Origin of the sequence: Anabaena subtropica FACHB-260 (assembly GCF_014697105.1) — a bacterium.
GTDB lineage: Bacteria > Cyanobacteriota > Cyanobacteriia > Cyanobacteriales > Nostocaceae > Trichormus > Trichormus subtropicus.
In genome coordinates this window covers 57,672-115,342 of record NZ_JACJRF010000012.1, presented here as the reverse complement: position 1 = coordinate 115,342, position 57,671 = coordinate 57,672, and the positions used below count along the sequence as shown (strand labels likewise).

General features: G+C 40.4%; 46 protein-coding genes (2 of these 46 cut by a window edge). 15 read left to right on the top strand and 31 right to left on the bottom strand.

The genetic code is table 11. The features are described 5' to 3' along the window. On the top strand, positions 1-329 hold the 3' end of the coding sequence (locus H6G18_RS09700; RefSeq protein WP_190406885.1) for a rhomboid family intramembrane serine protease. It extends 385 nt beyond the left edge of the window; 329 of the gene's 714 nt are visible here — the last part of the coding sequence; its start codon lies off the left edge, out of view; its stop codon occupies positions 327-329. A gap of 147 nt (positions 330-476) precedes the next feature. After that, positions 477-824: a hypothetical protein gene (locus tag H6G18_RS09695; protein WP_190406884.1), complete on the top strand. Its 348-nt coding sequence runs from the start codon at positions 477-479 to the stop codon at positions 822-824. Positions 825-927: 103 nt separating this feature from the next. Here H6G18_RS09695 and H6G18_RS09690 read toward each other — a convergent pair whose 3' ends face one another. Further along, the gene (locus H6G18_RS09690; protein WP_190406883.1) at positions 928-1,401 is read right to left on the bottom strand and encodes an FHA domain-containing protein; all 474 of its coding nucleotides are present in this window, start codon (positions 1,399-1,401) and stop codon (positions 928-930) included. Between the two features lie 279 nt (positions 1,402-1,680). Here H6G18_RS09690 and H6G18_RS09685 point away from each other — a divergent pair, with 279 nt between their 5' ends. Next, entirely contained in the window at positions 1,681-1,863 is a 183-nt protein-coding gene (locus tag H6G18_RS09685) for a DUF433 domain-containing protein (RefSeq protein WP_190406882.1), read from the top strand. A 16-nt stretch (positions 1,864-1,879) separates the two neighbouring features. Here the strand turns inward: H6G18_RS09685 and H6G18_RS09680 are convergent, their stop codons facing one another. From H6G18_RS09680 to H6G18_RS09635, 10 genes are all read right to left on the bottom strand, one after another. Then, positions 1,880-2,287 carry a putative toxin-antitoxin system toxin component, PIN family gene (locus H6G18_RS09680; RefSeq protein WP_190406881.1) on the bottom strand — a complete coding sequence of 136 codons (408 nt, stop codon included), beginning with the start codon at positions 2,285-2,287 and terminating at the stop codon, positions 1,880-1,882. Further along, positions 2,284-2,526, bottom strand: coding sequence for a hypothetical protein (locus H6G18_RS09675; RefSeq protein ID WP_190406880.1), 243 nt, complete (start codon positions 2,524-2,526; stop codon positions 2,284-2,286). The genes H6G18_RS09680 and H6G18_RS09675 overlap by 4 nt, the downstream gene beginning before the upstream one ends. A gap of 425 nt (positions 2,527-2,951) precedes the next feature. After that, positions 2,952-5,042 (bottom strand): tetratricopeptide repeat protein, encoded by a 2,091-nt coding sequence (locus H6G18_RS09670; RefSeq protein ID WP_190406879.1) that lies wholly within the window; start codon positions 5,040-5,042, stop codon positions 2,952-2,954. A 4-nt stretch (positions 5,043-5,046) separates the two neighbouring features. Continuing rightward, entirely contained in the window at positions 5,047-5,508 is a 462-nt protein-coding gene (locus H6G18_RS09665; protein ID WP_190406878.1) for a hypothetical protein, read from the bottom strand. A 199-nt stretch (positions 5,509-5,707) separates the two neighbouring features. Further along, positions 5,708-8,137 (bottom strand): heavy metal translocating P-type ATPase, encoded by a 2,430-nt coding sequence (locus tag H6G18_RS09660; RefSeq protein WP_190406877.1) that lies wholly within the window; start codon positions 8,135-8,137, stop codon positions 5,708-5,710. A 229-nt stretch (positions 8,138-8,366) separates the two neighbouring features. Next, positions 8,367-8,546: a hypothetical protein gene (locus H6G18_RS09655; protein ID WP_190406876.1), complete on the bottom strand. Its 180-nt coding sequence runs from the start codon at positions 8,544-8,546 to the stop codon at positions 8,367-8,369. Between the two features lie 80 nt (positions 8,547-8,626). Further along, positions 8,627-8,902: a TM2 domain-containing protein gene (locus H6G18_RS09650; protein ID WP_190406875.1), complete on the bottom strand. Its 276-nt coding sequence runs from the start codon at positions 8,900-8,902 to the stop codon at positions 8,627-8,629. A 663-nt stretch (positions 8,903-9,565) separates the two neighbouring features. Then, positions 9,566-11,131 (bottom strand): CPBP family intramembrane glutamic endopeptidase, encoded by a 1,566-nt coding sequence (locus H6G18_RS09645; RefSeq protein WP_190406874.1) that lies wholly within the window; start codon positions 11,129-11,131, stop codon positions 9,566-9,568. Positions 11,132-11,277: 146 nt separating this feature from the next. Beyond that, positions 11,278-11,988 (bottom strand): hypothetical protein, encoded by a 711-nt coding sequence (locus H6G18_RS09640; protein ID WP_190406873.1) that lies wholly within the window; start codon positions 11,986-11,988, stop codon positions 11,278-11,280. 177 nt (positions 11,989-12,165) lie between these two features. Then, positions 12,166-13,203: an AI-2E family transporter gene (locus tag H6G18_RS09635; RefSeq protein WP_190406872.1), complete on the bottom strand. Its 1,038-nt coding sequence runs from the start codon at positions 13,201-13,203 to the stop codon at positions 12,166-12,168. Between the two features lie 641 nt (positions 13,204-13,844). Between H6G18_RS09635 and H6G18_RS09630 the strand changes: the two genes are divergently transcribed. Next, positions 13,845-16,448, top strand: coding sequence for a M1 family metallopeptidase (locus H6G18_RS09630; protein ID WP_190406871.1), 2,604 nt, complete (start codon positions 13,845-13,847; stop codon positions 16,446-16,448). Between the two features lie 81 nt (positions 16,449-16,529). On the opposite strand, the gene H6G18_RS09625 is transcribed toward H6G18_RS09630, so the two are convergent. Next, positions 16,530-17,615 (bottom strand): hypothetical protein, encoded by a 1,086-nt coding sequence (locus tag H6G18_RS09625; protein WP_190406870.1) that lies wholly within the window; start codon positions 17,613-17,615, stop codon positions 16,530-16,532. A gap of 433 nt (positions 17,616-18,048) precedes the next feature. Here H6G18_RS09625 and H6G18_RS09620 point away from each other — a divergent pair, with 433 nt between their 5' ends. Further along, a complete protein-coding gene (locus H6G18_RS09620) occupies positions 18,049-19,767 on the top strand; it encodes an ABC1 kinase family protein (RefSeq protein ID WP_190406903.1) in 1,719 nt (572 codons plus the stop codon). Positions 19,768-19,824: 57 nt separating this feature from the next. Continuing rightward, entirely contained in the window at positions 19,825-20,202 is a 378-nt protein-coding gene (locus tag H6G18_RS09615; RefSeq protein ID WP_190406869.1) for a hypothetical protein, read from the top strand. 275 nt (positions 20,203-20,477) lie between these two features. Here H6G18_RS09615 and H6G18_RS09610 read toward each other — a convergent pair whose 3' ends face one another. The 7 genes from H6G18_RS09610 to H6G18_RS09580 all read right to left on the bottom strand — a co-directional run bounded on the left by H6G18_RS09610 (position 20,478) and on the right by H6G18_RS09580 (position 28,570). Next, the gene (locus tag H6G18_RS09610) at positions 20,478-21,398 is read right to left on the bottom strand and encodes an Npun_R2821/Npun_R2822 family protein (protein ID WP_190406868.1); all 921 of its coding nucleotides are present in this window, start codon (positions 21,396-21,398) and stop codon (positions 20,478-20,480) included. 10 nt (positions 21,399-21,408) lie between these two features. After that, positions 21,409-22,404, bottom strand: a complete 996-nt coding sequence (locus H6G18_RS09605; protein WP_190406867.1) for an Npun_R2821/Npun_R2822 family protein — start codon at positions 22,402-22,404, stop codon at positions 21,409-21,411. Between the two features lie 41 nt (positions 22,405-22,445). Continuing rightward, positions 22,446-23,405: a glycosyltransferase family 10 domain-containing protein gene (locus H6G18_RS09600; protein ID WP_190406866.1), complete on the bottom strand. Its 960-nt coding sequence runs from the start codon at positions 23,403-23,405 to the stop codon at positions 22,446-22,448. A gap of 37 nt (positions 23,406-23,442) precedes the next feature. Next, positions 23,443-24,645, bottom strand: coding sequence for a glycosyltransferase (locus H6G18_RS09595; protein ID WP_190406865.1), 1,203 nt, complete (start codon positions 24,643-24,645; stop codon positions 23,443-23,445). After that, complete coding sequence (locus H6G18_RS09590; RefSeq protein ID WP_190406864.1) at positions 24,642-26,918, bottom strand: ABC transporter ATP-binding protein; 2,277 nt, start codon at positions 26,916-26,918, stop codon at positions 24,642-24,644. The genes H6G18_RS09595 and H6G18_RS09590 overlap by 4 nt, the downstream gene beginning before the upstream one ends. Positions 26,919-27,024: 106 nt before the next feature. Next, entirely contained in the window at positions 27,025-28,221 is a 1,197-nt protein-coding gene (locus H6G18_RS09585) for a glycosyltransferase family 4 protein (RefSeq protein ID WP_190406863.1), read from the bottom strand. A gap of 118 nt (positions 28,222-28,339) precedes the next feature. Beyond that, a complete protein-coding gene (locus tag H6G18_RS09580; protein ID WP_190406862.1) occupies positions 28,340-28,570 on the bottom strand; it encodes a hypothetical protein in 231 nt (76 codons plus the stop codon). A gap of 385 nt (positions 28,571-28,955) precedes the next feature. On the opposite strand from H6G18_RS09580, the gene gloB reads away from it, so the two are divergent. The 3 genes from gloB to dnaB all read left to right on the top strand — a co-directional run bounded on the left by gloB (position 28,956) and on the right by dnaB (position 31,843). Continuing rightward, positions 28,956-29,729: a hydroxyacylglutathione hydrolase gene (gloB, locus tag H6G18_RS09575; RefSeq protein ID WP_190406861.1), complete on the top strand. Its 774-nt coding sequence runs from the start codon at positions 28,956-28,958 to the stop codon at positions 29,727-29,729. A 206-nt stretch (positions 29,730-29,935) separates the two neighbouring features. Next, the gene (gene rplI, locus H6G18_RS09570; protein WP_190406860.1) at positions 29,936-30,394 is read left to right on the top strand and encodes a 50S ribosomal protein L9; all 459 of its coding nucleotides are present in this window, start codon (positions 29,936-29,938) and stop codon (positions 30,392-30,394) included. A gap of 96 nt (positions 30,395-30,490) precedes the next feature. Then, positions 30,491-31,843: a replicative DNA helicase gene (dnaB, locus tag H6G18_RS09565; protein WP_190406859.1), complete on the top strand. Its 1,353-nt coding sequence runs from the start codon at positions 30,491-30,493 to the stop codon at positions 31,841-31,843. Between the two features lie 67 nt (positions 31,844-31,910). Here dnaB and H6G18_RS09560 read toward each other — a convergent pair whose 3' ends face one another. After that, positions 31,911-32,435 carry an FKBP-type peptidyl-prolyl cis-trans isomerase gene (locus H6G18_RS09560; protein WP_190406858.1) on the bottom strand — a complete coding sequence of 175 codons (525 nt, stop codon included), beginning with the start codon at positions 32,433-32,435 and terminating at the stop codon, positions 31,911-31,913. A 77-nt stretch (positions 32,436-32,512) separates the two neighbouring features. Next, positions 32,513-32,836 carry a phasin family protein gene (locus H6G18_RS09555; protein WP_190406857.1) on the bottom strand — a complete coding sequence of 108 codons (324 nt, stop codon included), beginning with the start codon at positions 32,834-32,836 and terminating at the stop codon, positions 32,513-32,515. A gap of 136 nt (positions 32,837-32,972) precedes the next feature. Between H6G18_RS09555 and H6G18_RS09550 the strand changes: the two genes are divergently transcribed. The 3 genes from H6G18_RS09550 to H6G18_RS09540 all read left to right on the top strand — a co-directional run bounded on the left by H6G18_RS09550 (position 32,973) and on the right by H6G18_RS09540 (position 39,507). Further along, positions 32,973-33,281, top strand: coding sequence for a TIGR03792 family protein (locus tag H6G18_RS09550; RefSeq protein WP_190406856.1), 309 nt, complete (start codon positions 32,973-32,975; stop codon positions 33,279-33,281). Between the two features lie 1,377 nt (positions 33,282-34,658). Continuing rightward, a complete protein-coding gene (gene nifH / locus H6G18_RS09545; RefSeq protein WP_190406855.1) occupies positions 34,659-35,549 on the top strand; it encodes a nitrogenase iron protein in 891 nt (296 codons plus the stop codon). A gap of 235 nt (positions 35,550-35,784) precedes the next feature. After that, positions 35,785-39,507 (top strand): HEAT repeat domain-containing protein, encoded by a 3,723-nt coding sequence (locus H6G18_RS09540; protein ID WP_190406854.1) that lies wholly within the window; start codon positions 35,785-35,787, stop codon positions 39,505-39,507. A gap of 134 nt (positions 39,508-39,641) precedes the next feature. Here the strand turns inward: H6G18_RS09540 and H6G18_RS09535 are convergent, their stop codons facing one another. From H6G18_RS09535 to purD, 3 genes are all read right to left on the bottom strand, one after another. After that, positions 39,642-40,013: a zinc ribbon domain-containing protein gene (locus H6G18_RS09535; RefSeq protein WP_190406853.1), complete on the bottom strand. Its 372-nt coding sequence runs from the start codon at positions 40,011-40,013 to the stop codon at positions 39,642-39,644. 75 nt (positions 40,014-40,088) lie between these two features. Beyond that, positions 40,089-42,041 carry a two-component system sensor histidine kinase NblS gene (nblS, locus tag H6G18_RS09530; protein WP_190406852.1) on the bottom strand — a complete coding sequence of 651 codons (1,953 nt, stop codon included), beginning with the start codon at positions 42,039-42,041 and terminating at the stop codon, positions 40,089-40,091. A gap of 162 nt (positions 42,042-42,203) precedes the next feature. Further along, complete coding sequence (gene purD, locus H6G18_RS09525; RefSeq protein ID WP_190406851.1) at positions 42,204-43,481, bottom strand: phosphoribosylamine--glycine ligase; 1,278 nt, start codon at positions 43,479-43,481, stop codon at positions 42,204-42,206. 284 nt (positions 43,482-43,765) lie between these two features. Here purD and H6G18_RS09520 point away from each other — a divergent pair, with 284 nt between their 5' ends. Continuing rightward, the gene (locus tag H6G18_RS09520) at positions 43,766-44,716 is read left to right on the top strand and encodes an NAD-dependent epimerase/dehydratase family protein (RefSeq protein WP_190406850.1); all 951 of its coding nucleotides are present in this window, start codon (positions 43,766-43,768) and stop codon (positions 44,714-44,716) included. Positions 44,717-44,802: 86 nt separating this feature from the next. Here H6G18_RS09520 and H6G18_RS09515 read toward each other — a convergent pair whose 3' ends face one another. Together H6G18_RS09515 and H6G18_RS09510 are read right to left on the bottom strand one after the other, a co-directional pair. After that, the gene (locus H6G18_RS09515; protein ID WP_190406849.1) at positions 44,803-46,632 is read right to left on the bottom strand and encodes an asparagine synthase-related protein; all 1,830 of its coding nucleotides are present in this window, start codon (positions 46,630-46,632) and stop codon (positions 44,803-44,805) included. Positions 46,633-46,652: 20 nt separating this feature from the next. Next, positions 46,653-47,450, bottom strand: a complete 798-nt coding sequence (locus tag H6G18_RS09510; protein ID WP_190406848.1) for a lasso peptide biosynthesis B2 protein — start codon at positions 47,448-47,450, stop codon at positions 46,653-46,655. A gap of 447 nt (positions 47,451-47,897) precedes the next feature. On the opposite strand from H6G18_RS09510, the gene H6G18_RS09505 reads away from it, so the two are divergent. Continuing rightward, entirely contained in the window at positions 47,898-49,031 is a 1,134-nt protein-coding gene (locus H6G18_RS09505) for a pentapeptide repeat-containing protein (RefSeq protein ID WP_190406847.1), read from the top strand. Positions 49,032-49,128: 97 nt separating this feature from the next. Here H6G18_RS09505 and H6G18_RS09500 read toward each other — a convergent pair whose 3' ends face one another. Further along, on the bottom strand, positions 49,129-49,308 hold the full coding sequence (locus H6G18_RS09500) for a hypothetical protein (protein WP_190406846.1): 180 nt from the start codon (positions 49,306-49,308) through the stop codon (positions 49,129-49,131). Between the two features lie 122 nt (positions 49,309-49,430). Here H6G18_RS09500 and H6G18_RS09495 point away from each other — a divergent pair, with 122 nt between their 5' ends. After that, on the top strand, positions 49,431-51,272 hold the full coding sequence (locus H6G18_RS09495; protein ID WP_190406845.1) for an ABC transporter ATP-binding protein: 1,842 nt from the start codon (positions 49,431-49,433) through the stop codon (positions 51,270-51,272). Between the two features lie 36 nt (positions 51,273-51,308). On the opposite strand, the gene H6G18_RS09490 is transcribed toward H6G18_RS09495, so the two are convergent. The 4 genes from H6G18_RS09490 to H6G18_RS09475 all read right to left on the bottom strand — a co-directional run. Continuing rightward, positions 51,309-51,644, bottom strand: a complete 336-nt coding sequence (locus H6G18_RS09490) for a DMT family transporter (RefSeq protein ID WP_190406844.1) — start codon at positions 51,642-51,644, stop codon at positions 51,309-51,311. Between the two features lie 18 nt (positions 51,645-51,662). Next, a complete protein-coding gene (locus tag H6G18_RS09485; RefSeq protein ID WP_190406843.1) occupies positions 51,663-52,238 on the bottom strand; it encodes a YqeG family HAD IIIA-type phosphatase in 576 nt (191 codons plus the stop codon). Positions 52,239-52,311: 73 nt separating this feature from the next. Further along, the gene (locus tag H6G18_RS09480; protein ID WP_190406842.1) at positions 52,312-53,286 is read right to left on the bottom strand and encodes a decaprenyl-phosphate phosphoribosyltransferase; all 975 of its coding nucleotides are present in this window, start codon (positions 53,284-53,286) and stop codon (positions 52,312-52,314) included. 332 nt (positions 53,287-53,618) lie between these two features. After that, positions 53,619-57,671: the 3' portion of an nSTAND1 domain-containing NTPase gene (locus H6G18_RS09475; RefSeq protein WP_190406841.1), read on the bottom strand. It continues 1,254 nt past the right edge of the window; 4,053 of the gene's 5,307 nt are visible here — the last part of the coding sequence; its start codon lies beyond the right edge, outside the window; its stop codon occupies positions 53,619-53,621.

The following is a 57,671-nucleotide window of genomic DNA, read 5'->3' as shown; positions in this document are numbered from 1 at the left end:
TGCAGATCATGATTGAACCAACGTTGACTGTACCACTGATTGGTGCGAATGGAGCGATCGCCGCAGTCTTAGGAGTTTATGTGATGAAGTTCCCTAAAATCAAAATAGATACAATCTTACCTTTGATTCTTGTTTATATACCTATTCAATTACCAGCTTCCTTCTATCTATTTTGGTGGTATATTCAACAGTTATTCTATGGTATTGGTAGTTTAAACATTCCGCCTGTGGGAGTGAACCAACCGACTCTGGCTTACTGGATGCAGCTTGCAGCCATGATTATTGGTGCTGGCTATATGCGAAAAAATCTAACCCATGATTGTTGTTAGGGTAGCTCGGATTGACGAGAACGATTATTTTTTGTCTCTGTACAGGAGCTGAAAACAGTATTTTTGTTTAAGTAATCTATAACCACTTGGCGTTTAGCTACCTCCATATTATAGGATGGACGGAGTGTTTCAAGGGGCATGGGGCTAATGGCTCGCTATACCTGTTCATTTCTGATTTCTATTGGTCTCGACTATCTCCAACCGTTACTTCTAGACCTGTTACAGGATTGTGATTTAGAAATCCAATACTATACACCTGATTACATTTTGGCGCGGGAGATTCCTGGTAATGTTTCTTTTTCTAAGATGGTGAAAGTGGAAGTACTGATTGATAAATCAAAGGCTACTGAAACAGAAAGCCGGATGAGTATTGTCATTAAAAATGAGGAATTGCCTCTCCAATTTGATAATCATTGCCGACAAACATTTGAATTTATTAAGCAGGCGATTGAAGATAGTCGTCATTGGCATCTTATCGAAAGTCTTGCTGGCTAAAATCACTATGTATAGCAAGGTTATACAATTCCAAATTCAAAATAGCTTACGGCTAGGCTAACGCCATCTTAGAGAAGGTTTCCGGCGCTCGGACTTTTGACTTTTATATTTCTTCTAAATCCTCAGTCATCCCAGGATTTATAAGTGTGATGTCATATTCACTAGCGTCTGTTTGCCCTGAGCGTTGAGTATTTTTTAACAGATAGTAAATGGCACGTACTTTAGGGCCAAAAACTATCTCGTCTTCATTTTTTAAATCGTGGGCTGGTATTTTGCGCCCATTAATCATCAAACCATTAGAACTTGCTTTACCTTTACCATCACCATCGACAATTCGATAATAATAGCTGTGATTATTATTATCTTTTGGCAGTCGCACTAATGTAGCATGGCGACGGGAGACAAATTGCGATACTAGACGAATATTAGACTCTTTATCTCTGCCAATGGAATATAAAGGTTTATCTAGCGAAAATTCTTTACGACCTTGATCGTCTTCAAGAATTAATAAATGGCTTTCATGAGTTTCTGCTGTCATTGATACATCTTTGCCACAGTCAGTTGAAGTTGGATTCATCCAAGTTGCTTTGATTTATCGTAGCTGATTTTTTCCACACCAGCGTTAGCCTAGCTTACCGTGGGTATCGCCTTCGTTGGAGCAAGCTAATTATACTCTGCACAATGACACTTATCAGCGATCGCCTACGGTGGGGCGTAGCCCATCGCCTCCAGTGGGCAGAACGCCAGCGCACTTAGATTTATACTTTGAACAGGGGTATAGATGCGATTTGTAGTCAATGCTCCAAAACAAACAACACGCCCATCATAATAAAAGAGATTTGAGAGAGAAAATTTTATGTTAGGTCTGGACAGAATTAGCTTTAACCGTAACATTATGGGTGGACAAGCTTGCATTCGGGGGATGCGGATTCCGGTTTCTCTTGTCGTAAATTTGGTAGCTAATGGCAAACCTATAGGGGAGATTTTAGAAGAATATCCTGATTTAGAGCCGGAAGATATCCGTCAATCTCTACTTTAAGCGGCGTGGTTGACGATTAAGTAAGTAATTCCAAAAAGGCCCCTGCTTTGAGAATATGGATGTCTTGATATTTGTTAAATGATAATAGATGCTTATCACCTGTAATAATATGGGTTGCTTTTCCCACAATTGCACACTCAATCACCATATTGTCATCTGGATCATCAACTACAACTTGCAGACTATTGGAAATTTCTACCAAGCGTGAAAAGGTGAGAATTTGCTCAATATCAATAGCTGCATCTGTTGGAGAGCGATTTTGCTTTGTTTGTAACTTTTCCCGTAACTCCAATAAAATCTCTCGACAAGTTACAGATTCAATCTGTCCGTTTCTTGCAAGTTCTAAACAACTATAAGGACTACCTCGCCAGCCTAACCCTGAAAAGAGCGTATTTGTATCAAAAACAACTATATAAGAGATCATTTAGATTCGTGCATCAAATCATCTATAAAGTCTTCTCGCTCTTGTTCGGTCATAATATCCCAATTAAGCCCGCGTGACGCACTCAAAGAGCGCATCTGTAATTCTCCGTCATCAAGTCTACTTTGCCACCAAGCATCTTGTTCTGCTTTGATGGCTTGTAATATCATACGCTGTTCTGTAACTGCTAATTGCTTTACCAATGATATAACTTGCTCAATATTAAGTTGAAGTGTTGCCATGTTTTTAGTACCTCAAGCTTCAATAATAATGAGACATAGCATATTCTCATAAGATCATCATATCAAAGCGATCGCCACTCTCAAAACAAACCCATCATACCCCACATATCGCCGGTGAATTTACTTGATGATGCTCTCCCTACACCTTCATAACACCATCATTCCACTTCAGAACTAGAAGATTCTCGTTTGAAACAGGAACATTCTCACTGGAAACAGGAAGGTTCTCGTTTGAAACAGAAATATTCTCGTTTAGAACAAGAACGTTCTCACTGAAAACAAGAATACTTTAGTTGGAAACAGGAACTTTCTCGTTTGCAACACGAAAGTTCGGGTTCTGAACATGAAACTTTGTGTTCAAAACAGGAAACTTGGAGATAAAAGCTAGAGTGATGAGGTTGGGAAGGTAAATTTTCGTGTTCTCATTAGAGATGATCGCGTAAATTGGCTAAATTCTCACGCACCATAACAGTATGGGGATGATTAATTCCAAACCTTAGTTCACAAATATCTAAAGCCTTTTTATATAGGGGTTCAGCTTCTTTGTATCTGCTTTGAGAAAGATAGAGATACGCTAAATTATTGTAGCTACTGGCCACATCTGGATGGTTTTGTGGAAGAAGGTCTTGCCTCATCTCCAAAGCTGCTAAATGATAAGTTTCTGCTTTCACATAATGTTTTTGTGATTGGTAGAGTACAGCCAAATTATTTAGGACAGTAGCAACATCTGGATGTTTTTGACCCTGGAGGCGTTGCCTAATTTTCAAAGCTTTTAGAAAAAGTGATTCAGCATCTTTGTAAAATTTTTGTGAACTATAGAGTAAAGCTAGATTGTTAAGGCTAGTAGCAACGTCTTCATGTTCAATTCCGAGTAAGCGTTGTCTCATTTCCAAAGCTCTTATATGAAGCGGTTTTGCTTCGCCGTATCTGCCTTGGCAACGGTAGAGTTCAGCTAAGTTGTTGAGACTTTGCGCCACATGAGTATTTTCCTCACCAAACAAGTACTGCCTGAGTTTCAAACTTTTTAAGTACAAAATTTCGACTTCATCGTATCTAGCTTGAAATTTGTAGATTAATGCTAAGTCGTTGAGAATGGAAGCAAAATTACGGTTTTCTTCTGCTAATCGCTGTTTACTGATTTCTCTACACTTTTCATACCAATGTGCAGTTTGGGCATACAAGCCTTGAGCATTATAAAACAAAGCATTTCCAACAAACGGCCAAACTAAATTATCGTTGCTAATATACTCAATGAGATGATTCGCTACTTCAGCTAGATGAGGTATGGTAACGGAAACAGCGTTGATTTCTTCAAGGGTGGGATTTTTAGGAATTTTTTGGGCTACTGCTACCATTACCTGAGAAAGCGATCGCCTAAATTCCTCTGCTTGCTCTAAACCTGTAAACTTAGATTGGAAAAATTCCCGCAGTAAGGGATGTAGTTGATAGATTCCTTCACCTTTGCGCTGGAGTAAATGCAGATTCAATAATTTATCATCCCGAATTTCCTCTAACTCATCCTCATCTTTCTCTGGTAAGCACTGTTCTACTAAGTTCCAGGGTATGGGTGCGGCTGCAAATAAACTGAGTACACAGCCTAATAACTTATCATTCTCTGCTAATTCCTGCCAACTCAACTCAAAGGCGGCTTTTATTCCCCGTTGTGCTGTCATATCTGCTTCTGGGTTGACAGTTGCAGGTTGTTCTAGTCGCTTGTCCTTTAATCGCCCCATCATTTTCGATAGGGACAAATCCGGTTTTCGCGCCAGATATCGCCCCACCAACTCTAAACCCAAAGGCAAATACCCCAGCCATTCGCACAATTGATTGGCTACATCTAATTCTCTCTCAATTCGCTCTGGTGTTTCTGCCAGCAAAGACCGTAACAACTCCAACGCTGCATCTGGTTGTAATACATCTAAAGATAATTGCTTGATGCCTACACCCAACCTTTGGCGGGTAGTCATCAACACTTTAAAACTGGAAGATGCGCCCTGTAGGTAAGGTTTGATTTGCTGGTAATCTGTAACATCATCCACCACCAGCAGCACATTACCCTCACGCCAATTCCGCCAGCAGTATTGTACTTGTGTAGGTAAATCAAACTCTTCTGGTGGCTTTAAATCAAGCTGAGTTCTGGCAAACCGCACCAATTGAACGCCAAAATCCTCAACTTTCGCCTGTAACCAGCACAGTCCACCTTGGTAGTTTTCGCGCTGAGTCATGGCATATTGCAAGGCGAGTTCTGTTTTACCCAGTCCACCCATTCCCAAAATAGCTGCAATGGCTACTTGGTTATTTTCCTGCAATAGTTTGTCGAGTTCTTCCAGTTCTTCATCACGTCCCACAAATTTCACCACCCCACTCAGGGGTAAATTTTGCGGAATACCAATGGCTTTGGAAGTTTTGCCCAGATTTATAGACTGGTTAAAGACTCCAATTTTTATATCACGGGCTTGAACATTCTCAAAGGCATTCTGGCGTATTTGCTCAGGATTAGCGCGATTTTCGCTCATTATCCTAAGCCTTCATGTTGATATTACCGAGGTCAATATCATCACCAAATTGAGAATCAACTACCGCTTCTTGATTCACTGCACCCTCTCTTGTAGCTGTCAAATCTATATCGCCTACCTTCGCCTTACCCTGTACACTGACTCCCTTGAGGACTATTTGATTAATTGTTTCATTAGCTTTTAGCTGCGTCATCAGTTCTTGCAGCCGATTAGCAAAAGCTGTGTCTTCCTCCATTTGAGTTTCCAATTCATCCTGGAATTTGCTTTGATTCTTTTCTGTAGGATTTTCTTCGGCTCTTTTCAGTAATCCCTCCATTCCCGCCGCTTGGAATTTCTGCCGAATCGCACTCAATAGTTGAGCAATTTGTTCTGAAACGCCTTTACCTAAAGCTTTTCCCCCTTCCTTCAAGGCTTCTGAAAAAACTAGGGTTGCAACAGCCGCCGCAGTCAAGGTTACTGGTTCCATAAGTTAAGAATAATAATACGAGATTATACTTATGTACCTCAGTTTAGCGTATTGAGTAACGTCGAGTGCGGAACCTAACCCCAACCCCTTCCCTTGTAGGGAAGGGGCTAACAATTTGTAACTTATTAGTACTAAATAATTACACTTTGAAGCCTCTCCCCGCGTCGGGGAGAGGTTTGGAGAGGGGTGCTTAATTTTGCTACCGATGAGCTAACCGACGCAATAACAGAGAGTTCGTCACCACACTAACTGAACTAAATGCCATCAGTGCAGCCGCACCCGAAGGACTGAGAACAAAACCCCAGTTGGGAAGCAACACACCTGCTGCTAAAGGGATACCAACGGTGTTGTATGCGAAAGCCCAAAATAGATTTTGGCGGATTTTGTTGAAGGTGGCGCGACTCAGATGAATTGATTCCACAACGTCGCTAATGCGATCGCGCATTAAGACAATCTGTGCTGTTTCCATCGCTACATCTGTCCCTGAGTGTAAGGCAATGCCTACATCTGCTTGGGATAAAGCGGGAGCATCGTTGATACCATCGCCAACCATTGCCACTTTAGCGGCAGATTTTGCTTGTAGTTCTTGAATAAATGCGGCTTTTTTGGCGGGAGGAACACCAGCTATGACATCAGTACTATTTATACCTAGCTCTTGCGCTATGGCGTGAGCAGCTTCTGGGCGATCGCCACTCAACAGCATTACTCGCAAACCCATCTGGCGCAATTTGTCTACCGTAGTTTGGGCATCCGGTCTGGTAGTATCTTGCACACCAATCAATCCGGCTAAAGTCTCCCCAACTGCTACACCAACGACAGTTTTACCTTGAGTGGCGAGCTTTTGCGCTTCCTGTTGAGCCGTTTCACTCAAATTAATTCCATGCCACTTTAACCAATCCCAGTTACCCAATAGCACAGTTTGACCATCTACCACCGCAGAAACCCCCATTCCTGGTTCAGTGTGGAAGTCTGTAGCTTCTGGAATCGATAACTGTTGTTTTTGGGCTGCTTGCTGGATTGCCTTGGCTAAGGGGTGGTGTGTGCCGCTTTCTACTGCGGCTGCTAGTTGTATGAGGGAGTGGGGAGTAAGATTTTTTTCCTCTGTCCTCTGCACCTCTGCGCCTCTGTTTTTTCCTAGTTCATCAAATACAACACAATCAGTAACAACAGGATGACCAGTGGTGAGAGTGCCGGTTTTATCAAAAACTATAGTGTCTAGTTGATGTACTTTTTCTAAAACATCACCACCTTTGATTAATAAACCCCTTTCTGCACCTATACCTGTGCCGACAATAATCGCTGTGGGTGTGGCTAGTCCCAAGGCACAGGGACAAGCGACGACCATAACAGCGATCGCTAGTTTTAAACTAACTAGGAGTGGGGAATTGTTGGTAGTATGGGCGGCGTGGTTCATCATTTCCATCCCACCACTAGATATATTGATATCAGTCCAGATATTAGTGCCGAAGAAGTACCAGAAGATGAATGTTAATACAGATGCCGTTAATATGCCGTAGGTAAAGTAACCGGCGACTGTATCGGCTAATTTTTGGATTGGGGCTTTGCGAGTTTGGGCTGCTTCTACCAAGGCGACGATGTGAGCTAGGGTAGTATCATTACCTGTACGGGTGGCTTGGAGAGCGATCGCCCCTGATTGGTTAATCGTCCCTGCTGTTAAAATGTCTCCTGGTTGCTTGATCACCGGCACAGCTTCCCCAGTCAACATCGACTCATCCACCGTTGTTTGTCCAAAACGTACCTCACCATCAACGGGGATTTTGTCTCCTGGCAACACTTGCAACCATTCTCCCACCTTTACCTGTTCAGCCGGGATTTCCACAGTATTTGCTCCCATGCCCAACTTTTCTGGGTCTGGATTAGCAATCAATCGTGCTACTTGTGGTTGCAGTGCCAGCAATTGCCTAAATGCCGCCGCCGCCTTACCTCTGGCTTGTTGCTCTAATGTCCGACCTAACAGAATAAAGCCCAACATCATCACTGGTTCATCAAAGAAGCACTCCCAACCCATTTGGGGAAATAGTAGCGCCACCACACTAGCCGTATAGGCTGTGAGTGTTCCCAATCCTACTAAGGTGTTCATGTTGGGTGCATGACGCCGCCAACCAAGCCACCCATCAACCAAAATCGGGCGACCAGGAATTAGTAAAGCTATTGTTGCTAGTCCAAAGTGAAACCAGATGTTATTTAAGAGGGGGAAGATTGAGCCGCCAATATTGCCGAAATGCCCAATTCCTGAAAAGAATAGCAACACCCCAGCAATAATTAACTGCCGGAATGCCTCCTGCATTTGTTGGTGCTGCCTTGCTGCTGGGTCTTCTCGTGTTGATTCACCAGGCTTATCTCTAGCTTTTCGTGGTTGAGTGGGAAAACCTGCTGCTGTCAATCGTTGTGCCAGTATATCTGGGTCTACTGCGCCAACTTCCGACTCTACCACCGCCACCTCTGTAGCTAGATTCACGCAGGCACTCTTAACACCTGAATTTTGGGTGAGTTGTCGCTCTACTGCCTTTACACACCCGGCACACTTCATCCCCCCGACATCCAGAATAATTTTCTCTAATGTGGGGGTTGGTTCTGGGTCAAGCTGAGTTTTTGGGACAAGTTGCATGGCAAGTGTTGAGATTCGCTACGAAGATTAGACGTTTGATGACAAGCGTCTCTATTTCGAGCGTAGGCGAAATTTGGAACTTTGACTGATTGTCAATACCATTAATTTTATTAAGATATGGGACTGAATCAATTCAAAATTCCAAATTACAGACTGGGGACTGAAGAATATTCAATATTGACGACTAATTACCGTTTTACCAATCAAGGTAAAACGGACTAATGTAGTGTTAACTGCGACTCCAACGTAAAGCAGTTACGTAGGCGATCGCTGCCATCTGCACTGGTATAAAGGCAATCAGGCTTTTCCAAAAATAGTGAATTTCTAAGTTAGACATAGCACCAAAGTACCCCATACCCACCAATAAGCACATTACCCAAATCAGGTGTTTCCGTTTCAGTGTCAGCATATTATTTGAGTTGAACAGCGAAACAAAGGGATTAGTAGAGACTTGTCATGGCACGTCTCTACTAATAAGCAATGACTAATTTAAAACCAACTCTGCTTATTTATTAAATAAGTATTGACAAATTCTTCAGGGCTTTTATTTAAGTAGATCATGCCTTCAATTAATCCTACAAGTTGCATAATTAACAAAGTAATCCCGTAGGAAAAAGAACCACCAACTAAAGTGATAACTAACATAACGAAGCCTTCGGGAGCATAACCTAAAATAAATTTATGCAGACCAAAGCCGCCAAAAATAATACCACAGTAACCAGCGAGTAATTGTTTGTTGGTTTGAGTAGGGTTAAGATTTGCCATAGGTTCAGTTACTCCTCAAGAAAATAAATATAAAATTGTAGTTTTTATTGCCTGGATTTCCTAAAACATATTTACCCAGTAAATAGTAAAATTTTTTACTACATTACTAAGCAAAAAAAAGCTTCCACAAACATAAGAGATATCCTAATAATATGAGATATCGCCTAATATTACTGTGTTACTAAATCGCTAAAGATAATTGTAATTACATCACCTAATACATAAGTATTACAGTATTTTAGAAAAAAATAATCTTTCAAGAGAATTAATTCTAATTACTGGTGAAAACACCTGTAATATATCACTTTCTACAAGTACATCAGTGTTATCTCCGGATTTTTTTGGAGACTGTTACAAGTATGAGGATAATCTCTCATGGAAATTACCTTTGTTAAGTATGTTATGGAGTATTTGCTTCAGCTAAAAATGTTTTTGTAGCTACTGAAGTAGAGAAACATCACTCACATCTTTATTGCAATGCTTTTGTCATTAGCTTTAGTGTAGAGTCAGATGGGATATGAACCGAAAAACTAATGAATAATTAATCTATTTATCCAGATGATACTAAAAGTTCATCTGGATTTCTGTAATCTATTTGACAATATGAAGTGTGCTAGTTTTGTTTTTGTCTATGTTGACCATTAACAATACTTACTAACTTCTTCAGTTGCTACTACCTAAAAGAAATAAGCTCAGTAGTGTGCCACTATTCCAGAGGCTATGAAGGAGTATAGGAGCCAGGAGGTTACGCGATCGCGTATATACTACACCTAAAACGATGCCTAAAGCGGTGAGTGGGAGAATTTCCGACAAACTGAGGTGAGCGACAGCAAACAACACAGCACTAGCGACAATTGATCCCCATACTGGCAAATAACGAGTCAAAGACGGTAATAAAAAACCGCGAAACAGGATTTCTTCAAATAAAGGGGCGGCGATCGCAGCTGTCACATAAAATATGCCCAATGCAGTAAAGTCTTGGCTTTCCAGTGCTAATTGCAATAGAGGGTTACTACCACCTTGTCCTTGCCATAACTGTTGATTAATCAAAGACACAATCACAACTATCGGCAAAGCTGCACAATAACCGCCTAGTCCCCACAAAAACCAATTATCCCGCAACCGGAAGCGAAACCAAAATTGAGGTAAGGGGAAAAAGCGTTTAATCGAAAAATACAGGACTGACAGCGCACCGGATGCTACTAATAAGTAACTTATTAAAACAGAAACAGCCTGGAGTCGTACATCAACTATGGGACGAGGTATGGGGAGGAGTAACAACAAAGAAGGAACAAAAATCTGTCCCATGAAGAAAAAGCCAACGACAAAAACCAAGAGAATTGTTTCTGCATCCCAAGGTGTTGACCAAGCTATGTCAGCATTTTGCCCTAACAAGGCTTCTTTTCCCTTGAGCAAGCGTTGAGCAACTAAGAAAATTAATAGGATCATCCCCACCAAAGCTGCCAAGCTGGGGACAGTACCAATCACAGCTAATTTAAACACAGCTTGACTAGCCGCCTCTTGTTGTGCGGATTGAACTTCTGTTAAAGCGTCTTGGCGTTGCTGGAGTTGATACAACTCAATCAAAGCTGTAGAACGAAACCAACCTTCTAAATTCTTTTGAATTAACTGTTGAGCATTGGGGAAGAGTCGTGGTGGTTCACTCCAAAGTCCACTCAAGACAGCCGCCGTTTGCTCAGTTTCTGTATTTAGTGCTGAAGTGTCACCTTTTTGTAATTCGCTCCAAGTTTTGATGGCTGTTTTTGTCTGTCCTTGTTTTGCTTGTAAAATTCCTAGCTTTAAGTCTAATTCAGCCGAGAATTTTTGCAGTTGTTGGAGAGACTGCTGCAACTGCTTTTCTTTGTCATTGCGAGAGGTATTAGTGGCGGGAGGAACATCGTTAACTTGGGATGGAGAACGCAGTTGTTCAAGTTGGTTTTGAATTTTCGTCAAATTCGTTTGCACTGATTGACGGGTTTTTTGATATTCCTTAGCGGCATTTTCCAGAGGCTTTTCCCCAAGTATCGCCCCTTGGATTACTTGAGAACTATCATCGTCGTTACTGTCGTCTGGTTTCCAAGCTTGTGCTTGCAGTGCAATATTGGTTTGGTACAGTTCCAAGCGACTCTGAAACTGTGGTTCTTGCAAACTACCAAATAAAGACGAAGCTGCTAACAAAGCTGCTATCGGCGTTAATACAAAAAATAAAACCAACCGCTTGATAGTCATCTGTCCCCCTTTGACGAACCAGTAGAGAGCTTGTCTCCCTTAGGAATTATCGCAATAAAAGTAATGGGTGGATAGATTTGATCAATAAGATTGGCGTAAATAGCTGTGTCGAGATGTGGATTTACAAAAATCCTCTAATATTTGGATTAGTTTTTTGGATCTAAAATGAATTGCGAATTGGATTGATTAACATGATAAGTCCAAGATTGATTCCGCCCCCCCACAACCACTTCCCAACCTTGGACTGGTCGATATTCCTTGGTGCAAATTTCCCCAAAGTTGAACTCACAGGGATTCCCAAAGGTTCTGCTTGTGACGTTGTTTATTCGTAGTTCTCGTCTGGGTACACGAGAACGTCTAGCAGTTTCATTCAAAATTTTATGAGCGATCGCTCTAGGTAATTGGCTATTTCCACTAACATTAGTTTTAGGATCTAGGACAACTTCCGTCCCAGATTGATTAACATGATAAGTCCAAGATTGATTTTGTCCCCGCACAACCACTTCCCAACCTTGGACTGGTCGATATTCCTTGGTGCAAACTTCCCCAAAGTTGAACTCACAGGGATTACCAAAAGTTTTTGGTGTAGTTTGAGTGATACTTAAATTAGTAATTTCTACTCCATAACGTCTGGAAGCATCATTTAATACTGCTCTACCGATGTATCCGGGTAAGCGATTCTGGGAGATTTGAGATATTTCTATGGAGTTTGTTGTAGGAGCTGCTGTAGCAGTATTACTACTAGCCAAACCGAATCCAGAAGATAACAGACTGGTTAAAGCCAGAGTTAAGATTAACTGTTTCGGAAACTTATGATTGCTGTTAGTCAGAGGGGATAGTTGGATGATGGATGTCATATAACCTCCTAATATAGTTCACACCTTTTAAGACACAGATACTGAAATACCCATAAGGTATCCACAGCAATTCGATTTGATTTTTGTTAGCCTAGCCTATGCTTACACTTCAAAGTCTCAGTAATTAGAGACATTGCTTACAAAATCTCTACTGAGAATATCTTTGATCTTTAATTTCTACCCTCCTCCTTGCATATCTTCAATCTCAAACAAGCTGATTAAAACTCCTGCTAAAGGAATAGACAAAAAGACTCCCACCAAGCCTGCAACCTTTGCTCCTACTAATAAAGCAAAGAACATAAAAACTGGATTCATATTGATTGAGCCTTGCATAATTCTTGGCATGAGTAGGTTTTCTTCTACTTGCTGGAGGATGATACAACCAATTAAAACTTGTATACTCACCCAAATTCCTTGAGGTAAAACAATTAGAGAAACTAGAGTAATTCCGATTGTGGCTCCGATGCCAGGAATTAAGTCAAATACACCAGCGATCGCTGCTAAGAATAAAGCAAAAGGTAATTGCAAAATAATGAATATAATAAATAATGAAGCGCCAAAAAATAATGATAATAACAAGCGTCCCCAAAAGAAACCTAAGAAATTTTGTTGAATTGCTGCTGTTATTTTAGGGCGAATATTTTCTGGAAAAAGTTTTAAAATAAAATTCCATACTCTTCTACCATCTAACAACATAAAGAAAGCTACAACTGCTATCAAAACTAAATCTATAAAATTAAATAATAAGCCTTGAATAGTTACCAAGCCAGTACCAATAAAAGCTAAAGCCTGACTCCTAATTTCTTCTTCTATTGTTTGAAAATCGACTTTAAAGTTAAAATTTGCTAAAATATTTTGTAACCTTTCTAATAAGGAAATGGCAGAATCTAAAACCTGTGGTGCTTGATTAACTAACTCTTGGGCTTGAGATAAAATTGCAAAGCCTAGCGTAGCTATCAACCCTAATACAATGAGGAGACTGGTGAGAAAAACTAAGATAACGGCAATGCTGTGTGGGAAAAAACGCTCAGACCAATCCACTGGATAACTGAGTAAAAACGCTAGAATCCCAGCAAAAATAAAAATGATAATAACCGTGGCAAAATAGCTTAAAAATTGGACAATTCCCCAAGCGAATGCAAAGATTAATATATAGCGAATCAATTTGGTATTATTGAATTGCTCCCAGAGCTTATTACTGTTTGGTTTATTCATGTGTAGAAAATTTAATTTAGATGATATGTAGAAATCATATAAGATTCATACTTAATTTATGAAATATAAGTAGGGCGTGTTAGAGTCAGCGTAACGCATCTTTCCAGAAAGCTTTTGGTGCGTTAGGGCTTACGCCTAATACACCCTACTTATACTGATATTTTTAAGCGCAAGCGCAGGCTACGCCAACATAAATCAAATCGGATTCCTATAATTACTTTGTACATATAGAGCTAAAAAAAATCATCTAACTCTGGTAAGCAAAAAATCCAATATTAGTCTCATAGCCTTTTTTAATCGCTCTTGCTAGAGAAAAATTTCAACATCTTATTTTTCAAAACTTTTATCAATCTAGGCATAAGTTGGGGAGCCAATCACTCTATAACCCTACAAGGAAACCAGCTACAACCCAAACTTGTATATTAAAAGCGCCCTATTGGTTGTGCGCCACACCCTACAAATGAAACAAAACTTTTCCTCACCAGACACCTCTAAATTCGTGTTTTTTGAAACAAGCGACAACAGAGAGATAGTCTCGGACTAATGACTATTAACTAAATTTGGGAAATCTGCCAAATAGCGCTATTTTTGGAAAATATACTCAGTTAAAATTTGCAAATTAACAAGGCTAGTTAACGTCAATGCCACACTCGTATTCTTTTGACACAGATAGTAACGGACATAAGTCTTTTGAACTACCAGGAGCCAGGCCACACTATAATCCCGATCGCCCTGGACAAGTAGAGCATATTTTTCTCGATTTGGACTTGGATATCCCTAAGCAGAGTTACAAGGGAAGTTGCAGCATTCGTTTATTGCCTATCCGCAATGATATAGATCGTTTAACGTTGGATGCTGTTAACTTGCAGATCCAATCTGTACAAATAGATGAAGTAGCGCAAAACTTTGATTATGATGGCGAACAGTTGGTAATCCGACTGTCTGAACCAACCCAGATTGGCAAGCGGATATTAATTGCGATCGCCTATTCTGTAGAAAAACCCCAACGCGGTATCTACTTCATTCAACCAGATTCACACTACCCTAAGAAAACAGTTCAAGTGTGGACTCAAGGTGAAGATGAAGACTCGCGCTTCTGGTTCCCCTGTTTCGACTACCCAGGACAATTGTCTACTTCGGAAATTCGGGTGCGAGTTCCTAAACCCCTGATGGCGATTTCCAACGGCGAACTGATTGACACTCAAGAAGACGGCAAACATAAAATTTACCACTGGTCACAGCAACAGGTACATCCTACTTACTTAATGACTCTCGCCGTTGCTGACTTCGCCGAAATTCGGGATGAATGGCAAGGTAAAGCAGTCACATACTACGTAGAAAAGGGACGCGAGGCTGATGCTAAACGCAGCATGGGCAAAACACCTCGGATGATCGAATTTTTGAGCAAAAAGTATGGTTATCCTTACCCTTTTCCCAAATATGCCCAAGTTTGCGTCAGTGATTTTATTTTTGGGGGGATGGAAAATACTTCCACCACTTTATTAACAGACCGATGTTTGTTAGATGAACGCGCCGCCTTAGATAACCGCAACACAGAAAGTTTAGTAGTTCACGAACTAGCCCATCAATGGTTTGGTGATTTGCTGGTAATTAAACATTGGTCTCATGCTTGGATTAAGGAAGGGATGGCTTCCTATTCTGAGGTCATGTGGACAGAACAAGAATATAGCGCCGAAGAAGCAGCATATTACCGATTACTAGAAGCGCGGAGTTACTTGAGTGAAGATAGTGGGCGCTACCGCCGACCAATGGTGACACACGTTTACCGAGAAGCCATTGAACTTTATGACCGCCACACCTACGAAAAAGGCTCTTGTGTTTATCACATGATTCGGGCGGAGTTGGGAGAAGAATTATTCTGGCAGACAATTCAAACCTTTGTACAGGATAACGCCCACAAAACTGTAGAAACGATAGATTTGCTCCGGGCAATTGAAAAGGCTACTGGAAGAAATTTAGCTTTCCTGTTCGATCAATACGTTTATCGTGGCGGTCATCCCGATTTTAAAGTCGTTTATTCTTGGGATGGAGAAGCCAAGTTAGCCAAGGTAACAGTTACCCAAACTCAAGTACCCGCAGATAAGAATCAAGATGTCTTTGACCTGAAAATCTCCATTGGTTTTGGCTATAACCAAACAACAGAAGCAGCAAAACTGCAAACTTTCACAGTGCGGGTACATGAACGAGAACAAAGTTTTTACTTTCCACTGACAGAAAAGCCAGACTTCATCAGCTTCGATGTTGGTAATCATTGGCTGAAGACTGTAACTTTGGAGTATCCTGTACCAGAGTTAAAAGCACAATTAGTATCTGACCCTGACCCGATTTCGCGGATATATGCGGCGATCGCTTTAGCTAAAAAAGGTGGTTTAGAAGCCACCAAAGCCTTAGCCGCATCTCTGAAAAATGAGCCATTCTGGGGTGTACGGGTGGAAGTTGCTAAACAGTTGGCAGAAATTAAGTTAGATCAAGCCTTTGATGGATTAGTTGAGGGCTTGGCAGACAAAAATCCTTATGTACGGCGGGCTGTGGTGCAAGCATTAGCAAAAATTAAAACTCGTGCCAGTTATAAGGCTGTCAAAGATGTAGTTAAAGATGGTGACGTTAGTTACTACGTAGAATCAGCAGCTTGTCTAGCTTTAGGTGCGATCGCCGCAATTAATTTCGATGACAAATCCAAGGAAGAAAAGGCAATCAAGCTTCTGCAATCGGTTCTAGAAGAGAGGGCTGGTTGGAATGAAATAGTCCGTAGTGGGGCGATTGGGGGTTTAGCTGAACTCAAAACCTCAGAAGCAGCGTTAGACTTGATACTTGAGTATACAAAACTTGGGGTATCGCAACCATTACGCCTAGCAGCCATTCGGGCATTAGGTAAGATTTCCGTCGGTCAAAATCCCGTGAATTTAGAACGGATTATTGCCCGGCTAGCCGAACTGTCCAAAGAAAACTTCTTTTTAACCCTGATGGCAGTTGTCGCTGCTTTAGGGCAAATGGAGACACCAAAGGCGATGGGAGTATTGCGATCGCTGGCTGAACAAACAGCCGATGGGCGTGTGCGTCGTTTTGCCGAGGAAGAACTGGCTAATGTGCAGAAAAACATCGGTACAGACAATGCCTTAAGGAAATTACGGGAGGAACTTGACCAACTCAAACAACAAAACCAAGAACTCAAAAGCCGTCTAGAAAATTTAGAGGCTAAATCTCAGACTGTTGCCAATAACTAGTGGTTCACCTCAAAAGGTTGGATAGCATCGTAGTAAGGGCTTTAGTGCTAAGAAAATCAGGACTAAAGTCCTTACTACAATCTATAAGGGTGGAGCCAAAGGTGCGCGTCTTGTACTACCGCCTCCACCTATGCTAGTTGGGCTATTGTTATCAACAATGTAAACTGCCCGATATAGCTTCATGATGTCGTCGTAAAAAGCACCAGCCCCAGTCTCAAAACTGTAACCATATTTTGCTTTAAACTCCTCTGGAACTCCTTGTTCTACTGCTATGTAATGTCCATCCCATCCTGCATCATCAACAACGTAAGCACCGTAATTTTGTAATGCACGAAACAGCTTCTTAGCTGCTGGTGTTTGTAATTGCAGACTGGTTTCGGTGACGGATGGAGGAATCGCCAATAGGGTTCCTTGGACAAGAGCAGGGTTTGTACCACCGTAATTAGTGGCTGCTGCACTATCAGCTCGGTCTGCTGGCCAGCGATATCCAGGAAGATTACTGGAATAATAAAGGTATTTTTTCCCCCATATCACAAACTTGATGGCGTGGCGAATTGCTTGATCGCTAGTAAGTTCACCTTTACGAATAGAACCGCCAATGGAAGACAGTCCAGACCCAAAATGCGCTCCACCTATTCCTTCACCAGATAAACTCAAATCAGGGTAATAGCGCCAACCATAAATTGGCCCGCTTTTTTGGCAACGAGCTAACGGCTCAAGCTGTACCAAAGTTTTACCATCTGGCATGAGAAAAGCGGAGGCATTGTTGGGCGTACTATATGGATTTAAGGTAGCGTCTGGAATGATTAAACTATTGGGAACAGGTAAAGATATATTCATTGAGTTAGTGCCAGAACATCTTTTAGTCCAGCTACCTGGAGAATAAACCGGACGTAAAGGATCACTAGCTTTTAGCTTGTAAAAGTATTCTCGATCTGGGCCAAACCAACCCGCCTTTTGAATGTTTGCTGGTATGTATTTAGCATCCGAGCCAATGGGCATATTCCAAATTGATGTGGTGGAAAATGGCCACAGCCAAGGATCTCTTGTCACTGTTTGACTATTAGTAGTTGAAGATGTCAAAAAAATAGTCACCACAATACTTACTATTGCCGCAAATATACGTAATTTCCACTTGCGGTAGCTGAAGATTGAAAACAATTTCATTAGCATCTAGCCTAGAAACTTCATCAGGGGAACTTAGTTATGACTTACGCACTAAGCGGCAAAATAGATAAAAATCTGTCTTTTTTAGCTTTTAGCCATTGCAGTCAGTTACGAGTAGTCATAACCAATGAATGATCTGTACGCATATAGTATGATTTATCTCTGTGCGTAAAAAATATCACTTGGTGATAGTCTTCCCAGACTTGGCTTGTAAATAACAGTGAAGAAGTTGTAGTTTTATAAAGTATAATTAATAAAAAGATAGAAATATCTGGGAAGTTCAATAGGCTAGAATAGCCGCGAACAACCCTAAGAATCAAGATTAATAGTTTTTTTTGCAGAAAACTACCCTTACCTTCGACTAGCAACCAACTTGCGGGTCAAACCACTAAAGGACACTGTAAATTTCCCAGAAGAAGAGGCAGACAAAGGCGTGGGTCAGTATCAACCTGGTCAGCTAAAGCGCTACAATCCCGACGCGATCGCTCGTTACTATCGTTATCGTCCCTGGTTAGCTTGGGGACGGCTACTCAAAATAACTTGGTTTTTTATCACGTTTATTTTGGGTTTAAAGTGGGATGAATGGCAAAATCAAGTAGAGCAGAATAAGGGAAAACGAGCTACCCAGTTGCGACATCTACTTACCCGTTTAGGCCCCACTTTTATTAAGGTTGGTCAAGCTCTCTCCACCAGACCAGACCTGATACGTAAAGATTTCCTAGACGAACTTATCAAGCTGCAAGATCAATTGCCAGCTTTTGATAATGCGATCGCTTATCGAATTATCGAATCTGAGTTAGATAGGCCAATATCAGATATCTATAGTGAGCTTTCCCCTGCTCCTGTGGCGGCGGCTAGTTTGGGTCAAGTCTACCGAGGACGTTTAATCAGTGGAGAGGAAGTTGCCGTTAAGGTACAACGCCCTCATCTACGCCCCACCCTCACCCTTGACCTTTATCTGATGCGCTGGGCTGCTAGTTGGTTAGCACCTTGGCTACCACTCAATCTTGGCCACGACCTAACTTTGATTGTGGATGAGTTTGGTACCAAGTTATTTGAAGAAATTGATTACCTGAATGAAGGGCGCAACGCCGAAAAATTTGCTCACAACTTCCGCAATGATCCTCAAGTTAAAGTACCAAGTATCTATTGGCGTTTTACCAGTAGTCGGGTTTTAACTTTAGAGTGGATTAACGGCTTCAAACTCACAGATACTCACAGTATTCGCCAAGCAGGTTTAGATCCAGAAGCGATTATCAGTATTGGTGTCACCTCAGGTTTGCAACAGTTGTTGGAATATGGCTTTTTCCACGCCGATCCCCATCCAGGTAATTTATTTGCCATGCCTGACGGTCGTATGGCTTATATTGACTTTGGCATGATGGATCAGTTGGAAGAAAACACTAAAGAAAGTTTGGTGGATGCACTAGTACATCTAGTCAACCAAGACTATAGTGATTTGGCCTTAGATTTTGTGAATTTAGGGTTTTTGACTCCAGATACTAATATTGCTCCTATCATTCCTGCATTGGAGACAGTACTAGGAAACGCCATTGGTAAAAATGTCGCAGACTTTAACTTTAAAACCATTACTGATCAGTTCTCCGAACTGATGTATGAGTATCCATTCCGAGTTCCTGCCAAGTTTGCTTTAATTATTCGCTCTCTGGTGACACAAGAAGGGATTGCTCTGAGTCTCAATCCCAATTTCAAAATTGTGGAAGTGAGTCATCCTTACGTAGCTAGACGCTTGCTGACTGGAGAATCTCCTGAATTAAGACGGCGGTTGCTGAATGTGTTGTTCAAAGATGGTAGATTTCAGTGGCAACGCTTGGAAAATTTGATTGCGATCGCTCGCACTGATGGCAATTTTGATGTTGTGCCTACAGCAAAGATGGGATTGCAATATCTCCTGTCTCCTGAAGGTCAATTTTTGCGCCACCAATTGGTGTTAGCACTCACAGAAGATGACCGTTTGCACACAGAAGAAGTCCAACGTCTGTGGTCTCTGGTGAAAGATGATCTCAAACCAAATCGCCTGTTCAATGTGGCGATCGGTCTATTAACAGATTTATCTAGAGAAGGAGTTGCGGCTATTTTGCCAAAAGCAACATATTCTGCCTTTTTTGATCAATCTCAATCAAAAAATTAAAAATTAAATTTTTTCATTTTTTTTCGACAATTTCATTAATTTCAATTGGGAGTTTTCATGTACTATTACCCTTTGCAACCGCCATATTTTTTACTACTTTTAGGTTTATTTGTAGCAATCACCTCTGGATTTGCTTTATCTGGCACACTGAAATTAGTAGTAGAGAAATGGCAAATCAATAGCGCAGAAAATTCTCAAGCTAGTTCATCTTTAAAAAAGCTTTTATCTGTGCCATTTTTAGGGATAACTAGTGGTATTTGCTTATTTGTTTCTTCTGGATTAGAAATCTTCGGCTTTCCTGACTCTCTAGCTTTAGGAATCGGTTTACCCTTAAGTGTGTTGACTTGTTTACTAATTTGGTTGCAATTAGGTAGTATGTTAACTTTTGCCGAACGCCAGGGCATGAAATCACTAGATTTAGATTCTTTACCTTAAACTAAGAGCCTATTTATAAAGTAAATATTAAGTAGGGTGTGTTACGGCTGTGTAAAGATTTGGGCGTGTGAGCAAATGATATATAGCCGTAACGCACCACTATCATACGGTGCGTTACGTGTTGCTTTAACGCACCCTATAAATTTAATGTTTACTTTATAAATCATCTCTAAATCATTAGTTAGTAGTAAGAACTTTAGTTAGTGCTTCATAAAATATTAGGACTAAAGTCCTTACTACTAACTTAAATCCAATTATCTGTAATAAATCTAGATTCAAGTAATTTTCAGTTGAGTTTTAAGCCGCTTTAATGCTTTTTGCCATTGATTTTGTTTTGGTGGTGCGGGTATAACAGCCGCAGGTAAGGCGGGATTGAGATTTCGGTAATGTTCCCAGATTTCCCAATAGGGACAACCTGGTTGAATACGAATACCTGCCCAATGGAGATATTGCAAGGTTTGATTGACTTGAGGATCAAATACTAAATTACCTTGAGTTTGAAAATGGGAAGAACCAGCCCAATTACCTGGGGCTTTACCTTCCCGGCGCACAATATTGAAGCGGCGAGGGATGCGCTTGAGCAACATATAATTAATAATTGGTTGATCAGAAGTCTTTTCTGAAAAATCAAAATATTCGGGATGCGCTGCACACTCAGTAAAGATGGCAAATAAATCATCTGCTGAAATTAAGTTTTTCTTGGAACCCCAAAAGCCACCATTAAAAATATCTTTAACTTCCGCTTCACTAAAAACGTTATCTTCAAAAACTTTAGAAGAGAAAACGTTTTTTATGCCACCTGAATGTTGATAATCACAGCAAATAAAATCTGTTTGTGCTAGATAGTTGAGATTATCAATGATTTTTTCAAAGACAACAATATCAGTATCAATATAAAGAAATTCATCAAATGGCCCAAACCAACAAGCCTGTTTACGGAATTGATTAGGGCGGGCAAAAAAGCGTCCACCAAAAGTTTCGTGTAATCTTTGAGAAAGTTGATCTATAAAAGCTAAATCACTATATAGTTGGACTCCATAGTGTTGGTTAAGTATGTCTGCTATTTTGTGATAATTATCATCGTAAGGAATCATCACTACTGGTGTATCGGCATCATATAATCGGATACTATTTAGTAGTGCGATCGCCTGATCAATGACTTTATCATTAGCTATGATATAAATTCCCCGACTCATATTTTTCACCTCACACTGTTAAACCTAATTTTTTTAAAATTCTTTTACCTAGACTCGGATAAGTCTCGGTCACTTTTGGCTTTGTCGTGAACTGTGGGCGTTGGTTTGGTTCATGCAGATAGCGATAATGCAAGAACACATCCCGGTAGGGAAAATCAACATTTTCTCCGGCACAAAGTTGTCTAAATAAAGCAGATTTTAGACCAATATAGTGAATATAAGTAAGTCGAGTACCTTTGTCATACAGAATATTATCTCGTGCTTCAAAATGAGGAGATGTGACGCAACAACCAGTTTTTTCTAGATTGGGTAAACTGAGAGCAAAATTATAATTAGAAATACCTAAGCGCATGACCATATAATTAAGAACAGTTTGATCAGGAGCCATATCATAAAGAACTTCGGCTTCTCCCTGGCGCAGCTTATCTAGTATAATTTCTCGATTTTGAGCATTAAATAAACCTTTTTTAGCAGCATATAGTCCCGAACAAAATACCTCTGTTTGTAATTGCTCTTTAGTAAATAACTCTGTTAGTTTAGGAGAATTGATATTATAAACATGAGTTAAATCTTTATACTGGAAGTCGTATACTACCCAGTCATAGTAATCAAGTTGGTTAAAAACTGCGTCTAACCGATTCATCAATAATGTATCAGCATCCATATAAACAAAGCGGTCAAAAGGAGCATCAAAGGCGCAGTAACGGCGATGAGTTCCGACTCGAAAATATTTATCCCCACTAATTGTCTGCCAATGTGCTTGAGCAGTAGGATGGGTATCCCAGACACGACACACAAATTCATCCCACTGCTTGATTGAATCTTGATTATCATAAAGCTGGACATGGGGACGACGAGCAATTTCTGCGGCAATTTGCGTTGTTTTATCGTCATAGGGATAAACGCAAACAGGCATTTCTTGCCCGTAAATTGCCTCAATACTATTGAGTAGAGCAATTAGCTGGTCGTAAACTCGGTCATTAGCAAGGGTACAAATACCATCCATATAAAATTCACTATTAATTGAGAGTTATTTAACTGTGTTGACTATTGACTCTGAGTTACAAATTCTGACAACCAGTTGAGTAGGTTTAACTTGTGTAAGATAATTTGTCTAGCTTCAGCGATCGCATCCTTAGCCGCATACCAAGCATCAGGGGTAGCAGTCACTTCTTGGATGTAGGCAATACCTTTTTCATCCAAGCTGGGTAAGCGTAAAAAACTGCCTGGGGGTAACAACTTATCTGTGGCTGGCCCACCGTAATAAATTGGTAAACACCAAGCCAACAAAGCATCCCATAATTTTTCACTTACATACCAATCATTTTCGGCATAATTTTCAATTGATAAGTTGTAATAGTAAGGAGCCATTCCATACCACTTATTACCCAATTCTCCTGAAGATTTTGCCCATGTAGGCAAATCACGACCATATAAATTAAACTTAATTTCGCTAGCTTGGAGTAATTCCAAAAATTTTAATCTACGACGATGGTTAGCAGTCCGATTAATACCGGAAGTTATCCAACTGCAAGGAAAGACTTTTTCGGGTACAGGCATTTCATTGAGTTCCCGAAATGAGTTGTTATGGTACCAAATTGCCGGCATATAATCAGGCTTAGGGGCAAAATCATCAGGGCCAGAAATATAACCGCAATACTTTTGTGCTGCTTGATAATAGCGTTTATTTTTCTCCACAACCTCATCTAAAGGAGGTTCGCGCAATAGATAAATTATTCGTTCTTGAGGAACACCTCTGAGTAGAGATTCAACATTAATTTGTGGCTTTTGTGGTTTGCGTCGTAACTTATCTAACCAAGATTGCGGCTGATTCTGTTTCGGAAAATCAAATTGATACATCAACAGAAAATCTGGTTTTTCTGCCAGTGCTTGTATTTGAATATTGCCCCAGGTACCAAATTGTTGGGGTGTTTGTTGCCATAACCAATCTGCTCTTTTTGCAAGCTGGCGATAGCTAGTAATCATGCCAATTTTTTTTATATCCATTGAGCCAAGATTCATTATTTATGGTGTATTTTTAAATTTAAGCTATTAATTGAGGACGAAAAGCCTCATCGACATAACTCAGAATTTTTTCTGCTCGATTTTCCCAAGAAAATGGCTTGGCTAATTCAATATTATTTATATAACCTTCTATTCTCCTGGGATATATTTCTAAAGCCTGTTTTAGTGCTTTAGCCAAAATGTAAGGATTATCAGGCTCACACCATACAGCAGCTAAAGGCATATCTTTAAATGGCATTAATGGGGGAATTTCTGTAATTACTATGGGAGTTCCTGAAGCCATGTATTGAAAAAACTTCACAGGGTTAGTGAAGTTAGCCGACTTACCAGAGCAGTGGGGATGAACCAAAATATCAGCAGCTTGGAATAAACTTACTAATCGCTGGCGAGGTAATATCCAGCCTAAAAACTTGATATTTTCTACTTGTTTATCTTTAGCCAATTGTTGATAGGCTGTTACTTGTTCTGACTTACCACCTGTAATAGCAAACTGAACTTGTGGCAATTCTTTGGCTGCATCAATTAAAACATCAATACCTTTAAAAGGATATAAAGCGCCTGAATAAACAACTAGAGATTGTAGTTCATTTTCTAGTAATTCTTTGCGCCATGCTGCGGCTTGTTCCGGCTGTCTTAATAAGAATGATTGATCAAAACCGTTATGCAGCCATACAACTTTTTCTGCTGGAAAACCATGTTCAATGAGGCTTTGTCTGATAACTTCCGACTGGGTTACAGCAATTTGTAAAAATGGACTTTCAGCAATTGCCGGAGGTATTTTTTCTTTTTGAAAGTAGTGGCGTTCATAGATAGTAGGAATGCGATTGTTTACTGCTGCTTGGACGAAATTCCAATCTCTGGTGTGAACTATTTTCGTCTGAGGAAGCAGATGAAAAGGTAAATAGTATCGCGTTACCACAGTACTAGAAGCAGTAAATTTACCCCCAACACAATCAATAGGCCACGGCATCGGTAAGGAGGCAATTTTTAACTTATCTTGCACATCGTAAAATTCTACAAAATTCTGCTCTGGTTGTCTTGGTTGGAAAGGAGAAAGCAAACCTAAGGTATTCCAAGCAGCACGTCTTGGTTCTGGATACACTAAAACTGAAGAATAGCCTAAATTGGCTGCGGCATTAGCACAAAGAACATCGTGAATTTCGTGAGCCGTGTCTGGTTTCTGCGATATGATTCTACTATAAAAAATATATTTATTTTTCATTGTTTATTTGGTGCAAATATTTCTGTTTGTGTGTAGCAGATGCCATCTTCAAACTTTTCTAAATAGTCGAGTAGATTCATCGACAGATTCAGAGATTCTTTTAACAATAAATATTCACTTTGCGCTAATTCCCCCGTATTATCAGTTAGTGAACGCAGAGAAATTAATATATTGTTGAAATGTATACGAAACTCATTGATATTTTTCAAGTGTTCAATTTGGTTATTGCTATTTTGATTGTCCTCCGATAAAGAAGTAGATAAATATTGGACTTGCTGTTGTAAACTATCCTCAAAAATATCCAGAGTATTGATAATTTTAAATGCTGACTTGTATGAATCTTCAATTAACTCTTGGTGTTCTTGGCTATTGTTTGCCACGTCATCCAATAACAAGCGTAAGACACCAATCATTGAGTTGAGGCGTGTACGAATTTCATGGGAAATTCGCAAGAAGCTTTGATTATTTTTATTAGCTGTTTCTGGGTTATTGCTAAACTGCATTCCATACAGACGTGAGTAGTAACCACTCTTTTGTAATAGTTCTTCATGGGTTCCTACCTCTACGACTTTGCCTTGATCTAAAACAGCAATCTGATCAGCTTTGCGGACTGTAGACAAGCGGTGAGCAATAACTAAGGTTGTTCTATCGCGACTGAGTTCTTCTAGCGCTGCTTGTACTAAACGTTCAGAAACAGTATCTAAAGCACTAGTCGCTTCATCTAGAATCAGAATGTCGGGATTTTGGAGGAGTGCGCGAGCGATCGCTAATCTTTGTCTCTGTCCTCCTGATAACATGACACCGCGATCGCCGATCATGGTATCAAATTGCTGTGGCAATTTACTAATAAATTCATAGGCATTTGCTCGTTTAGCGGCGAGTAAAATCTCTTCTTCTGTGGCTTCTTGTCTACTGTAGGCGATGTTATTCCGCACTGAAGTATTAAAAAGAAATGTATCCTGGCTAACAATTCCCATCAACCTGCGGACTGATGCAACATCAAAATCACGCAAATTTACACCATCAAGAGTAATACAGCCATCTGTTGGGTCATAAAATCTGGGTAATAGGTCTGCCAAAGTTGACTTCCCTGCACCTGAACCACCTACTAATGCTAAGGTGGTGCCACGGGGTAAATTTAAAGTTACCTCTTTGAGGACTTGCTTACTATGACCAGGGTATGCAAAGGAAACAGAGTTAAAATTAATCTCCTTTTGTAAACCCTGATAGGCAATTTTTCCATTTATCAGAAATGGCTTATCTTCTACTCTTAATAATTCACTGACTGAATCTACACTAGCCATCATACTAGCGAAGTTACTGCGGAGACTATTGAGTTGAGAAACTAGCGGTAGCAGTCGTAACAATATTAATAAATATGTTAAGAGTACAGTTGAAATAGAGGAAATTTGATCTTCAAAAAAAGTTTTGCTTAAAATTACAATTGCCAGCAACGCTGCTACTCCCAAAAATTCGCTGATGGGAGCGATCGCATTGGAATTCATTTGTGCTTGAAAATCTGCTACTTCGCGCTGACGAATTAAGTCTTTTACTCTCCGAAATTCTCTGTTTTCATTGGCTGTAGCCTTGACTAAGCGGATTCCTGAGAGGATTTCTAGCACAGCGATGGAATATGCTTTCGACATTTCCGTGAGCATTTTCCCGAACATCCGAGAACGGCCAATTGCAAATTGATTAGCTACCGTTACTAGTGACAACAAAATTGTTGCCATGATAGTTAATTGCCAAGAAATTGACACTAACAAAAAGACAAATACTGCAATCGTAATAGTTAAAATTATTAGTTTAATTATGTTGCCTACATAACTAGCAGCACGGCCAATTTCTCCCCCCAAGCGGTTGATTAAATCACCTACTTTTGTTTTGGCATAATAATCTATATCAATAGTTAGTAATAAATTAATGCCGACTTCTCGCATATCGGCTGTCAGTCTACGGGTGAGAGAACTCGACGCTAAGGAACTAGTGTATGTGGCTAAATTTTTGAGAGCAATCATTAGTAAAATTGCTCCTGCCATGACAGCAATTCGATAATTTTCTGGCACATTATCAAACGGTGTCATAATGGCTTTGAGTAACCCTGGAGCGCCTGTTAAGTCTACTGGTTGTCCGACTATTCTCAGCACCACAGGTACAATCAGAGCTGTACTAATCCCATTAAATAAAGCGCCAGAAAATCCTAATATTATCGTCAGTAGAACTAGTCCTGGGTATGGTTTCGCAAATTTTAGTAATATGCGTCTGCTAGACATTTAGTTTATTAGGGTAACACTAGAATCATTTTTAACATAAAGAATCAAGGTATTCATCAATTTCTCATTTATTTACCAGCAATTATTCTGATCTCCTTATTTATGCTTACAAATTAGTAATGACTGACTGTAAAGTAACAGCCATAGCAGATATACTATACTTTTCTATACATCTTATTCTGGCATGACGACCGCGATCGCTTGCCGCCTCCAAATCTGCAAATATCAATTTAATTTGCGTTGCCATTTCTTCAGGACAAGCAGGCTCAACTAAATAAGCTGTTTCACCGACAATTTCCGGGATATCTCCTACTTTTGTGGCTAAAATCGGCTTGGCCATTGCCATACCATCAGTTAATTTCAAGGGAAACTGGGCTAAAGCTGCTGGCGTATTCCGTTGGGGAACAACAATAATATGTGCAGCAGCGACAATTTTAGGCATTTCTGGAGGTGGAGATTTTGGTAACTTGATAATCCAACGCCCCCATTTCTCTGTAAGTTGAGCATCATAGTCATCATAAGGACTACCGCCAACAATAACGAGTCTTAAATCCGGTTCGTTAAGAATATCCAGCGCCATTAACACATCCTCAACGCCTTTATATGGTCTTGGCGCACCAGGAAACATTAAAACTCTATAACCAGACAACCCATAAAAAGCTCGACTTTCTTCCGCATCGTAGTTTATCGGATTAAACAAATCAGTATCTTTACCATTGGGTATATATATACCGCCAAAGCGTTCTTGTAAAAATTTAGTATGAATAGTAATTGCATCAGCTTTTGGCGCAATCCCTTCCAAAAATTTTAAATACAGTGGATGATCAGGATTGCGTAAGGCTCCATCCGGCTTAAAAATATCTCGATAAAGTTGTTTGAAGGAGGGGTGATATTGCCATTTCTCCCCTCCATACCAACTTAGTTCCCAATCATCTATATCTAAAATAACTGGCTGACTAGTTCTTAATTTTTTCCATAAAGATAGACCTAAAGTTGTAGGTTTAGGTCTCATCGCATAAATAATATCACCATCAATTTTTTTTAATAGTTCTGTTGCCGAAACTAGAAATTTTGGATAATTATGACCAATGAATTGATTAATCGGAATTTCCGATTCTGGAAATATGGCTGCTTCACCAAAAACAAATCCTAAAATTTCGACTTGATAGTTCAGCTTTTTCAGGGCTTGAGCTAGTAGAAATGAACGAACAGAACCCCCTCCCCACCTTCCAGCCCCAGCACTAGATAAGTCGCTGACAATTATAGAAACTTTTAACTTGGATTTGTTAGCCTGTAGATTCACGATTTGATGTTCTTGTGATAATTTAAGTAAATAAAAATACTAATAAATTTCTATAAGTAGATAGATAAAATCTAAAATATCAACTTATGAAACTTGAATAAAAACTACCTGCTAATTATTACCAGTTAACTATTTTTAATTGTCCTGTCTGAATATGATCAAAAATTCGATTGATTTGGCGACGTTCTTTTTCATCAATATCATGATGATTGAACACAACAGCAGTCAGCAAAGCATGGTCTTGACGACTCATTTTGCCGGAGCGTAATATTTTGTCTACGATGGGCTTAACTGTAGTTTCTGATTCACTGTAAATACTGCTGTAACTGTATCTGTAGTCACTACTCATATATTCTCCTATGGTGACGAACTGATATGGAAATCAGACTCTAATCCTTTGTATAAAACGCAGACACGTAGAAAAGATGGGAAATTTATACAAACTTCTAACTAAAGATAGATGTCAATATCTATATATTTATAGTTTTTCTACATTTTAGAAGCAAAAAAGAACACAATTAATCTAACTTTGCATTTATACTTCCTCCCAGAGAAGTATTACTGATAAATAAAGAGTATCTTTGTAATTTTTTAGTACACTTCTAGTGTAATTACGGTTGTATACTATCATGGTTTCCAGAATGTTAAGCGGCAATAAGGAAATATAAATCTTTTATGTAGTTTTTTTCTAAAGTAAGTTCACTGTATAGAAAATAGATACTGGGATAAAGATTATGGAAGTGATTCGTCTAGCCGCACTCTCAGACAATTACATTTTCTTATTACACGACCCCCAACACAATATCGCAGCTGTTATTGATCCGGCAGAGGCGGAGCCAGTACTTAAGCACCTTGCAGACTTAAATGCAGAATTGGTAGCAATCTTTAATACACACCACCATAATGATCATGTAGGTGGGAATCAGCAGTTAATCCAGAAATTCCCACAAGTAAAAGTTTATGGTGGAGCTGGAGATAAAGGCAGAATCCCTGGACAGCAAGTATTTTTACAACAAGGCGATCGCGTCCAATTTGCTGATAGATTAGCCCAAGTCATCTTTGTACCTGGACACACCCGCGCTCACATTGCTTACTACTTCCCTCCCCAAAGTGCCGATGCACCAGGAGAATTATTCTGTGGTGATACCCTATTTGCCGGTGGTTGTGGTCGCTTATTTGAAGGTACACCAGCACAAATGGTAGAGTCTTTAACTAAACTGCGTAATTTGCCAGAAAATACCCATGTCTGGTGCGCCCACGAATACACCTTAAAGAATTTACAATTTGCCCTTAGTGTAGATAGTGGTAACACCGAATTACAACAGCGCTTTGACGAAGTAAAGACAAAGCGGAGTCAAGGAATAGCCACAGTACCTTCATTACTAGGACTAGAAAAGCTGACAAATCCCTTTTTACGCTGGGAGCAACCCTCATTACAATCAGCAGTTAACAGTAACGACCCGGTGCAAGCTTTTGCTCGCATCCGGGGATTAAAGGATAGGTTTTAGTCAATAGTTCTATACTCCCCCTACCCAGGACTCCTTTTACAAACCTTTTTAGATTTTTTGGCAGTAAAGAGTTGCGATCGCCCCCGGCAGTTCGCTAGGATCTGTAAGCTCTAGGGTCATAGAAATGCTGGGAATAAAGCTACACTTACGTGAGCGCTCCTGCTGCAACCCAAGTTAATGAGATTTTACAGGAAAAATAGAAAACAATGGCGAAACGCATACAATTAGTTTTAACTAAGGATGTTAGCAAGCTAGGAAGATTAGGCGACTTAGTAGAAGTAGCTCCTGGTTATGCTCGTAATTATTTGATTCCTCAGAGTTTGGCAACTCATGCCACTCCCGGTATTCTCAAGCAAGTAGAACGCCGTCGTGAACAAGAACGTCAGCGTCAACTAGAACTCAAGCAACAAGCATTAGGGCAGAAAGAGGCTTTAGAAAAAGTTGGCAGCTTGAAAATTGCCAAGCAAGTTGGCGAAAACGAAGCTATTTTCGGTACAGTCACCAGCCAAGATGTTGCCGATGCTATCCAAGCAGCTGCAAATCAAGAAGTAGACCGTCGTGGTATTACCATTCCCGACATTAGCAAATTGGGTACTTATAAAGCCGAAATCAAGCTATTCTCCGACGTTACAGCCCAAATTGATATCGAAGTTGTAGCAAGCTAAAAGAGGCAGGAGGGCAGAGGGCAGGGAGCAGGGGGAGAAATTCAACCCAGTCCCCAGTCCCCAGTCCCCAGTCCCTACTCCCCACTCTCCACTTTTATGGCTGAAGAACTGAGTTTTCAAGGCGACGGTAGTAATCGCCTCCCACCCCAAAACATCGAGGCAGAAGAAGCAATTTTAGGGGGTATTCTATTAGATCCAGAAGCGATTGGTCGAGTTAGCGATCGCTTAACCCCAGAAGCATTTTATATTAGCGCTCACAGGGATATCTATCAAGCAGCCCTACGTCTTGCAGCCCAAGGTAAACCCACAGACTTACTTTCGGTCACAAGTTGGCTAACCGATAATGAACTGCTGACTCGCATTGGTGGCAGAAATAAATTAGCCACACTGGTAGACCGCACCGTGTCAGCTGTAAATATCGATGCCTTAGCAGGGTTGGTAATGGAAAAATACCTGCGACGGCAATTAATTAAGGCTGGCAATGAAATTGTCCATCTCGGTTACGAAACAGAAAAAGAATTACCGATAGTATTAGACCAAGCAGAACAGAAAGTTTTTGGTGTTACCCAAGAACGTCCCCAATCAGGTTTAGTCCATATTGCAGAAACCCTGATTAATAATTTCCAAGAAATTGAGGAGAGAAATCAAGGCATTTCCTTACCTGGTCTTCCTTGCGGTTTTTATGATTTAGATGCCATGACCAGTGGCTTTCAGCGTTCTGATTTAATTATCGTCGCTGGCAGGCCATCAATGGGAAAAACAGCATTTTGCTTGAACTTAGCTAATAATATCGCTGCTGGAATGAAGCTACCTGTTGCTGTTTTTAGTTTAGAAATGTCCAAAGAGCAATTGGTGCAACGTCTACTCGCTAGTGAAGCCCAAATCGAAAGCGGTTATCTGCGGAGTGGTCGCCTGAGTCAAACACAATGGGAACCATTAAGCCGAGCAATTAGTATGCTTTCGGAGATGCCCATATTCATAGATGATACGCCAAATATTACCGTCACTCAAATGCGTTCTCAAGCCAGAAGACTACAAGCCGAACAGGGTGTAGAACTAGGCTTGATAGTCATAGATTACCTGCAACTGATGGAAGGAGGCGGTGATAATCGCGTACAGGAATTATCTAAAATTACCCGTTCTCTTAAAGGTTTAGCTAGGGAATTATCTGTGCCTGTGATAGCTTTATCTCAGCTAAGTCGCGGGGTAGAAGCACGCACTAACAAGCGTCCCATGTTATCAGATTTACGTGAAAGCGGTTCAATTGAACAAGACGCGGATTTAGTTATTATGCTATACCGTGATGATTACTATAACAGCGATACGCCTGATCGCGGTATTGCTGAAGTGATTGTTGCCAAACACCGTAACGGCCCCACAGGTACGGTAAAACTCTTATTCGACCCGCAATTTACCAAATTCAAAAATTTAGCTCGATCAGGCTATTAAATTAGGGTAGAGTCCACAGTCATAAGTGCTTACCTTTGACTATGGACTACAGACTATCGATTAGTACTTACTTAGCTTCAATCAGTTCTACATCAAACAGCAAAGTAGCATAAGGTGGAATCACACCACCAGCACCACGAGCGCCGTAACCTAGTTCGGAAGGGATGATTAATTGACGACGACCACCTACTTTCATAGTGCTAAGTCCTTCATCCCAGCCTTTGATTACCTGGCCAGTGCCGATTTTGAATTCAAAGGGACGATTGCGATCGCGTGAACTATCAAACTTAGTACCATCTTCTAGAGTACCAGTATAGTGAACTACAACTGTTTGTCCTGTTTTAGGAGTCGCTCCAGTTCCTTCTTCTAATTCAACGTATTTTAATCCAGAATCGGTAGTGACAACGTTAGAAGCATCAGACATGATGTTGCTCTTGATTGGGGTATTGTTTTCTTTAACACTTGTGACTGCTGGTGGAGTTTGCAGTAAATTAGCAGCAATAGCGGAGTCCTGTTTACCGCCTACTTGTGCCAATACCAAAACTACAACACAGACCAGCATGAAACCTATGCTGAGTAAAATTGCTTTCAAAATTAGCCCTCCCACTGAAGTAGTTTGGCAATGAAAATTACCAACAGGACACAATTAGTTTAAAACACAAGCACATCCTAACGCCAAAGCTTATTTTCTAAATCGCGCACTTGACGCTCTAAACGGTCAATTCTCCCCCGCAGTTCATCAACCTCAGATTGACGTGCTACCCCCAAATCCTGCATCATATTTCGCATTTGCCGTTGCATTTGGGCATCCCAAGTTCCCTGCTCCGACTTTAATTGCTGTACAATATCATCCATTACAGCCTTGGCTTGCTCAGGATTGAGCTTACCGTCTTTTACTAATTCATCACTAACTTGCTTGAGTTTTTCTGCTACCAAAGACGTTGTACCAATACCAAGCATCATTACCTGCTGCAACCAGTTGTTGCTGTCCATAGTCTTTTCCTATTCCTTGTTTCAAACCAGCCGACCCTTGCCCCTGAATCTATGCAATCAAGCTATGCTAAGAGGGTAGTCATTCTAGCCTACAACTCTATTTTGGCAGATTCATAAACACAGGGGATGAATAGGTGTGGTGATAGAATTTCTTAAGTTTAGAGTTGATCCTAGCTGGCGAGAAACTTTTATTCAGAAGGACGCAGAAATTTGGACAACGGCGCTGGCAAAGTATCCGGGTTTTTTGGGTAAGGAAGTGTGGATTAATCCCAACGACCCCACAGAATTGGTCTTGATTATTCATTGGAAAACCAAAGAACAATGGAAAGCCATACCAGTAGTAGATTTGCAGGCTATTGAGCAAAAATTTAGCCAAGCTGTCAGTAATAGTTATGAGTTAGTGGAATCTGGGGAGTATCAAGTACGGAAATTTCCCTTTAGCTAGTTAACTGAATGTTAAGGGAACTTCAAAAATTGAAGAAGACAGAAGGCAGGAATCAGAATTCCTTTCTGCCTTATGCCTGCTGTCCTCTGCCTTTTGTGATTATTACTTCAGCAATCAAAATCACTCTGAGGCACAGCTTTTGATATAAGTTCAAATCTAACAAAAACTAAAACTGAAAATGTGAGCAAAAACCTCATATTTTGATAAATGTCAGTCCAGAACTAATTTGTAAGTCTAATTATCAAAAAAATCTAAATTTTATCTTTTATTTTTTGATAAAAATTAAGCTGAAAGCCTTACAAAACATGATTTAACATCCGTTATCTTTACCGAAAATAAAATCATGTTTCTATAATATATTGGCATGAAAAATATTTTCATATTCACTCAACAAATTAATAAACCTGTGTTAAGCTAACAATAGGAATCAAAAAAACAAGCAAGCGAAAAGACTTCAAGATAAATATTGGGATAACTCAATAAAGTCCTTTTGCTCTGGTAAATCCACTTCAATATCGTTATGATTTTTTATAACGATAGAAATCAGCCAGGTAAACAGGATAGGAACCTCAGTAAAACTTGAAGTCAACTATAACTGGCTTAGGTAAAAGCTAGTATTGCTAACCAGCACAAATTACTCTAGGAGCCTGGGAAGAAAGACTCTTAGTACAAGCTGGAAATTCCCAATAAATCAGAACAGTTAATGAACATAGCGCCAGCAAAATTAACTATTTTGAGTCGCTAACTATGTTCTGGCAGTTGCTTATTTTGGCAAGAAAACTTCAAGAAATAGTAGTTACCGTTCCACGGTAATTAAGAATTTAGGCATATTGTCAAAAATCGCCAATACATTGCCCAAATCGTAGTCTTAGGGGTTGCTAATGCATGGCTTCATTTCTGGAGGTAAACAATTATTTACCTGCATTAGTTATCAGCCCATTGCATGATTTTCAGGAATAATTGCTAGAAATATTAGCAAAATGATCAGACTTAGAAGTACTAAGCCTTGATGACAAATACAAAAACAGGAAACTTGTAGAAACCATTCAGAGTGGATTGCAATTTTGGTTAGTTGGGTTCAGAGAATAACTCTGAATAAATTTAAATTGCTACTGTAACCACTCTTAAGGCCTGAGCAACCAATGGGGATTTATCACAACAACTTGTAATGTTTCTGTCAGGCTTATCTGAGCTTTGGTTTGCATGAGTAGATAAACCTTTTCCAAAGATGAAGACAATACCAACTTCATCTGCGAAAACTATATGACTGCGCGTCTGGTAATACTTGCAATCTTTCCTAAATCCCAATTTTCATCTACGCAACCTCTAACCCATATTTACTCTAAAGCTCACAATAATTGTAGGACAGCACAAACCATGAGTATTGACAAAAAGATTAGACAGATTGCTTTCTACGGTAAAGGCGGTATTGGTAAGTCTACCACTTCTCAAAACACCTTGGCTGCTATGGCTGAAATGGGTCAGCGCATCCTGATTGTAGGTTGTGACCCTAAAGCTGACTCCACCCGTTTGATGCTGCACTCCAAGGCTCAAACCACCGTTCTTCACTTGGCTGCTGAACGCGGTGCAGTAGAAGATTTAGAACTTGAAGAAGTAATGCTCACCGGTTTCCGTGGCGTTAAGTGCGTAGAATCTGGTGGTCCAGAACCCGGTGTAGGTTGCGCTGGTCGTGGTATTATTACCGCTATTAACTTCTTGGAAGAAAACGGTGCTTACCAAGATGTTGACTTCGTATCTTACGACGTACTAGGCGACGTTGTCTGTGGTGGTTTCGCAATGCCTATCCGTGAAAATAAAGCCCAAGAAATTTACATCGTGACATCAGGTGAAATGATGGCGATGTACGCTGCTAACAACATCGCTCGTGGTATTTTGAAATATGCTCACACTGGTGGTGTGCGTTTGGGCGGTTTGATTTGTAACAGCCGTAACGTTGACAGAGAAATCGAACTTATCGAAACTCTGGCAAAACGGTTGAACACCCAAATGATTCACTACGTACCCCGTGATAACATTGTTCAACACGCTGAATTGCGTCGGATGACTGTTAACGAATACGCACCCGACAGCAACCAAGGTAACGAATACCGGATTTTGGCTAACAAAATCATCAACAACGAAAACCTCAAGATTCCTACACCAATTGAAATGGAAGAACTAGAAGAGTTGTTGATTGAATTTGGTATTTTGGAAAGCGAAGAAAATGCTGCCAAAATGATTGCTAAGACTGCTGACACCACTAAATAAATAATGTGATGCAGTCTCGATAGACTTTATAACTCCGACTTTTTTAGAAGTCGGGGTTATTTGGATGTTCACAAATAAAAAAGTCAGGTATAGTAGATATTCTAACTGAGAAGCATTGATAGAGCGATCGCTATTCATGTTCATGGCATTGAGATTTCTTCAAATATGCTGAAATCTACAGCCATTATGGCAGTTGATGGATATACTCGAAGTCTAAAGCTAGGCAAACACGAGTATGATATTAGATTGGTTAGCTGTCTGGGGCGTAACTCAAGCTGTCGGGTTTGCTTTTAAGTCGATTTTTGAGGACTTAGCAAAGGATGCGGCTAAAGACTGGGCTAAAGATTTATTAAAATCTGTTCCCAACAATATTTTAGAGAAACTGCAAAAAGAAGATATTGAAACTGCTGCTGGTAAAGCACTGAAGGAATTTCTGCAATTAATGCAGCAGGAATTAGAAGATGCAGATTTAGAAGAAGCAGAACTACAAGAATATACTCAGCCTTTAAGCATATTTATTCAAAATAAATCTCTGCAAAATATTCTTGGTCTTCCTTTTAAACCCGATTGTCAAGTGATAAACCCTCAAAATTTAGCTAATGCTTGGCATGAAAATAATTTACCACTTCTACCCCAAAATTTTGATTGGGAAAGACTAGCTAAACGTTATTTCAAGAAAGTAAAAGCAATTATTCGAGAATCAGATAAGTTACGCCCAATTTTTGATTCCCACCATTTAGAAGAAGTTCGAGATACCTTGCATCAAATGGCCAGTATCCCGACAGAGTTTGATTTGCATGGTTATCAAGAAGGTCTGCGGGAAAGATATGGAAACTTGAAGTTAGATAGTTTAGATACTACTGGCTATGCTTACAATGAATTGAAATTATGGCGAATGTTTATCGCTCAAAATGTGCGGGAAGTTCATCAAGTTTTACCCCAAGTGCATGAACTCCCGAAAGAACATTTAAAACGACTTAGAGAAAGTAACCAAATAGAAGACATTTCTCTAGATGAATTAGCATATTACAAACAAGTTTATCTTGATCAACCAACTTTATCAGTCTTAGATATTATCAATAATCGACAAAATTATCAATACATAGTCATTTTAGGAGATCCAGGTTCTGGCAAATCGACATTATTACAATTTCTCGCATTAAATTGGGCGGAAACACCTTTAGGAAGTGCTATTTTTCAGCCAATTCCTTTACTAATCGAACTACGCACTTATATGCGGAGGCGAGAAAATAATGAATGCAGTAATTTTATCGATTTTTTTCATAAAAGTAGTGGGATAGTTCACCATCTTAATCAACACAAACTGCATGAACAACTCAAAACGGGTAATGCTTTAGTGATGTTTGATGGTTTAGATGAAGTATTTGAACTAGGTAAAAGGGAAGATATTATTACTGATATTCATCGTTTTACAAATCAGTATCCTGATGTGCGCGTGATTGTAACTTCTCGCGTTATTGGTTACAAACCCCAAAGGTTGCGAGATGCTGAATTTCGCCACTTTATGTTGCAAGATTTAGAAGCAGAGCAAATTCAAGACTTTATTCATCGTTGGCATGAATTAACTTTTAGTCATGAAGCAGATAGACTGCGGAAAAAAGAACGCCTGCACAGGGCAATTGATACATCAGTGGCGATCGCTGAATTGGCAGGTAATCCTTTATTATTAACTATGATGGCAATTCTCAACCGTAATCAAGAATTGCCCAGAGATAGAGCCACCTTGTACGAACAAGCATCACGGGTACTTTTGCATCAATGGGATGTTGAACGCGCCTTGGTGGAAGATTATCGCCTAGACCCCAAAAGTATTGACTATAAGGATAAGCAGGCTATGCTGCGTCAAGTTGCTTATCGTCTGCAAACTAGTGAGAAAGGTTTAGCCGGTAATTTGATTAGTACCAGCGATTTAGAAAGGATTTTAATTCGTTATTTAAAAAATATTGAATTTGAACAACCAGTGATAGTTGCTAGAGTCATGATTAATCAATTGCGGACTCGCAACTTTATGTTATCTTATCTGGGTGCAGATTATTATGCTTTTGTTCATCGGACTTTTTTAGAATATTTCTGTGCTTGGGAATTTGTTTGGCAGTTTAAAGAAACGCAAACTCTCTCAATTAAAGACTTGAATCAAGAAGTATTTGGTAAACACTGGCAAGATGAAACTTGGCACGAAGTTTTACGCCTGATTACAGGAATGATTGAGCCAAGATTTGTCTGTGAAATTCTCAATTATTTAATGGCTCAGGATGGTGAAGCAGAAAAATTTATTAATATTTTTCTCGCCGCCAAATGTTTAGCAGAAGTGCGAAATCGCTTATTAGTATCATCAATAGCAAATAAATTACTACAACAAATCAAAGCATTAACAAAATATGACCTCAACTACTATTACCAACCTTATTTAGATGAAGAAGAAACTCAGCTAGTGCAAGAAATTCGTACCAAAGCCGTTACATCGGTAGCCACAACTTGGAAAGATGACCCGGAAACTCTGATTTGGTTGAAACAACTAGCCATATCTGATGAACGCGACTATGTGCGACGTGTCGCCTTGCAAGAACTAGCACGGAGTTTTAAGGATGACTCGGATACTCTCCCTTGGCTGAAACAATGCGCTACTGATGATAATGATTGGACTGTACGTCAAGCCGCAGTTCAGGAATTAGCCAGGGGTTTTAAAGATGACCCTGATACCTTGCCCATCATTAAACAACGGGGAACAATTGACGACAATGAATATGTCCGCCAAGTAGCAGTGCAAGAGTTAGCCAGGATTTTTAAAGATAATCCTAATACTTTACCTTGGCTGAAACAACGCACCACAAACGATAATTCAGGGGCTGTCAGACAAGTAGCAGTGCAAGAATTAGCCAGGGGTTTTAAGGATGACTCAGATACCCTACCTTGGCTGAAACAATGCGCCACTACTAATGATTGGACTGTGCGCCAAGCCGCAGTGCAAGAATTAGCCAGAGTTTTCAAAGATGACCCCGATACTTTATCTATTCTCAAACAGAGTGCAGCTACTGATGATAATGAGTATGTGCGTCAAGCCGCAGTGCAGGAATTAGCCAGAGTTTTCAAAGATGACCCCAATACTTTATCTATTCTCAAACAGAGTGCGATCGCAGACAAATCTTTTGATGTCCGCCAAGTAGCAGTACAAGAATTAGCTAGGGGTTTCAAAGATGACCCGCAAACTCTCCCCTGGTTAAAACAACGTGCCACTATTGATGATGGTAATTATGTCCGGCGTGCTGCTTTACAAGAACTGGCTAGAGGGTTTAAAGATGACCCTGATACTCTCCCCATTCTCAAACAACGTGCTGTTGTGGATACATACTCGGATGTGCGACGGGCGGCGGTGCAAGAATTAGCCAGGGGTTTTCCAGATGACCTCGATACTCTCCCCATTCTCAAACAACGTGCCACATCTGATGATAATGAATCTGTGCGACGGGCGGCGGTGCAAGAATTAGCCAGGGGTTTTAAAGATGACTCAGATACTCTCCCCATTCTGAAAAAACGCGCCACATCTGATAAATCTGCCAATGTCCGCCAAGCTGCATTACAAGAATTAGCTAGAGGTTTTCCAGATGACCCCGATACTCTGCCAATTCTGAAAAAACGGGCTATGACAGATAAACATTTAGATGTGCGACATACGGCATTACAAGAATTAACGCGCAGTTTTAAAGATGACCCTAGTATATTTGAAGTGTTTTATCACTGTGCTGTCAATGACCCCTTTACCCGTGAGTACAACTTTCAACATAACCCCCGGCAATTAGCCCTAGAAACTATTATTGAACAATATCCCCACCATCCCCAGACTTTACAATTATTACGCGATCGCGCCAACAATGATCCAGATGAGCAAGTACGGGAATTTGCTGCTAAGAAGTTGGCAGAATTGCTGAGTAAGCAGTAATGAGTAATGAGTAATGAGTAATGAGTAAGGAGTAAGGAGTAGTGAGTAAGGAGTAAGGAGTAATGAGTAGTGAGTAAGGAGTAAGGAGTAATGAGTAATGAGTAATGAGTAGTGAGTAATGAGTAATGAGTAATTTAATTGGTTGACAAGGCTATAAACAAACAGATGAGTAATAAGCCTAGTAGCAATATTAAAGATTGATTGCGTTTAATCCAATTTTTGATAGATGCGCCAAAACTATTGGCCGTGCGCTGTTCTTCTAACTGGGCGTTTCTCTCGTCAATATTTTGGTAAAGGGTGCAGTCTTTAGCGTAGGGACGCTTGGGGAAGGTACAAGTATCATCAGCGTGGTAGGTGCAGGTATCGCATAAATAAGTGTTTTTACCAGCACGGTGTAAGGTAATGCCAGGATGACCGTAAGCTTTGAGCGTTGTACGGCAATAAGGACAAACCAGCGCCTGGCTATCAACTTGCTGATGGCAGTGGGGACAAGAAATATTAGCCACAACCTAAAGATAAAGCAATAAGTAAATAATCCGATTTTAACTATTAACACCAATTGGAAAAAAGAATGGTTTCTACTAAAATGCCGGCATTTTTGGTGCTTCTTCAGTAGATTCAACTATCTTCTTTGGTGCTTCATCTTCAAACAACACTAAGTCAAACCAAAAAGTAGTACCTACCCCAACTTCACTGACTAGGTTTACTTTACTGTGATGTCGTTCGATGATATTTCTGACAATCGACAAACCTAATCCCGTACCCTCTAAGGTATGAACTCGATTTTCCACACGGAAGAAACGGTCAAAAATTGCTTGTTGGTCTTCTGGGGCAATACCAATACCAGTATCAGCAATTTCTACTCGCACTTGATCTGACTGATTAGGAGAATGGGATTTAGTATCTAGTTGGTAAGTACGAATGGCGATTTTGCCACCTGTGGGAGTGAATTTGAGGGCATTCCCGACTAAATTAGCTAAAACTTGCAATAGTAAATCGTAATTCCCCAATACTAGTGGTAAGCCGGGGGCAACATCTTGAATGAGTTCGATACCTTTATCCCTAGCATTGAGTTGGTAGGTACGCAGTGTTTGTTCAATTGCTTGGGGTAAATCTACTCCGTCGAAGTTGTAGCTACGCCCAGATTCCAACTTAGATAAATCTAAAACATCATTAACTAGGCGAGTCAGGCGATCGGTTTCATGGTTAACTGTTTGCAGAAACTCCCGACGTTCGTCTAGGCTCAAGTCTTCGCCGTAGTCGTGTAAGGTTTCAATAAAAGATTTGATATTAAATAAAGGTGTTCGCAATTCGTGGGAAACGTTGCTGATAAATTGGCTTTTAGCTTCATTTAGCTCTACCTCCCGCGTTATATCTTGCACTGTTATGGCAATACCTTTAATACTCTCTCGTTGCAGGTTGAGTACTGTGGTCAAAAGAATGCGGATGGTGCGTTTGCTTGGTTGGTTGAGGGTGAGGCGAAACTCAGCGCTTTCACATTCACCGGCTGCCATTTCGTATAAGGGTCTGGTGATTTCCATTTGTACTGTTGGGGGTAAGTGATGTAACACATTACTACCCACCACATCATCAGCGCCTTCCCAACCAAAAATATTTCTGGCTGTGGGGTTGACTAAAATCACCTGCATATTGTTGTCAATCAATACAGCACCGTCGGCAATGGTGGAAACTAGGGTTTCTAGCTTGGCTTTCTCTGCTGTTAATTCTTCAATATTTTGCTCTTCATAGCGCTCTAGGCGCTCTGCCATTTCATTAAAATTGAGAATTAACTCTCCTAATTCGCCTCCCAAGGGCAAATCAATACGCTGCTTGAAATTCCCGGCAGCAATTTGTTTTACTCCTACCAGTAACTCTTTAATGGGCTTGGTGATTGTCAAAGCGTTAACGACTCCTGCCAAAATTACCATGACCCAAATCGTGATAAAAACCGCAATGGTAACATCACGGGTAAAATTGGTAGAAATGACAGCTGTTTGATTGGGGTTGATGCCGATCGCCAATACACCTAAGTATTTTTTATCGACAATCAGGGGAATAAACACATCAGTCACAGTGCCATCTGGACTCATGTGTTGCCGCACCATTGGCTGATCGCCATCACCAGGGTATTCTTCTGGTAATTGTATCCTGCGCTCAATGGAGAGGGAGTTTTCTACCTCTGGTTCCCAAAACGGAACCCCAAAAAAGATTTTCCCAGTTTCATCAGCGTAGAGCATATAGCGCACACTAGAGGTGCTGCTGTAGAAGCGTTGGGAAAATTGAGCAACCTCGGTGAGATTGTGATCAGCAACTAGGGGCGCAACATTAGCAGCCAGTAGTAGCCCCAAATCCCGCCCAAAACGAGTGTCATTCATTCGGGCATCTTGCTGAATTGTGTTTACCGCCCAAAAGGTAAGACCACTCATTACCAAGGAAACCACCAAAGTGGCTGCGGCTAACAGTTTAGTCTGGAGAGTGAACTCTGACCACCAATTGGCGATCGCTTCTCGAATTGTTTTTAACAACGCCAGCATTTCAAATAAAGTTGTTAGTAGCTTTAGTTATCAACTCCAACAACTAAAAAATTAACAGTTAATTTGGTCATTAGTCATTAGTCATTAGTCATTAGTCAGTTGTCAGTTGTCAGTTGTCAGTTGTCAACGCTCTATAGTTTATGGACTAAGGACTCTGGACTATTAACTTTTGACTCTATAACCAATGTCTCTCCGGTAATATATGCCCGAAAATTCAATGGCTCTAATTCCAGTGTACGCTTGTGCGAGGGCTTGTTCAAAATTTTCTCCAATTCCCGTAACATTTAAGACTCGTCCGCCGTCTGTTACTATTTGTTGTTGCTCGTTCAACTTTGTACCTGCATGAAATACTGTTGCGCCTGTGGTTTCTGCTGCGGGAATGCCTGTAATAACTTGGCCTTTTTCATAATCTCCAGGATAGCCGCCGGATGCTGCAACTACGGTGGCGGATGCCCCTCCTTGCCAAGCAATGGGTGGTAGTTCACCTAAACGCTGCTGTACACAAGCTAGAAGCAATTCTTCTAGGGGGGTGGCTAACAAGGGCAGAATGACTTGGGTTTCTGGATCACCAAAGCGACAGTTAAATTCTAAAACTTTAAAATCGCCATTGGGTGTAATCATCAAACCGGCATAAAGTACACCACGATAATCGATGCCTTTGGATTTTAAGGTAGCGATCGCTCTTTCTAAAACTTCTGTTTGCACCCGTGCCATAATCTCTGGTGTGGCGATTGGTGCAGGCGCATAGGCTCCCATGCCTCCTGTATTTTCTCCTGTATCACCTTCCCCAATCCGCTTATGGTCTTGGGCTGGGAGTAAGGGACGAATGGTGACTCCATCTGTCAACGCCAACACCGACACTTCTTGTCCAGTCAAACATTCTTCAATGACAACAAACTCACCCGCACTACCAAACTGCCCTTGAAATATGGCATCAATGGCACTCTCTGCCTGTTCTACTGTCGTTGCCACTGTGACACCTTTCCCAGCCGCTAAACCATCTGCTTTGACAACTATCGGCGCTCCCTGTGCTTTGATGTATGACTTAGCTGCTGTTGCCTCCGTAAATACCGCAGCTTTGGCGGTAGGAATCCCCGCTTCCTGCATCAAAGCTTTTGCCCAAGCCTTACTCGCTTCAATTTGCGCTCCGGCTCTACTGGGGCCAAATACCATCAACCCTTTATCTTGTAGGTAGTCGGTAATTCCTTTTGCTAAAGGTACTTCTGGCCCGACTACCACCAAAGAAAAACCACCACTCAAGGCGTATTGACTAATTCCCTCAAAATCGTCCACGGCTAAAGGTACGTTTTGACAACCTGTCAGAGTTGCCGTACCCCCATTTCCTGGGACACAGGCGACTTGCTCAATTTGCGGCGATCGCAATAATTTCCACGCTAGAGCGTGTTCCCGTCCCCCGTTTCCTACAACTAAAACTTTCACTGATTTCCTCTTGCGTCTCTGGCGAAACGAGAATGCCTTATGACTCTCGCGGATCAATTCTTCACCAATTCTGACTCCGATGCAAGTCCTATGATGGGGAGTGCTGTTAGCGGTAGCGAGGCGTTCAGATCGTGCTGGGTGATAGGTAAGGAATCATTATGTCCCCAATCCCGCAATCAATTTGCCAAAGTAAGGATAGTTGTTTTAAAAATAACTAGGAAATAATGACGTTACATCATTGTCACTATTAACCTGTTGATATAAAGACTAATAAAATAGGTAACATGGCAAAAATTATAGTTACTGGAGCAGCAGGATTTATTGGTTCGCATCTGGTAGATGCCCTGCTAAAACAAGGTGAAGAAGTAATCGGGATTGATGAATTGAACGATTATTATGACCCTATGTTAAAACGCAAAAATATTGCCCATTTACAATCGTCGCCTAACTTTACTTTGATTGAGGGAGATATTCAGTTTTTAGATTGGTCGTGCCTACTCCAAGATGTCACTGTGGTCTACCATCAAGCAGCACAGGCGGGAGTGAGGGCGAGTTGGGGTAAGGGTTTCCGTGGTTATACTGAGCGCAATATTAACGCTACACAGGTTTTGTTGGAAGCAGCTAAGGATGCTCAACAATTAACTAGATTAGTATTTGCCTCTACCTCTAGTGTGTATGGGGATGCCGAAACACTACCTACTCACGAAGGTATTCCTCCTCAACCTGTTTCTCCCTATGGCATTACTAAGTTAGCAGCTGAACGTTTGTGTGGGCTATATCACAAAAATTTTGGTGTGCCTTTTGTGGCTCTACGTTATTTCACTGTTTATGGGCCCAGACAGCGCCCAGATATGGCTTTTCATAAGTTTTTTAAATCTGTTTTGCAGGATGAAGCGATTCCTGTTTACGGTGATGGACAGCAAACTCGTGATTTTACGTTTGTGAGTGATGCTGTAGCAGCAAATTTAGCGGCTGCTAGTGTACCGACCGCAGTGGGAGAAATTTTTAATATTGGTGGTGGTAGTAGGGTGGTTTTGGCTGAGGTTCTAGACACAATGGAACAAATTGTTGGTCAGCCTATTAAAAGAAACCACATAGAAAAGGCGATGGGTGATGCACGTCACACGGCTGCTGATGTGTCCAAAGCACGGGAAATTTTAGGATATGAGCCAAAAGTCCCTTTGAGGGATGGTTTGAGCCTAGAATGGCAATGGGTGAAGTCTTTGTATACCTAAAATAATATGAATTAGACAAGTCTTTTTTGACTTCTTCCTCAGTCCTTCTCCGTGTCGGAGAGGGGCTGATACTAATCAAAATTCAATCACAAGCTCGCCACTTTTACCTTAATTTGGTCAAACCAGGCGATCGCCGCCAAGGAACTACTGATCCGGCTACCACTCCTCACATCGCCAATTCCAATCGCGTGTTGTCGCATGGCTTGAATCAATTGTTGTTTATCGAAAATGCCTAACTCATCAATCTGCGACTGAACGACCATTGCCTCTAGATGGGATAAATTCTTGGCTAGTCCTTGCCAATACACTTCGTTGAAATTCCCCTTAAACCTCCGAGTCCGAATCGGTTCAGGCAAAATCCCATCCATCGCCACTTGCAGCAGAGGCTTAGGAACTCCAGGTATTTCTCTCTGTTCTCTGGGGAGACTGAGACAGTAGATAATCAGACGTGGATCGAGGAAGGGTTGGCAAATGCGGATTCCCAGAGGTGCGGCAAGATACCAAGCAGCCCAATTTCCGGCAGATGCCCGCAGACCTAGCAGATTTAAGGATTCTTCTACCGGATATCTATTGATTTCACGTATAGTCTTTAGTGCCTTACCCCACATATCGTGCTGCTTGGCAAAATCAGGCAGAATCCAAGGAGGAATGGTAAATGAACCTAGCTTTGGCCAGCGTCCATAGCCGCCTCGGATGAAAGTTGGGAAGCCCTCGCGCAGCAGTGGCGGAATTAAGGGTTCAATTCCAAATGAGTACAAAATTGACCAGAGGCTCTGGTTCTTGGCAGTAGCCCATTGCCGCGCCTCTTGTAGAGCTTTGTGCCAGTGACCTTGACGCATCAAATCTGCCAAGTGCATCCGATTTCCTTCTACAATCAGTTCTGCTCCCCCTCCACTCATAATCGCCGTCACCCCTAACTGAGCAGCTACATCTACCAGCACCTTTTCCATTGCTAAGTGGAATAAACCAGGATAAGGTTCGTCATAGGTAGGGATTTTGTTGGTGAACCACTCAAAGTCTAAAACTGCATCCCCATCTACATATTGTGGTTCAATCGCGCCTCCTTGATCTACTACCATCTGAATGTAATCTGTTTCACCTGCCAGACTCCGCATTTGATAAACCAAGGAAAGAGTAATCAGCTTTCTGGGAGAGGTTTCTGCGGCTAGTAAGTCGCGGGCAATACACACTATAGAAGAGCTATCCATCCCTCCTGATAAGTGAGAGGCGATTTTCTCGTCCTGAATTCGCTGTGTGACCGCTTGCCGAAAAAGGTAGCTAAACTGTAAACCAGCTTCCTGGGGCGTGATATTTTCTATCGGTTGAATTTGCTTCATCCAGTCCCAAGACCAGATTTTTGTTGTCCGACCATCGGGAGTCAATACTAAGATATTACCTGGTAGAATCCGTTGAATTTCCTCAAATGCCGTCTTTTCCGTGGCTAACTCGACAAAAGCATAGGGAAACATTAAGAATGAAGCGAGAAAGTCTTTATTAATGGCAGCTTGGGGAAGTCGTTGGGCTAATAATTGCAAACTAGTGCTAACCCTGGTGGTTTGGTTGTGGTGCATCCAGTACAAGGGAAAGTTGCCTAGAGGATCGCGCAGAGCGAAAAGACGCGATTCCTTGCGATCGAAAACCACTAGGGCAAATTCACCCTCTAGTTTCTCTAAACCTTGTGCGCCATAATGTTGGAAAATAGCTAATGCTAAAGCTGCATCTGAGGCGAAGTCCTCCGAAAATGCTTGAGGAAAGCGAGTTTTCCAGTCATCCTGGTAATAAATTCGTCCCATCAGCACCACTGCAATCTCTGTTGCGGAGTCTTGGGCAAAGGTTACTAGAGAATTTGCTGGGGAAAATAGATGAAATTCAGCCTTTCCGGTTGCTTCTATGGTGACTTCAAATCCGGTTCTCATAGCAGTCCTCGCTATCGCGTTTAGGAATATCTGACAACTGGGATAAAGGGTTGACAATGAGCTGATTCATCCGTCACAACTAAGCCATGACACTCAACCCAGGCGTGGACTTGAAACGGATAGCGATCGATGCCGATAACTAAAGTTGCAGGTAACCCGTAAAAAGTACGGAGAAGATGATAACCAACTAGTGCGCGTTCTTTACAGACCATTGGTAAGAAAAGTTTACTAGCAGCAGCTTCCCGCACCATTTGATCTACTGTTTCAATGACATCTGTTGTTACTGTGGTGTCAGTTGGTGATATTGCACGATGCCAGTGCTGCCACAATGAGAGAGTATGACTCCATCCGAGTAGACGAAAACTGAGCCAACTTAAGCTTAACAATAGCTCAACTGTCAGGCGATCGGGAGTTGGTTCAGGGTTGACTAAATTGCGAAAAATTGCGCTGACTGTTTTTAAGAGCGAAAGTAAGATTTTGTTAAAAATTTTATTGGTTCTTATTAAACAAGAATGTATCAAATTAAATAAGTAATTATCCGTTTTAATTTCGGTAATAAATAGCTTTTTTTGCTCTAAATCCTGTAAGAGTTTATTCAAGTCAGATCGAAAATTTTCTTCAGTTACTTCATGGATTTTAGTTAGTTCGTTAACCGCATCTTCTACCCCTTTTTCTAGTACAAGTAGCACCATTAATGTAGCAATTTCATCCAGCCCATAAAACTGTCCGCGCTTAAAGTCTAAGATTTGGGCGAATCCATCTTGCAAAAATAGAAATACATCCCGATTAAGGCTGTAAAAACTGCCGTTTTCACCCATCAATATTGTCCTTATCTTTGCCTAGCTACTGTTTTCAATCTTATCTATTTGTTATTTGTAGATGTGTTAGTAAACTATAACGACCATATTTTAACTGAATTTTATTTAGTTGACTTCATTCTTTAAGAGGATGTTGTAAAAATAAAAATCAGTTGATTTCATTCTTTAAGAGGATTTTTTAAAATTCAACCTGAATAAAAATCATGTAAGTTGTCGAACCATAATACGTGTCATGGCAACATAAATAAAACAGTCTCCGAAGCCCCTAATTTTAAAATATTCTCTCAATTAATGTAAGCAATAAGTTTATTTTTGTGGATGCTATACCTAACATAAAATAGCATTAGTAAAAATAAGAATTGAGATTTATTTTATCGCCAATCCATCAATAATCATGATTCAAGTTAAAGTAGAGTATTTACTTTTGATAAAACAAGGGTGATTTTTATGAAAAGCAAAGACAGAAATACAAAAATAAGTGATGAAAATAATGAATTTGATGTTTTTGTTTCATATGAAGAATCAGAGCCAGATATTAGTTCAAAAACAAAGCGAAAAACACCAAATAAATATTGTGAATGGATTAAAAAAATAATTTCTAATAATGTAAAAGGAATAAGTTTAATTGCTGTGTTACCTATAATAGCGACTGTAGTAGGTAATTACATTTCTCAACAGCGATATTATGATGAGTTACTAGGTAAATACTTGGAATTAATGGAAAAATATTTGATTCAAGATAAGTTATATGTTAATTATCTGGAGATGGATCATATTGAGAAGGAACACCTTAATACTAATGACGAGGAGAAAAAGAAAGATTTTCAAAAAGATTTTCAGCAGAGACAGGCTGAATTTTTGCAAGCAAGAAATCTTGCACGCTCTACAACGGAAAATATGTTGCGTTCTTTCAGCAGAAATGATGGTATTTGTTTACCTATAAATAGTTTTCCTATTACTATAGAGACTTTTCCGGGAAATAACGAGTATCTTATGATAAATCCCTGTATTCCTGGAACTACAAAAAATCCAGAACGACGACAACTCTTACTATCTTTTTTGAGTGAAGCAGGATTAGGTTTCAAGAATATAGTTGATGGAACAATACCAAAAGAACCGTCGCAATCTTTTTTAGAAGGAATTTATCTTGGTAGTTTGCAAAACAATAAGGGACTCAACTTAGAAGAAATTAACTTATCAAGAGCTATCCTCAGAAATGCTAATTTAATATATGCTAACTTGATAGGGGCAAATCTGACTAGTGCCGATCTGACAAGTTCTCGTCTTCATTATGCTATTCTGCCTAGTGCATATCTGACTGATGCAAATCTTACAGATGCCCGTCTTGATTATGCCAATCTGGAGAAGGCTAGATTCATAGATGCTAATCTTAAACGCGCCAATCTTACACGCGCTAACCTTCAAGGTGCCGATCTTACACGCGCTAACCTTAAAGATGCCGATCTTACACGCGCTAACCTTAAAGATGCCGATCTCACAGACGCTAACCTTAAAGATGCCAAGCTTTGCAACACTATCCTACCTAATGGCAAGATATCTGATTGTCCAAAGAATGAATGATTCATGAAAATTTTGTAGTTGCGCTTAAATGTCATAGCGCAGCTACAAATTATGACATTATCTTTAGTTTAATTTTGTCAATTCCTCAGATGAAAAATTAACCTCTGTAATATAAAGCACCAATAGGCCCGTCAACCATACTTCCTGAGTTGTACGCTTGAATCTGTTCGAGAGAACCAAGAGAGTAAATCTTAGGTTGACGATAGGGAAGTGGTTTATCGGTGTTGGTTAGCTGTCTTAGTAGCTCTGTTGAAAACTCTAAATTTTGCTTGAACATAGTAACAAAGTTGAAAGTTTCTACAACTCTATTGTGGATCATTTGAAATAAATTGAACGATAGATTCAAGAATATTTATTGTCAATTAGAATATTTAAATAAAAGACATTATTTAACCTTGAGTGCAACCGAGCCAACCCAGCCTACTTCAAACTTTTCGGCGTAGCCTGCTGTTAGTAATTCAGTCAGCATCTACTGAGTTACGCACTCTGATATTGTTAACTCTCATTAGTGGTTTCAGTCCAGCAATTTCACTGTTTCTCAACAAAATTATTATTGACCAAATCTCCCATTTATTAGGGAAATATACAACAGTAAGCTCACTCGTTCTTATCCTACAAGAGCCACCTTTACTTTGGAGCATTGGTGGATTAATATTACTTAATTTATTAACCGAATCAATAAACGGGATAACCAACTTTGTTTTTTCTTCCCTGCGCGATCGCGTGCAAGGTTGCGCTCAAAAGATGGTGCTGGATAAAGTTGCTAATTTTACAGATATCGCCTTATTTGAAACACCCGAATTATTGAACTTGGTACAACTGGCAGAAACAGGAATAGAACGGCTTAAGGAACTATCCTTGCTTGTAATTACAACTTTGCATGGTTTTTTTATTTTAATTCCCGCTATTTTGCTCTCTTGCTCAATTGCTTGGTGGATACCGTTAATTTTATTTACCTCTGCTACACCAGCGATTTATGTGGAATTGACTTACCGCAAAAAAAGCTGGGAAGTCGAAGAAACTCAGGCGAGTCTTGTCCGCCAAATGAACTTGCATCGGGATGTCTTAGTGGGTGAAGCTTATGCCAAAGAATTACGCTTATTTCAGCTACAACCTTTATTGCTGACTCGGTGGCAAAGTCTTTTCAATGCTATGTTTAAATCGATGCAGCAAATCCGCAAAAAAGGGACAGTGCTGGTAATTTCTTGGTCAATGGTGAATGGATTAGGAACCGCTTTACCCTACATTTATGTTGTTATCGGAGCATTACGCGGAGTTTATACTTTAGGAGATTTAGCACTGTATGCAGGTTTAATCTTACAAGTGCGCCAGAGTTTATTTTTACTGATTAATAATGGATCTAACTTGTATGATGTGGTTTTGGGTACTCGTCCGATTTTCCAATTATTAGAACTAAAGCCGAAATTGCAGTTATCGTTAGCCTCAAGGGAGGATACTGCGGCTAATTTGTCGTTGACAAAGCAACAGGGAATCGAAATCAAGAACTTATCTTTTGCTTATCCTGGTAGCGACAGCAAGATTCTGGACAACATCAACCTCACAATTCAGCCGCAGCAAATGATCGCCTTAGTTGGGGAAAATGGTGCGGGGAAAACAACTCTGGCTAAGTTACTCTGTCGCCTGTACGATCCAAGTAGTGGCGAGATTTCTTGGAACGGACAGGATTTACGCGAAATTGACTTGGCACAGCTATACTCACGCCTGGCTGTGGTGATGCAAGATTACGCTCGATTTCCAGCTACAGTGTGTGAAAATGTCGGTTTTGGGTACTTACCTGCACTACAGGATGTGAACGCCATCCAAGAGGCGCTGAGGGTAGCAGGAATTGCCAAAGCAGTGGACAATCTGCCGCAAGGCTTAGAAACACTATTAGGTAAGCAATTAGTAGGTGGGGTAGACTTATCGCAAGGACAGTGGCAAAGAATAGCGATAGCTCGTGCGCTGATACGATTATCCTCAGCACAACTATTAATTTTGGACGAACCTACAAGCGCACTCGATCCGAAAACCGAGCATGAAATTTACCAGCTTTTACGTACCATTGCTACTAATAAAATGACTGTTGTCATCAGTCATCGTTTAGCTTTATGCAAACTGGCAGACCGGATTATTGTGTTAGAAAATGGCAAGATTATAGAAACAGGAAGTCATGAGGAATTAATAGCAAGAGGCGGACAATATCATCTCATGTTTAATCGGCAAGCAAGTAGTTACCAGTAGCCTGAACTTGTGATTTGGCTTTGCTTGAGAAGTAGCTTATTGTTTAGCTAAGGCGATCGCACTAATTCCACTCAATAGCAAACCTATTCCTATCCATTGGGAAACTAAAACTTTTTCTCGCAAAACTACAGCGCCAGCTATTGTAGTCAAAACAATAGTTAATCCAATCACTACTGGATAAGCTATGGATAAGTTTAATTTTCCTAAAACCAATACATAGAAAATTGTACTTAAGCCGTAGCTACATATTCCACCTATTAAATAAACATTTAAAGGATTTTGTCCTGCACCTAATTTCAATAAAGTTTGCGCTATTGTATTTAAACTTACTGTAATTAGAATTAATAAAGCAAAAACAATGGGATTATTCATAATAGTCTACTAAGCCGTTTACAAAAAGATTTTATAACCAAAAGCCCCCTCGAAATCCCATAATTCTTTACCACTGGGGTAAGGTATCTGTACCCATTTACCTGCTAGTTTTTCCCACCATCGGGGGGGGTGCGGTAAACTGGCAACTTGAATGCAACGACATCCACAAAGTTTTGCTCCTATCACATCGGTATGGAAACTATCACCAATAACTACGACATTTTTTGATGACAAACGCATCTGAGTCATAGCTTTGCGAAATGCTGGGGGAAAGGGTTTTTTGGCTGGACTGATGGCTTGAATATCAAGGCGATGTGACCAATATTTGACACGGTAGCGACGTTTTCCATTTGACAGGATAAACAGTTTTAAACCTGCTAACTTGGCTTCTGCAATCCAATCTTCTGCCCAAGGGGAAAGGTAGCGATCGTCTTCTGAGACAATAGTGTTGTCTAGGTCAAGGATAACGCCTCGAATACCAGCAGCTTTGAGCCAGTCAATTTTAATTTCACCTAGTGTAAGGATTTGTTTTGGTAATTTATCCAGATGTTCTGTGAAGGTTGAGTGATGCAATTTACTCAACCAAATTTTCATTTGCGACACGTCGCTTCGCTCCGAATTGTAAATTCAAAATGTCTATGGAAAGCGCAAGTACTAAAAAGGTAAATTATTGGATGATGCCCTGATTTTTTAGCCACAAAATTACAAAACAGGTGCATATCCAGCCAATGACTGTGAAGAGGATTCCTTTGTCTTTTAACAAGACTTCTTCTGGTCTTTCACTGCGTCCACCTTTTTCTAGATTCTCATCTGCGTCATTAGCAATTTCTTGGGGATCGCTGAGAAGTTGATAGCGGAAAATACCATACAGTACAAATGGTAGGGTTAGTAGCATCCAAGAAGTAGATGCACCATTCAAAACAGGGCCTGCACTCCACAGAGCATAAGCGAGGACTGTACCTGTGGTAACTACACTTTCCATGCGTCCTAACAAGGGTAAGGAGTAGCGTCTGAGTACCGCACGGAGTTTTGTTCCTTGAATTTGTGCCAAGCGCAATTCGGCTTTACGTTTTTCAATACCTAAAAATAACGCCAACATGGCTGTACAGAGGAGAAACCACGCTGATAAAACGATACCTGTAGCAGCCGCACCACCAAAAGCACGTAGAACAAAGCCAGTGGCGATCGCAATTACATCTAAGATGACTAAACGTTTTAGTTTTAGGTTATACGCAACTTGTAAGATGGCATAACCTGTAATTGCTGCTCCCAATTGTGGCGATCGCCACCAACTAATACTTAATGCACCACCCAGTAAGATCAACGCCATTCCTATGGCTACGGGAATACTGACAAATCCGGCTGCAATTGGTCGCTTGCACTTGACAGGATGCTGACGATCAGAGGCGACATCTGCAATATCGTTAATCAGATAAAAACCACTGGATGCAGAGCAAAATAGTATAAATGCAAACAATCCACCCAGAAAGGACTGGAGATTAATACTAAATGCAAATAATGGTGCAGCAAATACCACTAGGTTTTTTGTCCATTGTTTTGGACGCATAGCAGCTAGATGATATCCCAGGGAAGTAGTAATTAATAAGGAGCCTGCGGGCAAAGAATTGCGTCCAGTGTCCATAAATATTATTGTTTCCCAAAATTATTGGTTAAACTAAGTACGTAAGTTTTTTTACTAAGAAGATATTACTATTTTTGGACAATTTTTATCTAAAGAATAAAATAGTTTACTGAATCTTTAATAGATTTTCCTGAAATTTATACAGAGTCCGCAACTTTAGTTAAGTAATTGTCGTAAAAAATAATACTTATATAATTAGTTTGGGTGAATAAATATTAAGCACTTTTACCAGGAGAAACAAGTTTGCTTAAGTGGTACTGAGTTTTTTAAAAGATTCAAGATGAACTAAAGATAAATAAGGATTAGAGATTTTGATTAATTACTAGTTATTTCTAACAAATTGAGCGATCACCTATGGTGGGCGAAACGCCATCACCTGGGTTCACATTCCCGTTATGCTGGAGATAATCGGTGATGCGATCGCATCCTTGCTGCATTAAGTCATCTAAATCTAAATTCCACATCATTACCCCAGTATTTTCACCACCACTTACCAAAGCTTTACCATCGGGACTAAAGCTGACGGTGTTAATTTTACTCGGATGTCCTAAGAGGGTTTTGAGTAATCTAGCGTTGGTAATATTCCACAGTTTGATGGTGTTGTCAGCACTAGCAGAAGCTAAAATTTGACCATCTGGACTGAAACTCAGGCTAGTTACACCATCAGTATGTGCGGTTAAGTTATTGATTAGTTTTCCATCTGGCACTTGCCACAGTTTGATGGTATTATCCCAACTGGCAGAGGCGAGAATTTGGCTATCTGGGCTAAATTTTACGGAGGCGATCGCTAAACCATGACCAGTTAAATTTTTGACTAAATTTCCGTCTACTCCCCAAATTTTCACTGTATTATCAGCGCTACCAGATGCTAATAATTGACCATCTGGACTAAAACTTACGCTTGTCACTTCATCATTATGACCTGTTTGGATTCGTAATAATTTACCATCACTGACACGCCATATTTTAATCGTTTTGTCTGCACTTCCAGAAGCAAGAGTTTGATTATCGTGACTGAAACTAATACTTGTAACTCTATCTTGATGTCCAGTGAGTGTTTTGATTAGTTCCTGAGTTTGATTATTCCAAAGTTTAATCGTGTTATCAGCACTAGCTGTTGCTAGAATTTTACCATTATGACTAAAGCTCACCGCTTCAATAATATTTTGATTTGTTTTAATTGTAGACAGTGATAAGATAGATGATTTTGCTTTTTGCCAAATAGTAACTTTACCATCCCAACCCGCAGCAGCAAATTTTTTACCATCAGGGTGAAAGCTAATACTATTAACATGAGATGTTTGTGATTTATGATAATTTAACTGCCATAGTCTAACCGTTTTATCGCTACTGGCAGAGACTATGAATTTATTATCAGAACTAAAATTAACATCTCTAAATTGTGCGCCATTCCCTAAAACATTTTTTACTAATTGGCCGTTAATATGCCAAATTTTAATAGTACTATCAGCACCAGCAGAGGCTAAAATTTGTCCATCAGCATTAAACTGAATACTATTAACTTGTTGATTGTGTGACGCTAGAGATTGTAATAGTTTACCGTTAATTTGCCAGATTTTAATAGTTGTATCACCACTGGCTGAGGCAATCATATTACCATTGGGATTAAATTTCACACGAGTAATACGTCCTTTGTGTCCTGTGAAAGTTTTAATTAATTTACTGTCTAATGTCTGCCAAAGTTTTACTAGATTATCTTCTCCACCGGAAGCAATATGTTTTCCATCAGGGCTAAAAATTATGGAATTTACCCAACCGTTATGAGCATTCCAGCCATTAATTAAACTGCCATCAATTCTCCATAATTTTACAGTTTTATCCAAACTAGCAGAAGCTATAATTTTACTATCTGGACTAAAGGAAACATCAGTCACAATATCAGTATGTCCAGTAAAAGTTTTGATTAACTTCAGACATTTTTCTATACTCCTTAAAGTTAAACATGACGTATTAAATGAATAAAGTTTAATAGCAGGATCAGCACTAGCAGTAGCAAGATATTTGCCATTTGGACTAAAAGCAATTGCTGTTACTCTATTTTGAAATTCCTTGAGAGTAGTAATTAATTGACCTTTTATATCCCAGATTTTTATTGTATTATCATCACTAGCAGAAGCGATAATTTTACCGTTGGGGCTAAAACTAACGGCATTGACTTGTTGAGTGTGTTTTTGCAGACGATTAATTTCTTGAGTGTTCGCAATAGCTTGTTGAAAAGTCGCGGCTGTTGCTATTTGTATATCTCTTGTTGGTGCAAAAACTTGTCTAAGTTCTTTAGTAGCTTTGATACTAGCAATGATAGATTCTAATTGCTGATTAGATAAGATAAATGCCTCTGATGAAGCATTCAAAGCAGCTATTTCTCGCAACTGGGCGGCTCGTTTTTGCCAATAAGCAAAACCACCAAAACCACTAGCAGTAATTCCCAACACACTGATAATCGCTACAGCCCTTTGAGCTTGGCGGAGTCGCTTTTTTTGTTCTAGTTGTTGTTGTTGTCTGGCTTCTAAACAAGCGGCGATGAAGTTTTGGACATCTTGAGATAATTCATCAGTATATTTGACATAAAGCTCTTCTGCTTCTGCTAGGCGAATACCTTGTAATAAAAAATCTGGTTGCTGATGATGATGTTTCCACAACGCTGCTGCTTGTTCAATTTGACGTTGCGATCGCAGTCTACTACGATTTTCCTCCAACCACCAGCGCAAAGTTGACCAGTGGCGGATGAGGATTTCGTGGGCGACTTCTATTGTGACGGAGGATGAGGAAGTGGAGAGTGGTGGTTCTCTACGTTCGCAGAGCGTGTCGGAGACAGACGCTGCGCTCACTAACCTGGACTGGGGAGTGGGGGAGGATGTTTTACCTTTTCCTCTTGTCCACCATTCCTGAAAGTTTTCTAATGTTGAATTGATTGGTCCTTCTTCTTCCCTTGTCTCTTCTTCTAAATTCACTACCACCAACTTCGCCGTAGTTAACGCCAAGAGGGTTCTTTCGACTAATTCATCAGAATATTTCTTGACTACTAGTTCAGATTTCCATATTCTGCGTCTGGTGTCTTCTGTGCCTTCTCCTAACTGCGTCAGTGAGAGAAAAATCCAACGGGCGCATTCTTGCGCTTTTGAGTCTAAACTTTCGTAAATTTCCTGGGCTTTGCGTTCCAAAGCTCCTTTGATACCACCGATTTGCTGTTGATACGCCGCCAAGGTTAACTCACCTGCTTGGCGATGTTCCCACAACTGTTCTAAAACAAACTCTAACAGTGGTAAGTCTCCGGCTGAATGGTTTAACTCTTGCAAGAGAACTTCTACTAATCCGGGTTCTACTTTTAACGCCACTTGTTCTGCTGGGTTGATAATGACACGGCGATAGTCATCATCACTCAAGTTGGGAGGAACTAATACACTAGATTGTTGCAATAAACTAGCGAGTGCTGGTACTGCCAAGCAAGGGCTGATAAAATCTGCCCGCACAGTCACGACTACTTTGAACTTATCAGCAGCATATTCTACTGCTCCTAGTAGCAGTTCTAAAAATCGCTGTCTGTCCTCACTGGGTGCAAGGGTGAATAATTCTTCAAACTGGTCAACCACCAAAACTACCATCGGTTCTGGTCGGCTACGCAACCAGTAAACAAAGCCTTCTACGCCTTGGTAGAGCATGGCTTCTAAGAGGTTGTAGGGAGTGGGTGGAGATGAGGAAGATGGGGGGGAATAAGAATTGTTTTCTTGCTCCCCTGCTTTCACCTCTCCCAACCGTTGCGCCAAAGCTTCTAGGGGACGTGCGCCTGGGCGGATGCTTTTGATTAACCAGGAATCACTACCGGGTAGTTGTTTTCCTGGGCGGAGTTGAGCAATTAATCCTGCTTGGACTATGGAAGATTTACCACTACCAGACGCGCCCACTACAGCTAAGAATGGTTTGTGGGCTAGTCGAGAAATTAACTGTTGAATCAGGGATTCTCTACCATAGAAATATTGAGTATCTTCCTCGCCAAAGGCTTGTAAACCGCGATAGGGACAAATTTTTAAATCAAAGGCTACTGATTTTTGATTGCTACGTGCGCTAGTGATTGCAGGGATGATTTCAATTACGCCTTGTGTACCCGATAGCCATATATGTAGTGGTAGAGATGGGGTAGTTGGTGTTTGTGTTGCTAAATGGATTTGTAATTGAGTTATCCAAGTTGCTACTGATAAGCCAATAGGTGCAGAAGCGGCTTTTAAAGTTTCGATGAGTGCTTGGGCAAAAATTTCTGGGTTGTTTTTCGGACAAGCCGCTGCAATGATACACTGTCCTGTGTCTGAGCTAAGTTGTAAGTCTTCTACCCAATCTTGCAGATATACACTGTTTGTTTGGTCTGGACA

Coding starts and splice junctions, on each gene's coding strand:
- H6G18_RS09695 (WP_190406884.1), top strand. CDS start 477: ATGGCTCGCTATACCTGTTCATTTCTGATTTCTATTGGTCTCGACTAT.
- H6G18_RS09690 (WP_190406883.1), bottom strand. CDS start 1,401: ATGAATCCAACTTCAACTGACTGTGGCAAAGATGTATCAATGACAGCA.
- H6G18_RS09685 (WP_190406882.1), top strand. CDS start 1,681: ATGTTAGGTCTGGACAGAATTAGCTTTAACCGTAACATTATGGGTGGA.
- H6G18_RS09680 (WP_190406881.1), bottom strand. CDS start 2,287: ATGATCTCTTATATAGTTGTTTTTGATACAAATACGCTCTTTTCAGGG.
- H6G18_RS09675 (WP_190406880.1), bottom strand. CDS start 2,526: ATGGCAACACTTCAACTTAATATTGAGCAAGTTATATCATTGGTAAAG.
- H6G18_RS09670 (WP_190406879.1), bottom strand. CDS start 5,042: ATGAGCGAAAATCGCGCTAATCCTGAGCAAATACGCCAGAATGCCTTT.
- H6G18_RS09665 (WP_190406878.1), bottom strand. CDS start 5,508: ATGGAACCAGTAACCTTGACTGCGGCGGCTGTTGCAACCCTAGTTTTT.
- H6G18_RS09660 (WP_190406877.1), bottom strand. CDS start 8,137: ATGCAACTTGTCCCAAAAACTCAGCTTGACCCAGAACCAACCCCCACA.
- H6G18_RS09655 (WP_190406876.1), bottom strand. CDS start 8,546: ATGCTGACACTGAAACGGAAACACCTGATTTGGGTAATGTGCTTATTG.
- H6G18_RS09650 (WP_190406875.1), bottom strand. CDS start 8,902: ATGGCAAATCTTAACCCTACTCAAACCAACAAACAATTACTCGCTGGT.
- H6G18_RS09645 (WP_190406874.1), bottom strand. CDS start 11,131: ATGACTATCAAGCGGTTGGTTTTATTTTTTGTATTAACGCCGATAGCA.
- H6G18_RS09640 (WP_190406873.1), bottom strand. CDS start 11,988: ATGACATCCATCATCCAACTATCCCCTCTGACTAACAGCAATCATAAG.
- H6G18_RS09635 (WP_190406872.1), bottom strand. CDS start 13,203: ATGAATAAACCAAACAGTAATAAGCTCTGGGAGCAATTCAATAATACC.
- H6G18_RS09630 (WP_190406871.1), top strand. CDS start 13,845: ATGCCACACTCGTATTCTTTTGACACAGATAGTAACGGACATAAGTCT.
- H6G18_RS09625 (WP_190406870.1), bottom strand. CDS start 17,615: ATGAAATTGTTTTCAATCTTCAGCTACCGCAAGTGGAAATTACGTATA.
- H6G18_RS09615 (WP_190406869.1), top strand. CDS start 19,825: ATGTACTATTACCCTTTGCAACCGCCATATTTTTTACTACTTTTAGGT.
- H6G18_RS09610 (WP_190406868.1), bottom strand. CDS start 21,398: ATGAGTCGGGGAATTTATATCATAGCTAATGATAAAGTCATTGATCAG.
- H6G18_RS09605 (WP_190406867.1), bottom strand. CDS start 22,404: ATGGATGGTATTTGTACCCTTGCTAATGACCGAGTTTACGACCAGCTA.
- H6G18_RS09600 (WP_190406866.1), bottom strand. CDS start 23,405: ATGGATATAAAAAAAATTGGCATGATTACTAGCTATCGCCAGCTTGCA.
- H6G18_RS09595 (WP_190406865.1), bottom strand. CDS start 24,645: ATGAAAAATAAATATATTTTTTATAGTAGAATCATATCGCAGAAACCA.
- H6G18_RS09590 (WP_190406864.1), bottom strand. CDS start 26,918: ATGTCTAGCAGACGCATATTACTAAAATTTGCGAAACCATACCCAGGA.
- H6G18_RS09580 (WP_190406862.1), bottom strand. CDS start 28,570: ATGAGTAGTGACTACAGATACAGTTACAGCAGTATTTACAGTGAATCA.
- gloB (WP_190406861.1), top strand. CDS start 28,956: ATGGAAGTGATTCGTCTAGCCGCACTCTCAGACAATTACATTTTCTTA.
- rplI (WP_190406860.1), top strand. CDS start 29,936: ATGGCGAAACGCATACAATTAGTTTTAACTAAGGATGTTAGCAAGCTA.
- dnaB (WP_190406859.1), top strand. CDS start 30,491: ATGGCTGAAGAACTGAGTTTTCAAGGCGACGGTAGTAATCGCCTCCCA.
- H6G18_RS09555 (WP_190406857.1), bottom strand. CDS start 32,836: ATGGACAGCAACAACTGGTTGCAGCAGGTAATGATGCTTGGTATTGGT.
- nifH (WP_190406855.1), top strand. CDS start 34,659: ATGAGTATTGACAAAAAGATTAGACAGATTGCTTTCTACGGTAAAGGC.
- H6G18_RS09540 (WP_190406854.1), top strand. CDS start 35,785: ATGATATTAGATTGGTTAGCTGTCTGGGGCGTAACTCAAGCTGTCGGG.
- nblS (WP_190406852.1), bottom strand. CDS start 42,041: ATGCTGGCGTTGTTAAAAACAATTCGAGAAGCGATCGCCAATTGGTGG.
- H6G18_RS09520 (WP_190406850.1), top strand. CDS start 43,766: ATGGCAAAAATTATAGTTACTGGAGCAGCAGGATTTATTGGTTCGCAT.
- H6G18_RS09515 (WP_190406849.1), bottom strand. CDS start 46,632: ATGAGAACCGGATTTGAAGTCACCATAGAAGCAACCGGAAAGGCTGAA.
- H6G18_RS09510 (WP_190406848.1), bottom strand. CDS start 47,450: ATGGGTGAAAACGGCAGTTTTTACAGCCTTAATCGGGATGTATTTCTA.
- H6G18_RS09505 (WP_190406847.1), top strand. CDS start 47,898: ATGAAAAGCAAAGACAGAAATACAAAAATAAGTGATGAAAATAATGAA.
- H6G18_RS09500 (WP_190406846.1), bottom strand. CDS start 49,308: ATGTTCAAGCAAAATTTAGAGTTTTCAACAGAGCTACTAAGACAGCTA.
- H6G18_RS09490 (WP_190406844.1), bottom strand. CDS start 51,644: ATGAATAATCCCATTGTTTTTGCTTTATTAATTCTAATTACAGTAAGT.
- H6G18_RS09485 (WP_190406843.1), bottom strand. CDS start 52,238: ATGAAAATTTGGTTGAGTAAATTGCATCACTCAACCTTCACAGAACAT.
- H6G18_RS09480 (WP_190406842.1), bottom strand. CDS start 53,286: ATGGACACTGGACGCAATTCTTTGCCCGCAGGCTCCTTATTAATTACT.